The following is a 55,465-nucleotide window of genomic DNA, read 5'->3' on the forward strand; positions in this document are numbered from 1 at the left end:
GCGGAGTCCGCCCGCCGCCGTCCCGAACTCATCCCTCCATCTGGACACTTGAGCCTCTTCCGTTGCCCATCTCCTTCCGCAGCCCTTACGTTGAGCGCGCTCAATCCGTCTCAACCCGCCTTCCCTAGGGCGGGCTTCGGAAGGAAACCCCCCATGATCAGACGCATATCCGTCGGCATCTCCGTGCGCACCGCGGTCTCCGCCGGGCTGGCCGTCGCGGCGCTGGCCGCCACGACAGCCGTCGCGGCCACCGCCCAGGGAGCCACCTCGGCCCCGCACCCGCAACGCACCCAGAAGGTGGAGTACTTCACCGGTTCGGGCTCCCACCCCCGTCAGGCCACCGTCCCGGCCTCCAAGCCGCTCTCCGCCTCCGCCAAGGCCGCGATCGCCGCGGGCGACGGCGATGTCACGACGATCGTGCAGAACGGCCCGGTCGACAAGAAGCTCGATGTGGCCTTCGTCGGTGACGGCTACACCGCCGACCAGCAGGAGGACTTCCACGCCGACGTCCGCGCCAAGTGGGCCAAGATGACGGCGGTGGAGCCCTATGCCTCGTACACCGGCCTGTTCAACGTCTGGGCGGTCGACGCGGTCTCCAACGAGTCCGGCGTCTCCGGCGACCCCACGAAGGACGTGGTCCGCGACACCGCGCTCGACTCCGCCTTCTTCTGCGACGGCACCGAGCGCCTGCTCTGCGTCGACACCGGCAAGGTCGAGTCGTACGCCTCCAAGGCTCCGGCCGCCGACCTCGTCGTCGTGCTCTCCAACTCCACCAAGTACGGCGGCGCGGGCTACAACGACATCTCCTCGCAGGTCGGTTACGACGGCATCGCCACCGCCTCCTCCGACAACGACCAGTCCGACCAGATCGCCGTGCACGAGACCGGCCACTCGCTCGGCAAGCTCGCCGACGAGTACGACTACGGCCAGTCGGGCACCTACAGCGGCCCGGAGCCCGCCCAGGTCAACCTCACCAAGCTGTCCGCCGACGAGATGGGCTCCCAGCAGCAGAAGTGGTACCGCTGGCTCGGCCAGGAGTCGCCGGACGGCGGCCCGGTCGGCGCGTACGAGGGCGGCGGCTACTACCAGTACGGGCTCAACCGGCCCACGGAGAACTCGATCATGCGGACGCTCGGCCGCGAGTTCAACCTCCCCGGCCGCGAGGCGATGATCGCGGGCTTCTACCGCTATGCGAGCGCGGTCAGCAGCCCGGTGGCCACCGACCGCACGCTGCGCCGCGGGGACCGCATCCGGGTCACCGTGCCCTCCTCGGCACAGGTCAAGTGGTATGTCGACGGCCGCGAGCGCAAGGCCGCGCGTGGCAAGACCTCGGTCGTGCCGCGGACGCTCGGCGTCCCCGCGGACGGCCGGCGTCACACGGTCACCGCCCGCGCGAGCGACCGTACGAAGGCGGTCCTCGACCCGGCGCTGCGCAAGCTGCTGGCCGGATCGCTGAGCTGGCGAGTAGCCCCGTAGGCACCTGACCGGCGCTGCCGGGCCCTCCCGATGCACCGGTATCGGGAGGGCCCTCCTCATGCGCGCAGGCTCGGCCGCTCGACTGCCGAAAAAGGCACGGCACTCTGCCACTTCGGCTGCGATGATCTGCGCCGGCGGATCAAGGCCGGCCGAGGAAGTGGCCGAAGAGGCCGAGGAAGGCAGTGATGAGCACGCGCAGGATGCACACCGACGAGGTGGACATCGACGACTCCCTCGTACGGCGGCTGCTCGGCACGCAGTTCCCGCAGTGGGCGGACCTCCCCGTCACGCGGGTCGACTCCGCCGGTACGTCCAACGCGATGTACCGGCTCGGCGAGGACCTGGTCGTACGGCTGCCGCGCATCGCGGGAGCCGCCGACGACGTGGCGAAGGAGCACCGGTGGCTGCCGCGGCTCGCCCCGCCGCTTCCGGTCGCCGTCCCCGAACCGCTGGGCCTGGGAACGCCGTCCGAGGGCTACCCCTTCCCCTGGTCCGTCTACCGCTGGCTCAAGGGCGAGACCCCGGCCATCGACCGGATCGCCGATCCGGGCCGGCTGGCAAGGGATCTGGCGGAGTTCGTCACCGCGCTGCACCGCATCGACCCGGCGGACGGGCCTCCTTCGTACCGCAGCGAACCCTTGGCGGTGCGGGACGCCGCGACCCGCACCGCGATCGGCGCACTGCGCGGAACCATCGATGCCGATGCCGCGGCCGCGGTCTGGGACACGGCCCTGGAAGCGCCCGGACGGCACGGCCCGCCCGTCTGGATCCACGCCGATCTCCAGCCCGGAAACCTGCTGGTGTCCCGTGAACGGCTCAGCGCCGTCATCGACTTCGGGTGCCTGGGCCTGGGCGATCCCGCGGTCGACCTGATCGCGGCGTGGTACGTGCTGCCCGCCGGTGCGCGCGGCACCTTCCGGGCCGCGCTGGACGTCGATGAGGCGGCCTGGGCACGAGGGCGCGGCTGGGCGCTGTCCGTCGCACTCATGGAATGGGGCTACTACCGGGAGACGAACCCGGTGATGGCGGCGATCGCCCGCCATGTCATCGATGAGGTCCTCACCGAACGCCACCCGGGACCACGCATGTGACCCACATCACATGAAGTGCTGTCATACGTCGAAGTCCCCGTATCCGTGTACGGAGCGACGGGCCCGCAACACGTCACGACACTACGGGGAAAGGACATCACGTGCGCAACAAGCGAACTCTGACCACCGCACTCGCCGCCGCCGCACTCACGGTCGTCAGCCTGGGCGGCGCCGCCCAGGCCCACGCCACCAGCGGCGCCGGGGCCGCCGCGCCGACCACCGCCCAGGCACAGCACCAGGTCAAGCCGATGGACGGGCCTCCCGGAACGGTGTGGACCGGCAAGAAGTTCTGGACCCTCAGCGGATGCCAGGCAGCCGGTACCGACCTGGTCAGCAGCGGCAAGTGGGCCGACCCCTTCTGCGACGGCTCGGGCCTCCAGTGGGACCTGTGGGCACGGCCGCTGTAGAACCTCGCGGCTTCGGGAGCTTCACCAGCAGTCGCAGATAGCCGCACCCGGTAAGTCGGCCCGTCCCCGCGCATGTCCGCGGCAGCGCGGGGACGGGCCGCCACCGGCGGCGGCCGCACCCCTGTGGGACGACTCCGCGCGGCCGTACCCGCCGGTTCCCGGACCGGAGTTCGGGGTACGGGCCGAGCCATTAGCCTCGTGACATGATCACTGCCACCCTTGCGTTCGCCGGCGTCGCCGCGCTCATCAATGTCACGCCGGGACTGGACACTCTGCTCGTGGTCCGGACATCCGTCGCACACGGCCGGACGGGTGGGTACGCCGCCGCCCTGGGCATCATCACCGGCTGCCTCGCATGGGGCCTGGCGACCGCCGTCGGGCTCACCGCACTGCTCACCGCCTCCCACCTGGCCTATGACACCCTGCGCATCGGCGGCGCCGGGTACTTGGCGTGGCTGGGCATCACGGCACTGTGGCGCTCCAGGCAACAGGGGCGACCCGACGGCGAGATGGAGGCGGCGGACGAGACCGCCGACACCTCCCCCGCCGCCTCCCTCGGACGGCTCGCCGCCTTCCGCGCCGGGCTCGCCACCAACCTGCTCAACCCCAAGGCGGGTGTGTTCTACATGAGCCTGATCCCGCAGTTCATCCCCCACGGGGCACCGGTCTTCAGCACCACTCTCCTGCTGACGGCGATCGACGTCATGGAGCTGGCCATCTGGTTCGCGGTGCTCTCCCGCGCCGCTTCCGCCCTCGGCGAGCGGGCCAGGCGCCGGTCCTTCCGCCGCCGCATGGAGCAGATCAGCGGCATCACCTTCCTGGGCTTCGCGGCGAACCTCGTGCTGGCTGACCGCGCCTGACGATGCGTCGGCGCACCCCACCCGCGCGCGTCGATCGGACGCCGTTCCGGTACGTCCTTGCGGGACGGCAGCAGCCGCGCCCCGAGGAAGACCGCCGCCGTGGCCAGCAGACAGGCCAGTTCCAGGACCGCTGCGTGGGCCGGAGCGACGCTCGCCGACCAGCCCGCGGCACGCCGGTCCCCCTCGAACACCACCCGGTTCACACTGAGTACCGCGAGGTGGGCGCCGATCGCCGTCCACAGCGGCGCCCGCCCCGGTGCCGTCCGCGCGGCCACCAGCATGAGGCCGAAGACCGTGAGCAGCACCAGGTACGCGAGCGGGTCCTGTCCGGCGGGCGTGAGCCCCACGGGCGGAGCGCTCGCTCCCAGCGGGCGCGCCACCCCGGCCTGCACCACGGTGGACCCGGCCGGTACCAGCAGGAAGACCGTCGTCGTCCCCAGAGCCGAGACCGCCCCGCCGAACCGCTCGCGCAACGAGGCCCAGGTGTGACCGCGCAGCGTCAGCTCTTCCGGCAACGCCTCCAGCAGCACGGCCACCAGGGCATTGCCCACCAGGAACGAGACCAGCGCGGCCGGCTCCAGCCCGGACCACCGGACCCAGCCGGCCGCGGTGCCGACCCCGAGCACCAGGGCCGCGCACCAGCCCGTGACGACGAGGCCGCGGACGAGGCCCGCCGCCACCGCGGACGGCGGACCCAGCCCCAGCGGCCGACGCCGCGCCGGCCGCCCGGCCCGTAACGCCAGGACGGCGGGCACGGCCAGCGCACTCACCACAACGGCGGGCAGCAGCCGCCCCGCATACCCCCCGATGCCGAGCGCCCGGGCGCCCGCCTCCCCCACCGCGTTCCCGGTCCCCAGCGCACCCGCCATCACCGCTCCCCCGAGCAGCGCCCTTCTCCACGGCCGCCACACCGGGCCCCGCTCCCCCGCCCGCCGATACCTCGCCTTCGTCTCCGCCGTCATGGTCACCGACCTCCGCACATGCCGTCCGCCAGGTCTCCGAGCCCTACGTGTGCCCGTGACATCGGGCCTGATGCCGCACTTGCGCGCACCAGCACACGAACGGCCCGGCAAACCCTCCTGCGGTACGAACCGCCCGGGGCCGGCACTACATCCGTCGATTTAGCAGCCGTACGCGGATGGTCCGAGGCCGCAGGTCACGGCGCGGTGGCGGCGGGCGGGCCCGGCCTGCGGCGCGCCGGTCTCACCCCAGCGCCCGGTCCAGGTTGAACGCCGCGCTGATGAGTCCCAGGTGGGTGAATGCCTGCGGGAAATTGCCGATCTGCTCGCCGGTGCGGCCGATTTCCTCGGCGTAGAGGCCGACGTGGTTGGCGTATGTCAGCATCTTTTCGAAGGCGAGACGGGCCTCGTCCACACGGCCGGCGCGGGAGAGCGCCTCGACGTACCAGAAGGAGCAGATCGAGAAGGTGCCCTCTTCGCCGCGCAGTCCGTCGGGGCTGCTGCGGGGGTCGTAGCGGTAGACCAGGGAGTCCGAGACCAGGTCCTCGCCCAATACGTCCAGGGTGGACAGCCATTTCGGGTCGGTGGGCGAGATGAATTTGGCCAGCGGCATCATCAGCACGGCCGCGTCGAGAACATCGTCCCCCTCGTGCTGGACGAATGCCTTGCGCTCCGTGGACCAGCCGCGGTCCATGATCCGCCGGTAGATCGCATCACGGGTCCGGGACCAGCGGAGCATATCCGCCGGCAGACCGCGGTGGTTGGCGATCCGCATCGCCCGTTCGATCGCGACCCAGCACATCAGCTGCGAGTAGAGGAAGTTCTGGATCTTGCCGCGGGTCTCCCAGATGCCTTCGTCCGGCTGGTCCCAGTGGTCGCAGACCCAGTCGACCAGCTTTCCGATGGCGTCCCAGTGGTCGCTGGACAGCGGCTCGCCCCATTTGTCGTAGAGATACAGCGAATCGATCAAAGCCCCGTAGATGTCCAGCTGGAGTTGGTTGACGGCGTCATTTCCGATCCGGACCGGCGCCGAGCCCAAGTGGCCTTCCAGGTGGAGGAGTTCCTCCTCGGGGAGTTCACTGCGGCCGTCGATGCCGTACATGATCTGCAGCGGGCCGTCGGAGCCGGTGTTGACGCAGATGTTCTGGGACAGGAAGCGCACAAATGCCTTGGCCTCGTCCGTGAAGCCCAGTCTGAGCAGTGCGTAGATGCAGAATGCGGCGTCCCGCACCCAGGCATAGCGGTAGTCCCAGTTGCGCTCCCCGCCGATCTGCTCGGGCAGGCTGGCCGTGGGAGCGGCCACGATCGCACCGGTCGGCGCGTACGTCAGGAGCTTGAGGGTGAGCGCGGAGCGGTGCACCATCTCGCGCCAGCGGCCCCGGTAGCGGGACTGGGACAGCCAGCCGCGCCAGTACCGCACCGTGGCACCGAACAGCTCCTCCGCCTCCAGCACCGCACAGGCCCGTGGCTCCAGCCCAGCACCGATCCGGTCGAGGGCGAAGACCGCGGCCTGGCCTTCCTGGAGCGTGAAGGAGCACCAGGCGTCCGGACCGTCGATCTCCACCGGGACGGTCGCCGTCAGCGCCAGGGACAGGTCCGGGGAGGCGAAGACGGTCTGGCCCTGCTGTGTGCTCACGGTGTGCGCCTGCCGGCCATAGTCGAACCGGGGAGCCACCCGTACGGTGAACGGGAGCGCCCCGCGCACGCACAGCACCCGGCGGATCAGCCGGTGGCGGCCCGCCTCGCGTGAATCGTCGACGATCGGCATGAAGTCCTGGACCTCGCCGACGCCGTTGTCCGCGAAGAACCGGGTGATCAGGATGTTGGTGTCGGGGAAGTAGAACTGCTTCGTCCGGGCGGGCACATCCGGGGCGAGCTCGAAGGCCCCGCCGCGGTCGGCGTCCAGGATCGCCGCGAAGACACTGGGGGCGTCGAAGCGGGCGCAGCAGTACCAGTCGATGGTGCCGTTCGTGCCGACCAGCGCGGCCGTACGCATATCGCCGATCAGGCCGTGCTCGGCGATCGGTGTGTAGCGGGGTGCGTCCGCCTTGCTGGGGCGCAGACTCTCGCACGTGGTCATGTGACCTCCCCTGCGCGGGGGAGCAGGAGCAATGGATTCAGGTTACCTCCGGGTGGTTGCGGACCGCGACCACCCGCATCGACGGCGGCTGACCTGCACCGGAGCGGGCGCGTGGGCCTTCGGCGGGCGGGCCGCCGGTGGGTGGGCCGCCGACGGGTGGGTGTCGTCGGCGAGCCGGCCGGAGCACCTGCCGGCCAGGGCACCTGCCGGCCGGTCCACGCGGCGCGTCCCTCAGCGCGGGCCCCGTCCAGGCACCGCCCGCGGGAACGCCCGCCGGTACTCCCCCGGCGACACCCCCACCTGCTTGACGAAGTGGTGCCGGAGATTGTTCGCCGTCCCCAGTCCGCTCAGCTCACCGATCTTGTCGATCGGCAGGTCGGTGGCTTCCAGCAGGCTCTGGGCACGGCCGAGGCGCTGGTTGAGGAGCCACTGCAGGGGCGTCGTCCCGGTGGCCGCCTGGAGCCGGCGGTAGAACGTGCGCGGGCTCATCGCCGCCCGCCGAGCCAGGTCCTCGACCGACAGCGGTTGATCCAGGTGCGCGCGAGCCCACTCCAGTACGGGGCCCAGGCCCCGATCGTCGGCGACGGGTACGGACAGGTCGATGAACTGCGCCTGGCCGCCGGGCCGGTGTGCGGGCACGACCATCCGGCGGGCCAGCTGGTTGGCGACATGGGCGCCGAGGTCACGGCGTACGAGATGGAGGCAGAGGTCGAGGCCGGCGGTCAACCCGGCGCTGGTGAGGACGTCGCCGTCGTCCACGTACAGCACCGAGTCGTCGACCTGCACCTTCGGGTAGCGCTCGGCCAGTTGGGCGGTGTGCATCCAGTGCGCGGTGGCCCGGCGCCCGTCGAGCAGCCCCGCTTCGGCGAGCGCGAAGGCTCCGGTGCACAGGGAGACCATGCGGGCGCCCGCGTCGTGGGCGCGGCGCAGCGCGTCGATCAGGTCGGCCGGCAGCGGTCTGCCGTCCTCGACGCAGGGGTCGGGCACCGACGGCACGATGACGGTGTCGGCGCCGACGAGGTCGTCCAGCCCGTAGCCGGTCCGCAGCTCCAGGCCGGTACTGCCGCCCGCGTCGGACGGCTGGGGTCCCGTTCCGCACAGCCGCAGGTCGTACCAGGGGTCGGCCAGGTCGGGCTGCCGCTTGCCGAAGACGGTGCACGGGATGCTCAACTCGTAGAGGTCCCAGGAGGGAACCCCGATATCGGTGGGGACCACCACGGCGACGGAACCAGCGCTCATGCCCGAAGGGTATGGCAGGAATTTGGTGCCGGCCGTCACGGCTGTCACTTCTTCCGGTCGCCGCCGGCTGCGAACGTGGTCCGTACGTGATCGACCACCGCCGCGGGAGTCAGCCGCAGGCGGCGAACAAGGAGTTGTGCCATGAACGCCCTGAATCCGCCTCACCCGCCCGTCACCGTCATCGGTTTGGGCCAGATGGGCTCGGCGCTGGCCACCGCGCTGCTGGTGCGCGGCCACCCGACCACGGTGTGGAACCGCTCGGCGCACAAGGCCGAACCGCTGGTCGCCCGGGGCGCGCGGCCGGCCTCGACGCCCGAGGAGGCGCTGGCGGCGGGCTCGCTCATCATCGCCTGCGTACTGGACTACGAGGCCCTGCACACCGTCCTCGATCCCCTCGCGGACTCCCTGGCCGGCAAGGTCCTGGTGAACCTCACCTCCGGCTCCCCGGAGCAGGCCCACGAGGCGACGGCATGGGCCCGGTCGCACGGCGCCGACTACCTCGACGGCGCGATCATGACGACCCCGCCGGGCGTCGGAAGGCCGGAGATGATGTTCCTCTACAGCGGTTGCGACGCCGTCTTCGAGGCCCACCGGCCGACCCTCGCCGCCCTGGGAGACCCGCTGTACCTGGGCACCGACCCCGGACTGGCCTCCCTCTACGACTCCGCCCTGCTCGGCCTGATGTGGTCCACCATGACCGGCTGGCTGCACGGCACCGCCCTGGTCGGCGCGGAGCAGACACCGGCCACGACCTTCACGCCCCTGGCGATCCGCTGGCTGACGGCCGTGGCCGGCTTCCTGACCACGTACGCGCCTCAGGTGGACGCCGGCCGCTACCCGGGCGACGACGCCACCGTCGACGTGCAGATCGCGGCCATCGACCACCTCATCCACGCGGCCGCGGCACGCGGTATCGACAACGCCCTGCCGGATCTGCTGAAGGCGACCATGGAACGCGCCAAGGCCGCCGGCCACGGCCAGGCCAGCTACGCGAGCGTGATCGAGGTGCTGAGGGGGCCTGAGGTAGGGGCCCGGTAGGGGCCCGAGCGACGGTGGAGGGGGCGGGCCGGGAGGTGCCGGGCCCGCCCCGCCCGCCGTGCCACGACCCTAGGTAACCGGCTGCTTGCGGCAAGGCAGGTGCCCCGGGGGGCAGGCCACCGGAAGACCGGAAGACCCCCATCAGCCCCCTGCCACAGCGGGTATTGCAATGCAGGGGTCCGAGGAGAATACTGAATATTCCTGGCTGGGAAGGCCCCGGAAACACGCTGCGTGTGGACAAGGATGCCGCACGCAGCGTTTTCATTGCGCGGACAACTTGGTAAGAACTGAGCCGTCCTCACGCTCGATGGCCTTCACCAGACACCCGCGAGAACCCCCGGTTCACGGAGTGAACGAGGGTTCTCATAGCGTCACTACCGATAGCGACTTTCGCGGCCTTACCGGATTCCGACCCCGATGACACTGATGGTGCTTACCTTCGCCATCGATGGCCGGAAGTCAAGATGCCGCATCAGATCGCACATCGATAAGGGATTTGAGGAACAGGCTCGGTGTCACCTGAAGCCTGCGCCTTGCGGCAACTTGCGAGGCCAGCCCTTACAAACGGGGACCAGCCTCGAAAGTCATCTCGTTGGCTCGCTAGTAGCGTCCTCCGCGACCGCCGAATCCGCGTCCTCCGCGGCCATAGCCGCGTCCTCCGCGACCGAAGCCGCGTCCACGACCGCGACCGAAGCGACGTCCGCGACCGTAGCCACGTCCGTACCCGTCGCCCCAACCGCCGCAGTCATCCCTGTGCCTGAGAGGGAGTACGTTGCGGAAGCTCATGCTGTGCCTCCTTCATATCGCTGGTGATGATCCAGCCCTCTCCAGTTGGACCACCTCCCACGGTACGCCGGGACGCAAACCGAAATCAAACGGAAAACTGCTGAAATTTCACGTAAATTTAGACCTCTTCGGGCACGCAAAGTGGCCACTGGTCGCTCTCTGAATTCCCGCACCCCCCTCCCAGAACAAGCGAACTTCAGGTCAGCCCACCGCCCCTTTCACCTTCACCCCAGTTCCGGTTCGGGTGGCGCCCGCCAGAGCCGGCACCCTTCGCAATATCCACTGCGGCGTCAGATCCGATACACCGTCAAAGTGGTTCGTGGAAGCCGATGTCGAGGTGCGCAAGAAGCCCTTCGCGCTGCTCGGCCGTGGCCAGCACCATGACCTCTTCGGCAGTCCAGGGACCGGGCTTGTGCTTGACGCATCGAAAGGACCTGGGGTCGTCGTCGGGGCTCAGCGCTTCGATGGCCTCCTGAGAGGCCCCCACGTCGAAGTAGTCGTTCGACTCCTGCTCTATGACGAAGGAGAGCCGCTCGCCGTTGCGGTCGAAATGCAGCACCCCGCGGCCGTCGTCCGGGTCGTCCGGAACGTCCTTGTCGAAGCGGAAGTTGTCGACGGTGACCTTCCCTCCGGTGAGGGCTGCCGCTTCCGTCAGAAGCGATGCATATTCCTCGTCGGCGAAGTCCACGTCGTCGGCGTGGATACTGACGGCCACGGCGAAGTCCTCCAGCGCATAGACGATGTGGTGATGCGGTTTCAGTTCCTCGTGCGCAAGGTCGCCGAAATCGTCCAGGACGCTTTGGGCTTTCTCCTGGGTGATCATGCCGAGGTCCATGAGGACTTCCGCCACCCGTACATAGTTGACCGATTGATACTTCGCCATGGCGCCATCCTGCCAGCCGTGGATCTTCCCCAGGGCTGGCTTCGATCGAAACAGCAGCGAGAGGTACCGACCCGACGCTCTGGAAGCGATGAGGGATATCCACCCCGGAGCCCGCAGCACCTGCTCCACTGCGGGCGGGCTGCCGCTTCAGACGCCGTCCTTGTGGCCGTTCGCGACGAGCAGCTGCTCCATGCTCTTGTGGGCGGGGGCGGCTTGGGCGTTGCTCTCGTCGTGGAAGAGCCTGAGGTACTGGATGAGAATGCTCACGCACGTGTCGCGTCCGTCGTACTCTGCGTTGTCGACGAGTCGGCAGTCTCTGGAAATCTCCCTCATCCACCCGTCTGGACCGGTGCACACGGGGTGCCAGATCAGTTTCACGTTCGGGTTCAGCCGCTGGACCAGTCGGAGCTATGGGACTTCCAGCCCGGTCCACCAGGGCTGCGACGCTCCTGGCCGGGCAGTCGAGAAGGATGGCGCTCAGCGGAAGGCGGCGCCATTCTCCGACGCCCACTGCTGGAACGATCTGGCCGGGGAGCCAGTGACCCGGGCAACGGTGTCGCGCACCTTCAGCAGTTCGTCGTTGACGTCCCCACCCATCAGGTCCAGGACCGCATCCGCGGTCCCGTCGCCCATGAAGGACGCCATCTGCCGGTGAGCCTCCTCCCGCGAGATCTCGACGAAGGCGACCTCCCGCCCCAGAGCCGCGGCGATGGCCGCCACCTGCCGTCGGGCCGTGATGCGTTCCGGCCCCGTCAGCGCATATGTCCGTCCCCGGTGGCCGGCCTCGGGCAGGGAGGGGTGGGTCTGCACCGTGATCGACGACACCAGCACCACATGCTCCACGCCTGCCTGCCGGGCTGCCGCGAGCACCTCCCCTTCCCCGCCCATGCCCGGCAGCAGGAACAGCGAGCGCACTCCGTTCAGCGCGGCCTTCAGCGAATCCGGCTGTGCGAGATCGCCCTCGGCGGCTTCGATCCCCTCCGGGAACGCGGCCCGTTCCGCATCACGGGCCAGACCTCGCACGGCTGCGGCACCACGCAGGTGCAGGTCACGTTCGTCGGTCACGTTCGTCGACCGCGTACGCCGACCGCGTTCACGGCACGCTAGAACCTCAACTCCTCTTGAGGTCAAGGACGTAGTCGAGCGGCTGCCGTCGATTGTCAGTGGCGTGTGCGAGGGTTCGGTACATGGTTACGACACCGGATGGACGCCCCGTACCGCCGCCGCAGGCGGATGAACGCACCACACTGGAAGCCTGGTTGGACTTCCACCGCGCCACTCTCGCCCTCAAGTGCACGGGGCTCGACGATCGGCAGTCGCGCCTGGCCTCGGTGGCGCCGTCCTCGATGACGCTGCTGGGGCTCGTCCAGCACATGGCCGAGGTGGAGCGCAACTGGTTCCAGCGGGTGTTCGCCGGCCACGATGTGCCCATGCTCTTCGAGGAAGGCAAAGAAGACGGCTTCGCGCTCGCCCCCGACCGGGGTCTCGACAAGGTGCTGGCCATCTGGCAGGAGGAAGTCGCGCGCAGCCGCGAGCTGACCGCCGGCTCTTCGCTGGACGACTCCGGTCGGCTCCCCGAGTACGAGGCCGGCCATGTCGGCGGCGATGGCGTTTCACTGCGCTGGATCCTGGTCCATATGATCGAGGAGTATGCGCGCCATAACGGCCATGCGGATCTGCTCCGGGAGAGCATCGACGGGGTTACGGGGGCATAAGTACGGGGGCATAAGGCAGCCATGAGCCTGCCGATCGCCGTACGCGGCCGCCGCGCCGTCCTGCTCGTCGCCATGCTTCTCGGCCTGTCGCTCGCCGTCCCGTCCGGGCCACTCGCGCACGCCGTGGACCCGCCGGACCGGTCGGCGGCGGCGTCGGCCGATGCCTACTGGACTCCGGAGCGGATGGCGGCCGCCATACCGGCCGTCGCCCCGCGGAGTTCGCGGGCGCCGCGCCGGTCCGCGGACCCCGCGCCACCGAGCCACCCGTTCGACGGCCTCCCCCAGGTGGGGACGTTCTTCTGGACGGACGCGCACAACACCGGCCGGTTCTGCGGCGGGACGGTGGTGCGCAGCCCGCACCGCGACCTCGTGGTCACCGCCGGGCACTGTCTGCGCTCCCCCGACCCCAAGCGCCGACTGTCGTTCGTGCCGCAGTACCACGACGGACTGAAACCGCACGGCCTCTACCCCGTCGACCGGATCTACCTGGACCAGCGGTACTACGACCTCGGCACCGACGCGGGTGCCCGCTGGGACTACGCCGTCGTACGACTCCTGGCGCGCGAGGACGGCGCCGAGGTGGAGGACGTGACCGGTGGCTTCGACCTCGTGCCGTACCCGGGATACGACCTTCGGCGCGTACGGCTCATCGGCTATCCCGGCAACAGCGACACCACCCACCCCAAGCCGCTGGACTGCACCTCGTCCACGCATCGGTACACCAGCGCCGACCCGGCCGCCCCCGGCGACTTCCTGGAGATCGCCTGCGCCGGCTATATCGGCGGCACATCGGGCGGACCGTTCCTGGTGAGGGACTTCACCGGTTACGCCCTGATCGGTGTCATCGGCGGCTATCACACGGGCGGCGACTTCCCCGACGTCTCCTACAGCTCGTATTTCACTCTCGACACCCTGGCGCTCTACCTGCACGCGGTGCGCGGCGATTCGCCCGCGGGGCCACGCCGCTGAGCACCAGGGCCACGACCAGGGCCCAAGGAATACAACGGCACGGTGTTTGACACGTCATCATTCGCCGGTATTTCCGGGCACAACGTTTTCCCCTGTTAATGTCGGCGTCGAGGAAAGGCCGGTTGTCCACCAGGTCCGCAAGGGAAGGGGACGTCCGTTGGTGCCGTCGTTTCTCGCCGCCGTACTGAACCGCCTCTTCAGAAATGAGGCATGGCGCCGGCTGCACGCCCGAGCGGCGTTCTGGGTCACCCTGCTGATGACCGCGGCGCTGCTCGGTGGTGCCGCTCTGGTCGTCGTCGCCGAATCCGGTGCGCCGCACGCCAATATCACGTCATATCCGCGGGCATTGTGGTGGTCGGTGGAGACGGCGACCACCGTGGGCTATGGGGATTTCTACCCGGTGACGCTGTGGGGCCGCGTCCTCGCGACCCTGCTGATGCTGAGCGCCATTACCGCATTCGGCGTGGTCACGGCCGCTCTGGCGACCTGGTTCGTCGGCCGCGCGGAGCAGGACGTGGTCCGCTTCGGCAAGGCGGTCGGGAATCACGCCCGCGAGGAAGCGGAGGCGTTCCGTGCGGAGCTGCGCTCGCTGCACGCGCGTTTCGACCACGTCGAGAACCTGATCCGGAACGGCGGTCCGCGCTCCCCCTCCTGAAACGGCGGCAGTCGCACCTACGCCTTCTCGCGGTTCTTTGTACGCCTAAAGTAGAGCCATGCCTGATTCTGACGACGTCCGTCGCATCGCCCTCTCCCTGCCGGAAACGGTGGAGAAGGAGGCCTGGGAGATACCCACGTTCCGGGTCGCCGGGAAGATGTTCATCACCATCCCCGACGATGAGACGTCATTCGCCGTACGCTGCCCGATCCATGAGCGTCAGGAACTGATCGCAGCGGAACCGAAGAAATTCTGGGTACCGCCGCACGAGGCCGGCTCCTCATGGGTGCGGGTCCGACTGGCCGAGCTGGAGGACATGACCGAACTGCGGGACATCCTCGTGGACTCCTGGCGGCAGGCAGCTCCTACGCGACTGCTGGACGCTTTCCCGGGGTCTCCCCCGTCGGACTGACCCGTGCTCACCCGTGATGGCGGCGCAGGTCGCTCCAGTCCAGGGCCTGGGATGCCTTCAGCTGGGAACGCTCCGCCGCCTCACGGGTCTCGGCGAGCACATCGCCGTGCTCCTTGACGAGCTTCTCGTAGATCGGCGTGGCGTTGGGCGTGTGCGTCGCGGTGTTCATGTCGATGGTCCCGTTCCCGTTGTGTTGATGGATGCGGCTCAGCAGGTGTCGCCGCCCCGGGATGAAGGGAGCACCTCAGTTGTCAGCTGAACTCTTGGTGCGCAAAGGGAGGTTGTCCCTACTCATGCGCCGCTCCCCCGTGCGGCGCGGGACATCCTGTCATGCGCGTGGCGAGCACGCAAAAGATCATCCCAATGCCTGAGACCGTTGATGAGTGTTGATGGATGTTGATAGGCGTTGATGAGTATTGATGGCCGTTGTCGACTGAACGCACGATTTGGATGCCACCCCATGCGGCATTTCCCCCCTTGGGTCACCAATGCAGCGGCATGCCGCACGCCACACCATTCGTACACCGTGCGCCCTCACTTCGACGCACGACCGGTGAGGGCCGGCGGTCGGCCCACGCTCGGCTCGGCGTAGCGGCCGTCCGACTCCTTCCAGTCGGGATTCGTCGCGCAGGGGGCCGAGCTGCCGCCGCTGAGGCGCCGGCGGTCGGTTTCCCAGGTGAGGGCGATGGTGTAGCCGCCGTCTCGTTCCGCTTTCAGGGTCCGCTCATGGCGCTGCGCACTGTCCCCGAATTCCGTGATGCGCCAGCCTGTACTGCTGAGGTGGTCACGGAGGCTGCGCAGGGCGGTGGATCCCTCGCGTGCGGCCACTTTCCCCACCGACCAACGGTGGTAGAGCCGGTATGCGCCCTCTTCGGGCTGGTCGGCGATGCTTTCCAGGCCGTCCGGATAGCAGAAGTCCGAGTCGAGGGTGTTCTCGTCGCCCCTGCGCATGTCGTAGACGTTCGATTCGAGAGTGCGGTCGAGACCGAGGGCCGCAAACGCGTCCGTCGAGTAGCCCGTGACCCGGCGCGCCATGGTTTCGGGCTTGACCTTGGGATAGTCCGCGGGGGTGGCGCGCTCGACAGAGAACGTGAGGATCACCCCGCCGACCACCAGAATCGGCAGCAGTACGGCCACCGCACAGCCGATTCCCCCGGCCTTGAGTGCCGCTCCGGACCTCGTCCTGCTCTCGATCATGTACCGGACACTACGAGCCCCCGATGGCCGTCCGAATCCGCTCGGCTGCTTATGCGGAATGAGTAGCCGAACGGAGTGCGGACTCCGCGTTCGGGATCGGGGCGGCCGCCGGCCTCTCGTGAGCCGACTCCGGACATGTCGCCGAAAAGCCTTCCGAGTTCGGCGAGTTCAGCGTGCCGACTGCTGGTTTCCGCCGCATTCCTCGACGGCCGGCCGGTCACGGAGGAACTCCAGGACGGAATCGCTCTGGCCGAGGATCGCGTGCCCGACCTCGGGCAGGACGTTCACGGTCGCGTGCGGGACGGACCGTCGCACAAGCCGGGCGGTGCCCTTGGAGTCGAACATGGCATCGCGGGCACCGACCACCACCAGTACGGGCATGGTCAGGCGGCGCAACGCATCGTCGGAGAACCGCGGCAGCTGCTCCGTACGCGGCTTGAAGTGCTGGAAGGTCAGCGCCACGGAATCGAGGATGTGCCGGACATCCGGCGACTCCAGGCCGGCGACGGAGGCGACCGACCGGCGCACCCCCGAGCGTCCCCATGGGTGCAGCAGCAGGGCCTTGACCAGCCAGCCCATCTTCTGCCGCCCCAGGCCGCCGGGGCACAGCAGGGCCAGCCGCGTCACCCGCTCCGGTCGGCGGGTGGCGTAGTCCAGCGCCACCCAGCCGCCGAGGGACGCCGCGACGACGGAGGCGCTCGTGATCCCCAGCCCCGCGAGCACATCGTCCAGCCACAGCGCGCAGGCGTCGGAGGACAGCGGCGGACGGGACGGCGCGCTCAGCCCCGGCTCGCCTATGAGGTCGACGGCGTAGGTGCGGAAGTGCCGTGCCCAGGAGGCGATGTCGTCCCGCCACATCATCGCGTTCGCCCCCGAGCCATGGAGCAGCAGCACGGGTGGTGCGTCCTCCGGGCCGGAGACGACGACGAAGGTCTCGCCCTCGCGGGTCGGCACCCGCACCTGCTCGGCGGGCACCGGCCAGGTGCCGAGCCCCTCCTGGTAGTGCCGCTGGAGCTCGCGCTCGCCGGCCTCGGACTTGTAGATCGTGCTCATGATGCGAGAACCCCTTCCATATAGGTGAACAGCCAGGCGGTGTCGGCCAGGCCGCCCAGGACGATGACCTTCATCCGCGCTCTCTCCTTGTCGTAGGCCGTCTCGATCCGCAGGGGCCCGTCACCCGGGCGGCGGTTGGCGGCCGAGGCCGTCAGCAGGGTGGTCAGCCGGTGGGCCATCGCGGCGTCGATCGCATCGATCTCCACGATGCTCGACACCTCGGTATGCCGCGGCCGTCCGGCCGATGCGTCCAGGGGCTCGGGCACCGGGCGGCCGGTGAACGCCTCCAGATCCTCGTGCGCGATCCGGTACTGCTTGCCGATGCGGACCGCGGCGAGCCGCCCGTCCCGCACGTAGTTGCGGACGGTGCGTACGTGCAGGCCCAGCCGTTCGGCGACGTGCTCCACGGAGTACAGACGATCACTCATGAAAATACCTTAACCTTCCCTACCCAAGGCAACAATAGGGAAGTTTGGGGAATCTGATGGGGCGCCAGGGGGCGAGGCTCGGCGGGTGGCGGGGAGCCGTGCCGCTGCGCCGCTCGGGCGACCGCGCGGCTCGGCGTCGCCGGGTGCGGGCACCGACTGTCGATACTGACGGGATGCCGGGAATCGCTGGGGCAGGTGTGCTGGTGGTGGGGGCCTGATGAGCCCACGGGATGTGGCCGTAACGGGGTTGGGGCTGGTCACGCCTGCGGGCGTGGGGGTCGCTGCGACCTGGCAGGGGGTGCTCGGCGGAGCGTCGACCGCGGCGCGCTATCCGGCGCTCGACGGCCTGCCGGTGGACTTCTGCTGCCGGGTGCCCGACTTCGATGCGGACCGGCGCTTGGGCCGGCGGCTGTCCTGGCGGCTGGACCGGTGTGCCGCGATGGCGCTGGTGGCGGCCCGTGAGGCGGTGGCGGATGCCGGTCTCGGCGAGGGGAGCTGGGATCCGGTGCGGGTGGGTGTCGTCCTGGGGGTCGGCACGGCGAGCATGGAGCGCTACGAGGAGGAGTTCGCCAAGATCTCCGGCGGGCGGGCCACCGAGATCTCGCCGCTGGCCATTCCCCGCAGCGTGCCGAACATGGTCGCCGGCGAGGTCGGGATGGATCTACAGGTGCGCGGACCGAACCTGACGGTCAGTACGGCATGCGCCTCGGGGGCGACGGCTCTGGGCACCGCCCGCCAACTACTGCTCGCCGATGTCTGCGATGTCGTGGTGGCGGGCGGCAGCGAATCGCTGTGCAGTCGCATTCCGGCGGCGTGCTTCCACCAGATGGGTGCGCTCTCGCGCCGCGGCGACGATCCCGCGGCCGCCTCCCGCCCCTTCGACGCCGACCGCGACGGGTTCGTCCTGGGCGAGGGTGCCGGGGTGCTGGTCCTGGAGCGGCTGGAGCACGCACGGGCGCGGGGAGCGCGCGTCCGGTCCTATCTGGCGGGGTACGGGGCGTCCTGCGACGCGTACCACTTCACCTCTCCGCACCCGGAAGGGCGGGGGGCGGCCGAGGCGCTGGCGGTCGCTCTGGACGACGCCGGGATGGAGCCGGGGGACATCGCGCACGTCAACGCCCATGGCACGGCCACGGTGTTGAACGACCGCGCCGAGGCGTCGGCGTTGCGCCAGGTGTTCCGCCGTCCGCCGCCGGTGACCGCGGTGAAGGGGGCGCTGGGGCATGCGGCCGGCGGCGCGGGAGCGATCGAGGCGGCCTGCACCGTGCTGTCCCTGGAGGAGCAGGTGGTCCCCCCGACGGCGAATCTGCACCGGCTGGATCCGGAGATCGAGCTGGATGTGGTCGGCAAGGCACCGCGACCGGTGCGGATGACGGCCGCGGTGAGCAATGCGTTCGGCTTCGGCGGGCAGAACGCGGTACTGGTACTCCGCTCGGCCCCCTGAGACGGGTCGGGGCAAGCCGGAACGACGACCGACAGCAGCGGCAACGTTCAACGGCAACGACGTCCGACGACGGTGAGTTCACGCGAATGCGCGCCTTTTCGCCCGTGCGCCCATGTGCCCGCCTCCTGACACTCCGACATACTGCGATGTACGGCGCATAAATCGGAAAATCATCCGTTGCGTGAGTGTGGTGGTGTGTGGCCCGGCCGAGCGGCCGGGCGGCGGCCGGCACACGATCGAAGGAGTGATTCGTTGATCACGGTCACCGGTGCCACCGGCTTCCTCGGAGCGCATCTGCTCGCCGGGCTGCTCCGCAGGGACGACCGCCCCGTCAGCGCCCTCGTACGGGATGATCCCAGCGCGGCCCGGGAGCGGCTGCTGCGGGCGGTACGCAGTACGGGTGCCCGGTGGGATGCCGCCGACTTCCATCGGCGGGTCACCCCCGTACGGATCGAGCTGGCCGCGCCCCGGCTCGGCCTCTCCCCCGAGGACCACCGTGCGCTGGCCCGACGCACGCAGGAACTGTGGCACTGCGCCGCGGACACCAGCCCGATGGGCCCGGCCACCGCACTGCACCGCACCAACGTGGCGGGCACCGAGCACGTCCTGGAGCTGCTGGACGCCGGTGAGCGCAGCGCGCGGCTGTTCCACGTCAGTACCGCGTTCGTCGCCGGCGAGCGGCGCGAGGGGACCGTGTTCGAGGACACCCTGGAGGAGGGGCGGTTCGGGTTCGCCACCTCGTACGAGGAGTCCAAGTTCCGCGCCGAGGCGCTGGTGCGCGGCTGGGCGCAGGACCGGGGCCGGCAGGTGGTCGTGATACGGCCGGGTGTGCTGGTGACGGACCGACCCGTGGAGCCGGGTGAACCCCGCCACTGGTTGGCGGTCCAGGCCGCGCGGGCCGCTGTGCTCGGGCGGCAGGACCCCTCGCACGTACTGCGGGCGGCCGGCCTGTCCCCCGAGGACATCCGCCTCCCCTATACGGCGCGGATGCCGGGCCGGCCCGATGCCGTGGTCAATCTGCTTCAGGTGGACTGGGCGGCGGCCGCGATGCTGCGGTGCGCCGACGCCCGTCTCCCGGAGCGGCCACGGCCGGCGAGCGGACCACTTTCCCCTGGCCATCTGGTGGCGACGTACCACCTGACGCACCCTCACGACTATCCGGTCCAGGAGCTGCTGCGGATCGCCCTGGAGCCGTGCGACTGGCTCGACTTCGCGCTGGATCCGGATCTCGCGCCGGAGGACGTCCGGCCGCTGGAGCGGTTCCTGACGCGACTCGCCGCCGGGCTGACGCCCTACTGGTGGGCCCGGCGCCGCTACGACCGCACTCGTCTGGACGCGGCCACGCCCGGTCTGGAGCCGCCGGCGGAACTGTCGGCGCAGTACGTGCGGTCGGGCATGGCGGTGTCCGCGCCGCTGTCCTGTTCATCTGCCGGCGCTGCATCCGCCGGCGCGGCAAGGAAGGGAGCCGTGACGGCTCATGTCTGAACTCGTGTCTGATCCCGTATCCGCTGTCGCAGCCGATCGCGTATCCGACCCCACGTCTGCCCCGGACTCCGGTTCCGGTGCCTATGCCGAGATCTGTGCGGTCCTGACGGAGATGTTCGGTGTCGAACCGGATGCGCTTCGGCCGAGCGCGACGTTGCAGGAACTCGACCTCGACTCGCTCGCGCTCATGGAGTTCGCCCTGGTGATGGGCGAGCGGCTCGGCGTGAGCGGCGGGGAAGCCGACCTGCGTCCGGCCATGACGCTCCGGGAGGCGAGCGCCCTCGTCGAGTCGCTCCGGCCGCCTTCCGACCGCGGGTGAGCTGGCCGTCCCGGGCGGCCCGCGTCATCCGGGGCGACCGGCTGCGCTCCGGTCCACAGCCGTGGGCTCTGTAGTTGACGGCATCTCGCCGGCCGCGCCCTCCGGGGCGGCGGCCCGTCCCCGGCGTGCGCGGATACGGGCGGGTGCCCACCAGTTGGCGCGCCCGGCGAGCCGCATCACGGACGGTACGAGCACCCCGCGTACCACCGTGGCATCGACGACCACGGCCAGCGCGAGGCCGAATCCCAGCTCCTTGAGCAACAGCACCCCTGAGGAGGCGAGCGCGCCCATCGCCACCGCCACGGTGAGCGCGGCCGCCGTGAACAGCCGGCCGGTCCGGGCGATGCCGTGCACGATCGAGGCGGTGGTGTCCCCGGTGGCCCGCCAGTGCTCCTGGATGCGGGAGAGCAGAAACAGCTCGTAGTCCACGGAGAGGCCGAACGCCACGCTGAACAGCAGCAGCGGAATGGTCATGTCCAGCGTGCCGGTGGTGGCGAAGTCGCCCAGCAGCCAGCGCAGATGACCGTCCTGGAAGACGAAGACGATGCCGCCGAGGGCCGCGGTCAGGCTCAGGCCCGCCACCGCGACCACCTTCAGCGGGATCACGACGCTGCGGGTGAACAGGAACAGCACCGCCGTGGTTCCCGCGGCGATCAGTGCCGCGGCCAGCGGCAGCCGGCTCAGCAAGGCGCTGCGGGCATCGACGACCTGCGCGGCCCAGCCGGCCAGGTGCGCGGGGCCGGGTGATGGCAGCGCCCGGACCGCGCGCACCACGTCGGCCGCGCGCTCGGACTGCGGATCCGGTGTCATCGTCAGCCTCACCACGGTCCCACGCTCCCCTCGACCGGGCGAGGAGTCCGCAGGCGGTCTGGGACGGGCCCGCGGCGCCGCGGCCCCCGCCGCCCCGACCGGACGTGCCCAGGTAGCCCTCGCGCCGCCCACATAGCGCCCCGTCTCCGTCTCCGCGCCGCGCACTCCGGGCAGTGCGGACAGCCTCCTGCCGTAGGCGTCCAGCTCCGCCCTGCCGGCAACCGGATCGGCCCGCGGAAGCACCACTGCCAGGGTGCGCTCCCCGGAGGTCCGCCACTCCCGGTGGATGAGTTCCCCCGTCGTCCGGGCCTCGGCGCCGCCGGGCAGGATCCGCTCGTCGGCAAGTCCCAGACGGCCGTGCCCGAACGGCAGCACCAGCACCGCCAGCAGCACCAGGCAGCCCGCTCCCCACCACAGCGGGCGCCGGGTGACCGCCGTGGCCACCGCACGCCACAACGGGCTGGCCGCGCCGATCGTCGGCGCCGGTACCCACCGCAGACGCCCGAGCGGATCCAGCGAGGCGACCCGCGGCCCCCAGCATGCGAGTACGGCCGGCAGCACGACCACCGCGGTCAGCGCCGCCAGCAAGGCCACCGCCATCCCCGCGTACGCCATGGAGCGCAGGAAGGAGAAGGGGAACACCAGCAGCGCGGCCAGGGCGGCGGTCACCGTACCGGCCGACACCGCGACCGTACGACCGGCCGTTGCCACGGTGACCCGCGCGGCCTCCGGCGGCGCCAGCCCCCGCGCCCGCTCCTCGCGGAACCGGGCGACGATGAACAGCGCGTAGTCCACCGCGAGGCCGAAGCCCAGCGCTCCGATGAGGTTGACGGCGAACACCGAGACGTCCGTGACGGCGGTGAGTACCCGCAGCACCGCCAGCGCGCCGACCGCCGACAGTCCGCCCACCACGACCGGCAGCAGCGCCGCCGCCAGTGACCGGAACGCCACGGACAGGATCGCGAAGGTCAGCGGGGCCGCGATCAGCTCCGCCCGGACCAGGTCCGTACGCGCCTGCTCGGTGGACTGCGCCAGGCTCCAGGCGGTCCCACCCACCCGGACCTCGAAGGGGCCGCTCCGTGGGGTGTAGTGCGGAACCAACCGCTGAGCCGTGCGGGCCGTGTCGGTCTCGCTGCCGTCCAGATCGACCTGGACGAGAGCGGAGCGGCCATCGGTCGAAGGGGGCGCCGCATCCGCGGCGGTCCAATAGGAGCGCGCCCGGGACACTCCTCGTTCGGCGGCCAGCCGCTCCGTGATACGGCGCCCCGCCGTCCGCACCGCCGGGCTGTCGAGCGAGAGCCGGGCGGATTTCGGGCGGAGTACCAGGAGCAGTTCCGGCCGGTCGGCCCCGTAGCGCGCGGCCCAGGTCTCGGCCCGTGCGGAGGGCGTCCCCGACGCGGCGAACCCCCCGACGGAGAGCCGCTCACCGAGCCCCAGCGCCACCCAGCCGAACAGCACGCACAGTATTCCGGCCGTGATCAGCACCCGCCTCGGATACCGCACACCCCAGTCGCCGAACGAGCGCTCCGACCGCCGACCGCTGTCGCCTCCGCTGCATTCCCTCCGCATCCGGCCATGTTCCGGCCACACTCCGGACGGCGTGACATGACGCGCCGCCAGATGAGCACCGGCCCCGTCCGGAACAGCACGACATGGGTCAGACGGGCGATCGCCACGGACGACCACGACGACGCGTCGCGGTCGGCGTCGCCCTGGCAGACTCCCCTCCCAGGATCGAAAAGTCGACCGATTCACCGGTCCAAGAGGAGGAACCTTCGTGGGAGAGGCGCTGTACGTGCGGTTTCAGGGGACCACACGCAGTCCGCACGGACACTTCCCCGGCATCTTCGCCCTCGCCAACGGCCTCGCCCGCGACGGCAGGCTCACCGACGAGCAGTACCGGTTCTGGCGCGCGGGCAACGACTGGTACGACACCCACTTCACCAACCCCTCCGACGTCGATCCCACCGTCTACGACCGCGATCTCCACCCGGGCGCGGTGGCCTGGTTCAAGGCCACCGCCGGGCACCTCCTCGAACGGGCGGAGGGCTATCTCGACCTGCTCGCCCAGCATGAAGTGCCGTGCGAGCGGGTCGAGTCCACCGACCCGGGACGGATCATCTACGAGGACGACGAGCAGGTCGTGGTGGTACCCGTCAGCCCGCTTCCGGATCACCCCGCAGCGGCGCCTCGCCCAGCGACCTGAGGGTGTGGTGCACGCTGCCGCCCGTACGGTGCGAGTCGATCAGCCCGGCCTCGCGGAGCATCGCGGTGTGGTGAGTCGCCGTGGCCGGTGAGACGTTCAGCCCGCGCCCGTCCAGCCGTACCTCACGGTCCGCGCTCGCGGTCCGCAGTTCCCGTACGGGCGACTGCCGGCGCAGCTGCGGGTGCAGGGTGCTCAGCAGCCGCTGCACCCCGCCGCACCGCAGGTCCCGGCTGCGCCTCGACCGGTCCGCCTCGTCTTCCCGGTCGACGAAACGGTCGCGTATGCAGTCAGGGAGCAGTTCGGAAACAGTCAGAAGGCAATTAAGGGACCGATGTCACGCGTCGGTGGCGGGGCGTGGACGGGGTGCGGTCGGGGGTGCGGTCGTACGCGCAGCCGGGAGCGGCCGGGGGCGGGGTGCCCCGGGCCCGGATTCCCGGGCCCGGCGGGCGGTTGGCTTCAGTGCGCGATGCCGTCGATCAGCTCGCGCGCGCCCTGCCGCAGCAGGGCGACCGCCACGGACGTGCCGAGCGTCTCCGGGGTGAGCGGTCCGGCCCATTCGTGCGCGTTCAGGACCGTCTTGCCGTCCGGGGTGAAGACGCAGGCCCGCAGGGAGAGTTCACCGCGCCGGTCGGTGGTGGCGTAGCCGGCGATCGGGCTGTTGCAGTGGCCCTGCAGAACGTGCAGCAGCATGCGCTCGGCGGTGGTCTCCTGATGCGTCTGGGGGTGACCCAGACCGCTCACGGCGTCGATGGTCTCGGTGTCGCCCTCGCGGCACTGGAGCGCCAGTACGCCCGCGCCGACGGGCGGGCACATCTCGTCCACGGACAGGGTCTGGGTGATCACATCCGTACGGCCGATGCGCTCCAGTCCCGAGACCGCCAGCAGCAGCGCATCCGCGTCGCCGGCCGCGAGCTTCTCCATGCGGCGGTTGGCGTTGCCGCGCATCGGTACGCACTGAAGATGCGGGTGGGAACCGGCCAGCTGGGCGATCCGGCGGACCGACGAGGTACCGATCCGGGTGCCCTCGGGAAGTTCGTCGAGGGTGAGCCCGCCCGGGTGGATCAGCGCGTCACGGACGTCGTCGCGCTTCAGGAAGGCGGCGAAGGTCGTGCCGGCCGGCAGCGGGCGGTCGCCGGGGATGTCCTTGACGCAGTGCACCGCGAGGTCCGCCTCACCGGCCAGGAGGGCGGCGTCGACCTCTTTGGTGAACGCCCCCTTGCCCTCGACCTGGGAGAGCGCGCCCATCCAGCGGTCGCCGGTCGTCTTGACCGGGATGACCTCGGTGGCGATGCCGGGATGGAGCGCGCCGAGTTCGGCGCGGACGCGCTCCACCTGGGCCAGAGCCATCGGCGAGTCGCGGGAGACGATGCGAATCAGTTCAGGGGCGGACATGCGCCCACGATAGACCGTCAGGTCCACGCCACGGTCACCAGCGGGCCACCCGCGCCGGACCAGTTGGCGAGGGAACCCGGACTCCGCCGATCAGGGACCGTCCGCCCCCCGATCCCCCGGACCGGTTCTCCTTCCCGCCCCTTGCGCCGACCGGGTGAGCGGGCGTCAGGCCGGGGCCACCGGGCGCGGCGGGCGCGCGGTCGTCTTCAGTGCCGCGCCCACGGGTGCCGCAGCCGGATCCAGACGTCCCTGGCCCGCCGCCCCGCCTCGGCGCGGCTCCTGGCGACCAGTTGGTGAGCCTGCTCCTCGGTCTCCACCATCGGGCCGGAGCCACGCAGCGGCTTGCCCGCCGTCTCGTGGAGGAAGAAGGTCGCGATCAGCCCGATGACCCCGGCGGCCATCAGGTAGTAGGCGGGGATCATGTCGCTGCCGGTCGCCTGCACCAGGGCGGACACGAACAGGGGCGTCGTACCGCCGAAGAGCGAAACCGAGATGTTGAAGGAGATCGACAACGCTCCGTAGCGCAGTCGGGTCGGGAACAGCGCGGGCAGCGTGGAGGCGGATGTGCCGGCGAAGCACACCAGCAGGAGCCCCAGGATCAGGCATCCGAAGGCCGGCGCCAGGATGCCGCCGACGCGGATGAGGAGCACCGCGGGCACCGCGAGGGCGATCAGGGCGGCACTGCCCGCCATGAAGACGGGTCGGCGGCCCCATCGGTCGGAGGTACGGCCCACCGTGGTGATGGTGAGCGCCACGACGATCATGGTGCCGAGTACGAGCAGCTGGGCGGTGAGGGCGTCCTCGCCGAGGGTCTCGGTCATGAACGTCGGCAGATACGACGTCACCATGTAGTTGGTGACGTTGTAGAGCAGTACCAGGCCCATGCAGATCAGCACCGCCTGCCAGTGCCGGGTGAAGATCTCCTTCAGCCGGCCCCGGCCGGACTGCCGGGCCTCCTCCACCGGGTCCTCGCCGCCCGCGGCGCGGACCTCCTCCGCATCGTGGTGGGCCTGCTCGGCCTCACGCTGGAAGGCCGGGGTCTCCTCCAGCCGCAGTCGCATGTACAGGCCGATCAGCCCCAGCGGGCCGGCGACCAGGAACGGCAGCCGCCAGCCCCAGTTCACCAGGCCGTCGTCGCCCAGCACGGCCGTGAGGACGGTCACCAGTCCGGAGCCGAGCGAGTAACCGACGAAGGTGCCGAAATCGAGCCAGCTGCCGAGGAAACCGCGCCGGGTGTCCGGTGCGTATTCGGCGATGTACGTGGTCGCTCCGGCGTATTCGCCACCGGTGGAGAAGCCCTGTACCAGACGGCAGATCAGCAGCAGAATCGGTGCGGCGAAGCCGATGGTGTTGTAAGAGGGCAGAAATCCGACGGCGAAGGTACTGATCGCCATCATGATCATGGTGGCCGCGAGTACCCGCTGACGCCCGATACGGTCGCCGAGCGGTCCGAATACCAGGCCGCCGAGCGGCCGGACGAGAAACGCCGCCGCAAATGTGGCGAACGTCGAGACCACCTGGGCCCCGGGTGAACTCGACGGAAAGAACACTTTGCCCAAGGTGCCCGCCAGATAGGCGTAGACACCGAAGTCGAACCACTCCATGGTGTTGCCCAGCGCGGCCGCCGACACCGCCCTGCGCACCGCGGGCCGATCGGTGACCGTCACGTCCTCGGCGCTCAGCGGCTGCTTGCGGCGCCGCAGCAGAATGCGGAGCATCCGATCGGTGGCGGCGGTACCTCCACGGGCCGGCTTCCGGTCCGGTCGGGGATTCGATGGTCTCTGGCCTCCGGCGCTCATTTCATCCCGTCAGCAGAGCGGATGCGGTACCTCATAAAAGGCGGTGTCAGCGATGACTCATCGCATTATTCCCTTGTTCACCGTGTATTCCGTAGAGGAAGGAGGACCGGTGCGCCGCGTGTCGCCTCCCTTCATGCCGTCTCCCTTCAAATCATCGCCCTTCTCCTCACCGCCCTTCTACTCACCGCCGTCTAAGGGCTGTCCCGTAATCCCTGGTGGATCAGCGGACGGCGTCAGATGCGGTGCATCGCAAGGCGGAGGGGCGTCCGGATACTGGGCGTATCCGGACGTTCCGACAACGGTGGGGGTCCCCCCGCGCCGTTCAGGCGTGGGGGAGAGGTGCCGTAGCTGTCGTCGTGCGCCCGCCAGGGATTGCGGGACAGCCCTTAGTCACCGCCCTTCTGCTCATCTCCTTTCAGGCCGCCGCCTTTCCGCCCGCCTCCTGTCAGGACATCTCCCTTCGAACCGTCTCCCTTCTTCAGGTCGTCTGCCGTCACGCGGTATGGCGATGCCCAGACCGGCGGGGTGCCGGCCTGGGCAGGTCCGCTTGCACCTGTGCGGAATCGAGGTGTGGCCTCCGGGTGCGAAAGGACTGGTGTCAGGCGTGTCTGTACGAGGAAAGGTGGGCGAAGACCACCACGTTGTCGACGTAGTCCCTGACCTTCCTGTCGTATGCGCCACCGCAGGTGATCACCCTGAGCAGAGCGCTCGGAGAGTCGGCATAGACCCGGTCGTTGGGGAACCGTGACTTGTTGAAGGTCTCGACGGAGTCGACCTTGAAGGTCGCGACCATACCGTCCTCGCGGGTGATGTTGATCGTGCTGCCGGGCTTGAGCGATTCGAGTTGCATGAACACCGCCGGTCCCGTCTTGGTGTCCACATGTCCGGCGATGATCGACGAGCCGCGCTCACCCGGTGTCGCGCCGTCCTTGAACCACCCCACGAGGTTCCTGTTGCCCGCGGGCGGTGCGTCGAGCTGGCCGGTCGCACCGATGCCCAGTTGGGTGAAGGGCGCGTCGACGGCGATCGCCGGAATCGTCACCCGCTTCGGCAAGGAGCGGGGCAGAGCCAGGCCGGCGGACTGATCGGCGGGGGCGGTCGCCCTGGGCGAGGCGGACGCGGCGACGGCGGTGGAGGACTGCGGCTTGGGATCTGCCGAGGTGTCCACGGAGTTGTAGACGAGGAGGGAGCCCAGCAGAAACGCTGCCGCGGACCACAGCAGACCGCGGCCGACAGGACGGGTCGCGGAGACGGCGGTGCGGGGTGGGTTCGTGTTCGGCTGGGGCGGCGACTGCTGGGCGGTCATGTGAGGGTGCCTTTCGTGAACGGGGCGGCGGCGAGGCGTGGAGGGGAAGCGGAACGCAATCGCCGCGGCCACCGTCCACGAGGAACGGTGGCCGCGACGGCGCAGCGGCCTCCGTACGGGGCAGCCTTGTCAGGCCGCCGCGGAGCCCGAGGCGTTACGACGGCGCAGCATGTAGGCACCGGCACCAAGACCACCGAGCATCAGCACCGAACCGGCTGCCAGGCCACTGTTGGTCGCCATGCCACCGCCACCGGTGTGGATGCCACCGCGCGGCTTGCGGTGGTCGCCGTAGCCGCCTCGACCGTGGTCGCCGTAGCCACCGCGGTCGTGGTCGCCGTAGCCACCGCGGTCGTGGTCGCGGCCGTAGCCGCCCCGGCCGTGGTCGCCGTAGCCACCGCGGTCGTGGTCGCGGCCGTAGCCGCCACCGTCACGGCCACCATCGCGGCCGTGGTCCCGGCCGCCGCCACGGCCGTGGTCGTCGTCATCCCAGTCGTTCACCACGGTCTTGGCCAGGAAGCCACCACCGGTGTGCACCCCACCGCTCGGACGGTGCCAGTGGCAGTAGCGGCCGTAGCCGCGGCCACCATCGCGCCCGTAGTCGCGGCCGTTGTCACGGTCGCGGTCACGGTCACGGCCACCATCGCGGCCGTTGTCACGACCGTTGTCGCGGCCGTTGTCACGACCGTTGTCGCGGCCGTTGTCGCGGCCGTTGTCGCGACCGCCATCACGGCCATGGTCACGACCGTTGTCGCGGCCACCATCGCGGCCATTGCCCCGGCCGTTGTCACGACCGTTGTCACGGCCGTTGTCGCGACCGCCTTCACGGCCATGGTCACGACCGTTGTCGCGGCCACCATCGCGGCCATTGCCCCGGCCGTTGTCGCGGCCGCCATCGCGGCCGTTGCCCCGGCCGTTGTCACGATCGCCATCACGGCCATTGTCACGCCCGTCGCGGCAGTGCCTGTCGCGGTCGTGGTCGCTGGAGGAGGAACCACCCGCGGCGTTGTCCTCCGTGATCATGGCATGTGCGGCTGGTGCAGAGATTGCAAGGACCGCCGTGATGGCGGCCGAAGCGAACAGTGTGCGAGCAGTGCGCATGAGGACATGTTCCTTTCGGCACGACTGCGAAGGCTGACTGTTTGTCGGCACATCGGAATCGCAGTAGCGACGTGATCACCGTCAGCCGAATCGGGGCCTCGCACCACCGGAGAACGTCGCATTCGAGGGAGCCCCTGGGCTCTTCGGGTGGCGGAAGGCAGCGGATTCACCCGTTGGATGGCGCGCGTCGTCGGCGTGTCGCGCAACGAGTGGGCTAAAGGGGCTCCGGGCCCCTTCCGAAGCGGCGCGAAGCCCGCCGCGCGTCCGCTTCCGGACGGCGCGCTCGGCGACACGCCCGGGACCTTGCCGGCGGGCGCCGGCCATGTTCGACGCGGCCGGTCGGTCATCGGCAGGAGGACGCCGGCATTACGCAGCTGGGGGCAGCGGGCAGCTCCCAGCCGGCGCGGGGGGCCGGAATGAGGGGACGGCCGCGGTCGGCGTGGGGGCCGGTAAGAGGCTCGGTAGGAGGGGAGGCGGGGCAGGGCTCGGTATGGGGGCAGGGCGGGGATCGGCATAGGGATCGATATGTGGATCGACCTAAGGGCTGTCCCGTAATCCCTGGTGGATCAGCGGACGGCGTCAGATGCGGTGCATCGCAAGGCGGAGGGGCGTCCGGATACTGGGCGTATCCGGGCGTTCCGACAACGGTGGGGGTCCCCCCGCGCCGTTCAGGCGTGGGGGAGAGGTGCCGTAGCTGTCGTCGTGCGCACGCCAGGGATTGCGGGACAGCCCTTAGGCACCGGCATCCGGGATCGGTGACCTCGCCAGCCGAGAGAGGCGCTCCACTGCCCGTCGAGCATCACCCGGATCCCGAACTCACCTCAGACAATGCCCGTTTACGAGCGTCCGTCACCGAGAACTCCTCACCTGATAAGCAATCAGCTTCCTTCAACAAAAGGATCCATCGGTCGAAGAATCGCCAAAACACCTTTACTGACGCGCAATTGGGCTGACATGGCCCACGCGGCCCGGCGCGCGAGACGGTGGCGATGCCGGTGGCGGCCGCGGCCGTTACCCCCCTCACTCCGGAATCGACACACGGACGTGCATTCCGACACATGGCCGTCGGCACGCAGCGTCGGCGGCACCTCCCCTCCTCCCCGTCCCCCGCCCGTCCTCCAGGGACCGACCTTCGTCACTCGGATCGGGGAATTCCTACGACTGACCGGACGCGCCGATATGCGGCGGCCCTCGATGCTTCAAAGGAAACACCGAGGGCCGCCGTTTCGCCCCGCCCCCGCCGATCAGGTGGCGCTGTCCCTGAGCGCCTTTTCGACGATCGCCTCCAGCCGGGAGTGGTGAGCGCCGCGCCAGTAGACACGGCCGCACGAGGTGCACTGCGCGAAGACGTCGTACGTACGCTGGGTGCCGTGCTCAAGGTGCTCGCGGACCGAGTCCTTGTCGGCGTCGGCCAGCGGGCCGTTGCAGGCGGTGCAGCGCGTCCATGGGGCGAGCGTGGGGGCGAAACGCTCCAGTACGTCCCGGAGTTGGTCATCGGGCCGGTCGCTGTAGATGAACGCGCCCGCCCAGATCTCCCGACGGCGCAGCAGGCCCCGGTCCCGGGAGAGCAGCACCCGCTGTTCCTTCGCCGAGAGCGCGGCCAGCGCCGCATCGCCGGGGTCCTCGTTCGTGTACATCGCGTCGACTCCGAGCAGCCGCAGCCTGCGCGCGAGCGTGCCGAGGTGGACATCGAGCAGGAACCGCAGCGGCGCGCCGGGGACCTGCTGCGGGCGCTCGACGCCGTACACCTCGATGCTCTCGCCCGCACCGGGGATATGGGAGGCGGAAACCTCGGTGCCGTCCACGACGAACCGCCCGACCTCGGTGAGTGGGACGCCCAGCGACTCCACGACATGGCCGAGCGTCGATGCCCCGTCGGTCACTACGGGCGTACGGGCGGCGCTGCGCTCTGCCGAAAGGAAAAGGTGCAGCTCAGGGGCGAAGCTGAAGGGGATTACGGGTCCGTTCACGCCGGACAGCATGTCATCGCCCGGACCGGCCCAGCCAGCGGATTCCCGCCCGTCGCAGGGAGTCGGGGCGGCCGGTCCTCGGGCGTCCCACGGACGGCCAGGTCGCCGGTCGGGGGGCCGCCGACTTCATGGACGGGGACCGCTCCGCTCGACAGGCAGACAGACAGGCGTAGGCGGGCAGGCGGACAGGCGGGCACCCCCGTCGGCGGCACACCATCGCCCTCCGAAGATCCTCCGCACCGGATCTGGCTACATACGGACCGTAGCGGTCCGTGCCCCGGATTGTGCACGGTGGAGCAGGCCCCACTCCCCCGCCGCCCCTAGCCTCACTGCCACCACATCACCACCATCACCATCACCATCACCACGAGGGGCGGTACCGGTGAACTGGCTCATCCATGACTACCGCGAGAAGGATCTCGCCGAAGTGGTCCACCTGATCGACTCCACCGCCGAGCTCGGCCAGGAGTCCGTCTTCTCGCTCGCCGAGTGCATCAGCGCGCTGACCTCGCGGCAGCCCGCCGTAGTGGCCGTCCACCAGGGTGCGCCCATCGGGGCCGCGCTCGCGTGTGTGGCGGGTGAGCGGGGCTGGGTCATGCGGATCGCGATCTCGTCGGCGTGGCGCGGCCGGGGGCTGGCGAGTGCGCTGCTGGTCGAGCTGGAGCGGCGGCTGATCGCCGCCCGGGTCAGCCGCATCGCCTACGTACTGCCGGAGGAGGACCTGCTCGGCGAGGGCCTGCTCAACGCGGGCTATACGCGCCAGCCGGCCGTGGCCTACTTCGAGAAGGTCGAACCGCACCACGGGCCAGCGGCGAGCCTCCTGGAGGACCTCGGCGGACGGTTCCTGCCCGCCGATCTGTGGGCCAAGGTCGCCGGCATGGAAGCGGAGAAGGACCTGATCGAACGGCGTGTCGTGCTGCCGCTGGCGGAACCGGAACGGGCCGCCCGGCACGGGGTCCGGCCGCCGCGGGCGATCGCCCTGTTCGGCCCACCGGGGACCGGGAAGACCACCTTCGCGCGGGGCATCGCCGCCAGGCTCGGCTGGCCGTTCGTCGAGCTGCTCCCGTCCCGGCTGGCCGATGAGGGCAACCTCGCGAACGCGCTGCGCAGCGCGTTCGCCCGGATCGCGGAGCTGGAGCGGGTGCTCGTCTTCATCGACGAGGTCGAGGAGATCGCGCCGGTCCGCAACGAGCCCGCGCGGCCGGGCGGACTGCACGGTGTGACCAACGAGCTGCTCAAGCTGATACCCGGCTTCCGGGAGCGGGACGAACGGCTGCTGGTGTGCGCGACCAACTCGATCCGCTCACTGGACCCGGCGTTCCTGCGCCCCGGCCGGTTCGACTACCTCATCCCGATCGGTACGCCGGACACGGCGGCCCGTTCGGCCATCTGGTCCCGGTACACGGACGGCCGGGCCGATGTGGATGTGGCGGCGCTGGTGGCGGCCAGTGAGCTGTTCACCCCGGCCGACATCGAACACGCCGCCCGTGTGGCGGCGCAGGCCTCGTTCGAGCGGGACCTGGAGGCGGGGTGCGTCGGCTCGGCCCTGCACGGGCGGCTCGGGGCGAGCACCGACGACTATCTCGCCGCCATCGCCCAGTGCCGGCCGACCGTCACCCCCGCGATGATCGACGAGTTCAGCGCGGACATCACCGCCCACGCCCGCTGCTGACGAAGACGCCCCCGCCCTGCCACTCCGGGGGCAACCACATCCGGAACGGGCACCGCGTCCGCAACGGGGACCGTGCCGCGGCGGGCACCGCGTCCGCAACGGCGCCCGCATCCGGTACGTCCGCCGCATTCGCCACGACGACAGAACGACGCCCGCGCACTGCATGCGGAGGACATGACGCGATGTGGCTCCTCCGCCGGGCGGATGCCGACAGCACCTGGTGTACGTACGGTGCTGAAGAGGGCCGGGCAACGGACTTCGCCGGAGTGCGTCGGAACGCGAGAGAGCGGGCAGGCATGCGGGACATCGTCGATCTGGGCGCCTTCGGCGCGGACTTCACCGCGGATCCATACAAGTACTACGCCAAACTGCACGCCCAGGGGCCGGTGCACCGTGTACGTATCCCTGATGGGCCGGAGGCGTGGCTGGTCGTCGGACACGAGGCGGTCAGGACCGCGCTGACCGACCCCCGCATCAGCAAGAACTGGCACGGGTCCGGCCTGCTGGGCGAGACCGGCGACGAAGCGGCACTGTTCACGAACATGCTGGACGCGGACCCGCCGCACCACACCCGCCTGCGGAAACTGGTGGCCAAGGAGTTCACGACCCGCCGTGTGGAGGCGCTCCGGCCGCGGGTGCAGCAGATCACCGATGAGCTGCTCGATGCGATGCTCGCCGCGCCGGACGGCCGTGCCGATCTCGTGGCGGCGCTCGCCTTCCCGCTGCCGATGACCGTCATCTGCGAGCTCCTCGGCGTTCCCAGCATCGACCGGGAGGCGTTTCGCCGCTGGTCGGACGAGCTGGTCGCGCCGACGAGTAACGAGGCGGTGCAGGCGGCGACTCTCGCGGTGTCCGAGTACCTCGTCGATCTCATCGAAGCCACCCGCAACAGCCCCGGCGACGGCCTGCTCAGTGCTCTGATCCGCACCAGCGACGAGGACGGCGACCAGCTCTCCCGCGAGGAGGTGGTCGGCACGGCGTTCCTGCTGCTGGTCGCCGGCCATGAGACGACCGTGAGCCTGCTGTCCAACGGCGTGCGCGCCCTGCTGCAGCACCCCGACCAACTGGCCGCCCTCCGTGCCGACTACTCGCTCCTCGACAACGCGGTGGAGGAGATGCTCCGCTACGACGGCCCGGTGGCCACGGCCACTTGGCGCTTCACCACGGAGCCGACCGACATCGCCGGAACGCAGATCCCCGCCGGCGAGAACGTGCTGGTCGCCCTGGCCTCCGCCTCCCGGGACAGCGAACGTTTCACGGCCGCCGACGACTTCGACATCACCCGCGACGCCCGCGGTCACGCCGCCTTCGGCCATGGCATCCACTTCTGCCTCGGAGCCCCACTGGCCCGTCTGGAGGCACGCGTCGCCATCCGGTCCCTTCTGGAGCGCTGCCCCGACCTCGCGATGGACGCCGACCCCGACGCCCTGACCTGGCGCACCGGGATGCTCATCCGGGGAACGGAGCGGTTGCCGGTGCGCTGGAAGGCGTAGGCAGGCGGCCGCCGCCCCCGGCCGGCGGCGGCCACGCTCCTCGCTTCTTCCGCTTCCACCCTCCCCGCCGCGATCCGCCTCACCACCGAGGAACGGCACTCGGTCCGCGACGACCTCATGCGCCTTGCGGAACTGCGCGCCAAGGACTTGTCCGACGCCCCCGGGCTTGGCCCTGTCCGACGAGCCCGGGGCCTTGGCTGCGCTTCAGCAGCTGAGGTTGTCGCCGGGCGTGGTCCCCAGGATCTCGACAAAGCTCTTGTAGCTGTTGATACGGCTCTGCACCTGCCCGGGATTGCCGCCGTTGCATTCCAGGGAGCCGTTGATGCTGCGAATGGTCTCACCGAATCCTGCGCCGGTGACCATCGCCTGGTGCGGGGTCATGGTGCCCGGCCCGGTCTGGGTGTTCCAGTACCAGAGCGCGGTCTTCCAGGCGACGGCGGGATCCTGCTCCACCAGATAGGGATTGTTCAGCAGATCGATGCCCAGTGCGTCACCCGCCGCCTTGTAGTTGAAGTTCCAGCTGAGCTGGATCGGTCCGCGCCCGTAGTAGGCGGCCTGACCGGCCGGGCACCCGTACGGCTGGGTGGCATCGCAGTAGTGGGGGTAGTTGCCGGTGTTCTGCTCCACCACGTAGACGAGGCCGCCGGTTTCATGGCTCACGTTCGCGAGGAAGGCCGCGGCCTCCTGGCGCTTCACGGTGTCGCTGCCGGTGTTCGCGAACTCCGGGTACGCGCTGAGCGCGGCGGTCAGACCGCTGTATGTGTAGAACGGATTCCGGTTCGGGAACATCTGGTTGAACTGCGCCTCGCTGACGACGAATCCCTCGGCTCGCGCCTCGGCGCCGGCCGGGGCCGCGGCGCACGAGGAGGAGCAGTTCGCCGTGGCAGCCGCGGTCGAGGTCGGCGCAACGAGGGCGACACCGGCGGCCAGGGCGGCGGCGCTCAGCAACGCGGCGGTACGAGATCTCATGGCAGGACTCCTTCGAGCGCGACCGGGCGCCGGACGGGCCGGCTGCAACGGCCGCTGTGGGGGGGGAAGCGGAGGAATCGCCTTACGCAGCACGCTTATTGACGTGCCACCGGGCACGGCCGACCGCGCTCTGCGACCACCAGCGAGATGCGGTCTAGACCAACCTCAGGCTATGGGCGGACAGTTGAGCATGTCCAGACCAATGCGCCGATCCATCGATCCACCGGCCCGCCAGCCCACCGATCCTCCATCCCCCCCTTCCCCCTTCCCCCTTCCCCCTTCCCCCGCGGGGAAGGCGCCGCCAGCTCCGTCGGCCTCGCGCCGGCACCGCAAATCACCAGGGAAAATCAGCGCACATGTGCGAGAGTGTCGCGATGATGCGAACTATCGGACTGCTCGGCGGCATGAGCTGGGAGTCCACGGCGGAGTACTACCGGCTGCTCAACGAGCTGACCCGCGAGCGCCTCGGCGGCCTGCACTCATCTCGCTGCGTGCTCTACTCCGTGGACTTCGCAGAGATCGAGAAGCTGCAGGTAGCAGGCGACTGGGAACAGGCCGCCAAGATCCTCGCCGAGGCGGCCAAGGCGCTGGAGGCAGCCGGCGCGGACCTGCTGCTGATCTGCACCAACACCATGCACAAGGTCGCCGACCAGGTGGCCGACGCCGTCACCATCCCCCTGCTGCACCTCGCCGACACCACGGCGGATGCGGTACGCGAAAACGGTCTGCGCCGCATCGGACTGCTCGGCACCGCCTTCACCATGGAGCAGGATTTCTACCGCGGCCGCCTGGAGAGCCACGGACTGGAGGTGCTGGTCCCGGACGCCGCCGGACGAAGCACGGTCCATCAGGTGATCTACCAAGAACTGTGCCTCGGCATTGTCCGCGAGGAATCCCGTGCGGCTTACAAGGCCGTCATCGACGACCTCGTAGCCGCGGGAGCCGAGGGCATCATCCTGGGCTGCACCGAGATCGAGCTGCTCATCGGCCCCGAGCACTCCCCGGTCCCGGTCTTCCCGACCACCCGACTGCACGCCGAAGCAGCCGTCACCCGGGCCCTCACCGACGTCCGGTAGTCGACATGACGACCACCAACTCCCCGAATTCCACACATTTTTGGGGTGGGGCCGAGGTTTGAACACACGACAGGTACGCTGACGTGGTGTCGCGCAGCGAGTTAGAACGTCTGGCCAGGATCCGGATACAGATCACCGGAGAGACGCTGGAACGCGCCATGGCCGTGCTCGGAGGGGAACTCACCCCTCCGAAGCCGGCGAACGAGCCCTCCCCCACCCCCGGACACGACTCCGAACCCGAGGCCGATCGCGACCGGCACGACGAGCCTGACACGACCGGTGCGACCGGCACGACCGGTGAGATCGACTCAGGCGCAGAGACCGACGGCGATGTCGCCCCCGACGGTCGACGGAAGCCCCGACGCCGCAATCACCTCCGCGGCCTCTGATCGCGATTCGCTGCTGGCCTCCACCGCGGAGCCCAGCAGCGGCGATCAAGTCACCCCGAAGCCAGACCACGAAAACATCTGACCGCAACCAACGGACAACGCTGCGTCACCACGACAGGCCCGCTCTCGCCACAGCACGAACGGCGGCCCGGCTCCGACAGCTGCGGCTGACCGCCAGGCTCACGTGACGAGGGGCCGCGCCAGCAGCGGTGTGCTGAGCACCTGGTGCCCCCCGCTGGCCAGCATGCGGACCTCGCCGCGGTCGCTGATCTCCGCGCGCACGATCCCCGACTCGTCCTCGTAGACCGGGTACCCGCCCGCTCCGGCCCGCTCGGTACGCCGGACGATCACCACGTCGTCCTCCACGGCGGAAGCTTGAAATACCAGCTCATAGCGTTCCGGGTAATCCATCGGGGCCTCCCGATACTGCTCGGCGGGTGCTCCGGGCATCGCTCCCCGCCGGCGCTGCACACGCGCCGCCGCACCTCGCTCTTCCATCGTCGCGCACGCACGCCCGAGGCGCCTCAGGAGGGGGCGGGAGGCGGTCGCTACCCGGCCAGGTCAGTGTGTCCCGAGTGACCGAAAGGCCATCCCTTTCCCCTGCCGTGCGGCTCAGCGGGCTGCCCCGAAGCTCCCTCGCACTGAGAAACCTGACATTTGTCATCTGGACTTGGGATCAAGGTCGTCCGGAAGGTTGACGGCCGGCCGCCGTACCGCCGCCAGAATCGAGAAAGCGAAGATCGAACAGCGGCCACAAGCCGTGAACTGACGGAGAAATCATGCCTGTTGCCCACCCCCCTCGCAGCCGTGTGCGGCTCGCCGGAACCGCCACCGCCGCCCTCCTCACGCTGACGATTCCGACCATCGCCCCGGCCGCCGCAGCCACTCCCGCTCCCGTCGCGCCGACCGCGGCCGACACACACACCGGCTCCGCGGTGCGCGCAGAGCAGGCCGGCCTCGACCGCACCGCCCTGGACTCGACGCTCAAGGCGTTCCACGACGCGGGGATGTACGGCGCCTACTCGGCGGTGCGCGACGGTTCCGAGGAGTGGCAGGGCGCGACGGGGGTCGCCGATGTCGGCACGGGTCGCCCCATCACCCCTCGGATGGAGCACCGCATCGGCAGCGTCACCAAGACGTTCACGGCCGTGGCCGTCCTTCAGGAGGTCGGCAGGGGACGCATCGCGCTGGACGCTCCCATAGGCCGCTATCTGCCCGACCTCATCCCCGGTGATCGCGGCCGAGCCATCACCGTCCGGATGCTGCTCAACCACACCAGCGGCATCGGCGAATACAGCCAAGCGATCTTCGCGACACCCAACAGCATGGAAGAGAACCGCTTCCGCCACTTCGCCCCCGATGAGCTGGCCCGACTCGGCCTCAAGGCAAAGCCGTTCGGCAAGCCGGGCGAGGCCCACCACTACTCCAACACCAATTACGTGATCGCGGGTCTCCTGCTGCGGAAGGTCACCGGCCAGGCACCGGAGTCGTACATCGCCCAGCACGTCATACGGAAGGCCGGGCTGCAGCACACCTACTTCCCGCAGACTCCGTACATCACCGGACCGCACGCCAAGATGTACGAGGCCGCGTACGGCGGATACAACCCGCCGCGCGACTTCAGCGTCTACAGCCCGTCCTGGGTCAGCACGGCCGGTGCGCTCATCTCGACGATGCCCGATCTGAATCGCTTCTATCGCGCACTGCTGGGCGGCGAACTGCTCCCCTCGGCCCAGCTGCGCCAGATGAAGACCACGGTGCCGATCGAGGGCAGTAGGGCGCGCTACGGCCTGGGCCTGCTCTGGACCAAGACACCCTGCGGCGAGTTCTGGGGGCACAACGGCCTGGTGCTCGGGGCCATGACCTGGACTCTGTCCAGCACGGACGGTCGCCGGCAGGTCTCCCTCGGCTTCAATTTGACGCGCTATCAGAAACTGGACGGAAACAACGTCCCCCAGGATGGTCCGATAGACGACGCCATGAACAAGCATCTCGCCCAGGGGGTGTGCGGGACCGCGCACCGACACTGAACGCGCCGACCGCACGCGACGCACCGAACGTCACACCCACGCCTGGGTGCGTGCCCGCTGGTGCCCCGCTCCCGTGCGCTGTCACGGGAGCGGGGCGGGTCCGAGAAGCGCCAGCAGCTCGGATAGTTACGGAACCACGGTACGGGTCACCACTGACAACGCCGCCTCCACACTGACGGCGATCCGTCCATGCGCCGCATGGGAACGCCACAATGGAGGGAGGTCAGGAGCACGGACCTCACCCGATCGGAGTACTCCGCAGCCTCGTGATCAACTCCCCGCCGTCTCACTGGAGAGAGCGTGTAGCCATGACACCTCGATTTTCGCTGGCGACGGTGGTCCTGGACTGCCTGGACGCTCATGCGCTCGCCGACTTCTACCGGCAGCTGCTCGGCTGGAAGGTGCAGGACAGCGAACCGGACTGGGTGCTGCTCAGCTGCCCGGACGGTGGAACGGGGCTCTCCTTCCAGTCCGAGCCGGGCTACCAGCCGCCGATGTGGCCCGAACGGGCCGCGGAGCAACAGAAGATGCTGCATCTCGACATACGGGTCGACGACCTCGCCGAGGCCGAGGCGTACGCGGTGACCATGGGCGCAGTCCGAGCCGAGTGCCAGCCGCAGGACGATGTGCGTGTGCTCTTCGATCCGGCGGGGCACCCCTTCTGCCTGTTCCTCCATTGAGGTAGTTCGCCGGCCACCGACCGCGGAGCGTGTGGGAATGGACACATGCAGGAAGCGAGGGGACGTAGAGGACCGACGGTCCTTGCTGGTCAGGCAGTTGCCGTGGTCTCGGGATCACCGCCCGGGTCAAGGACCGTGGACTCCGGGCCGTGCACGCCGGGAGGCGTTGTCAGTGTCTGCCCCTAACATTGCTCATATGTCCCCAACTCCTCCTGCCCATACGGGCATGCCTGTTCCTGCTGCCGAGGCGAACGAATCGATTCGCCGTTTTGTGCGTGCCCGGCGCGGTCTGGCGTGGACGGCCCAGGACATGGCGGAGTATGCGGTGCTGCTGGAGATCTGGACGCTGGCCGTACGCAACGAGGTCGTAGAGGCGGCATAGCCCTAGAGGCGACATGGCCGTAGAGGCGGCATGGTCGTAGAGGCGGCATGGTCGTAGCGACATGGCCGCGAAAGGATCCGTGCGGATGGATCGTGTCTACGACGAGCGCCTGGCCGGCGCCTATGAGCGCGGCAACGAGATGCCCGAAGCCTCTCTTCGGGCCTGGGTTGAGCTGATCGCTTCCGCTGTGCACTGCCGGTCACCGGCCATTGTCGAGATCGGCGCCGGGACCGGTAGGTTCTCCGCCGCGATGGCGCACTGGATCGACGGTTCCAGTGTGCTGGCCGTGGACACCTCCGAACCGATGCCGGCCGAAGCCCGCCGCCATCACGCACATCCCGCGGTGCGCTACGTGTCGGGGTCTGCCGAGAACGTGCCCGCCGATGACGACGCGTTCGACATGGCCTTCCTCTCCCGCGTGATTCATCACCTTCCCGATCGCACAAGGTCTCCGAAGGGCTACAGCGCCTCGCCCTCGCGGCCCAGGCCGAACCCGTCGAGCGGCCGGTACCCGTCGTCGAACGCTACGACGTAGCCGTGTTCTCCCGCAGGTGAGGCATGAGCAGTCCTCGCCGGTCAGCCATCGGGCTTCGTCTCCGTCCCCCGTGCTGACCGCCCCGCCGGTCCTTCCTGGGTGATCGTGCCGCGGCGGGTGGGTCTGCGCGGCCGGCCCAGTCCGGTGGCGGCTGGTTCGGGCCGGGTGTCCACCAGGTCACGGACGAGAGCGTGGTCCGGGGACAGCCGGCAGGCGGGATCGGTGGCCGCGGCGTCGCCGGTGAGCGCGAAGGCCTGGCAGCGGCAGCCGCCGAAGTCCTTCTCCCGCAGGTCACAGCTGCGGCAGGGGTCGCGCATCCACTCCGTGCCCCGATAGCGCTGGAAAGCCGGGGACCGGTCCCAGATCCACTCCAGGCGGTGATCGCGGGCATTGGGGGCACCGAGGCCGGGGATCGAGGCGGCGGCCGTGCAGGGCAGCACCGTGCCGTCGGGAGCGACGGTGAGCGAGAGGGCACCCCAACCACCCATACAGGGCTTGGCCTTTCCGTCGAAGTAGTCGGGGACGACCCAGATCACTTCGAGGGATCCGGCGAGCTCCGTCCGTCGGAGCCGTACGGTCCGCTGGGCCCGATCGAGTTGCTCGCGGGTGGGCAGCAGCTCGGCGCGGTTGTGCAATGCCCAGCCGTAGAACTGGGTGTTGGCGAGTTCGACGCGATCCGCACCCCATGCGAGGCCGAGGTTGATCAGGGCGTCCAGCGCATCGAGGTTGTGGCGGTGCAGAACGACGTTGAGGCCGAGCGGCAGTCCGGAGTCCCGGACCAGGGCGGCGGCCCGCTCCTTGGCGGCGAAGGAACGACGTCCGGCGATCAGGTCGGAGGGGCTCGGTTCGGCGTGCTGGACGGAGAGCTGCACACTGCGCAGTCCGGCTGCGACGAGCCGGCCGAGCCGGGCCCGGGTGAGGCCGACGCCGCTGGTGATGAGCTGGGTGTGGATCCCGGCTCCGTCGGCCGCCGCGACGATCGCATCGAGGTCGGGGCGCAGCAGCGGTTCGCCGCCGGAGAGGTGTGCGCTGACCACTCCGATGTCGGCGGCTTGGCGGAGTACGTCCTCCCATTCCCCGGTCGTCAACTCCGCCTTCTTCTGGATGAGTTCGAGTGGGTTGGAGCAGTAGGTGCAGTGCAGGGGGCAGCCGTGGGTGAGTTCGGCGAGCAGGGCCCAGGGGCGCGGCGGCCCAGGCGTAGACGAAGGCGGGGCCGTGCGGGACGGGTGCGCGGGCTCCGCGGCGTGCGCCGGATCCTGTGCGGAGGAACTGGACGATCTGGTCACCGCAGCCACCCTTCCTCTCGTATCCGCCCGAGGAACTCCGGAACTTCCGTCGACACCGGCGCGTCCGGATACCGGCGGCTCAGTTCTGCGACGATCGCCGGTACGTCACGTCGGCCGTCGCACAGCCGCAGCACCTCGCCCGCGTTCCCCTCCAGCACCACGACGCGTTCGGGGAGGAGCAGCAGATCGGTGTCGCGTACCCGGTCATGGCGCAGGTGGACGCCGGGGGCCGGTTCCGGGCACCAGGGCGTCACGGCCCCTCACCTCGCTCGACCGCGTCCAGCAGCGCCCACAGCACCTGGCATTTGAACGTCAGCGCGGCGACCGCCAGGTCCTGCTCGGTCTCCGTTCGCGCCCAGTCCAGCACCAGTGCCAGCGCCTCCTTGCTGTCCCGTCGCCCCTGGCTCTGTCGGCCACGGAAGTAGGCCAGACCGTCGGCCTCGATCCAGCGGTAGTGCTTCTCGAAGGCGTCGATCCGGGTGCGCATGATGTCCGGCGCGGACAGTTCGGTGAGTGAGGCCGCCACCGCCTCCAGCGGCGAGCGCAGCCGGCAGAAGTTGACGTAGCCGTCGACGGCGAGTCGGACTCCTGGCAGGACACCGGCCTCGTCCAGCAGCAGCGACCGGTCGATTCCGGCCGCCTCGCCGAGCCGCAGCCAGCGCTCGATTCCGCCCTCGCCCTCCTGCTGCCCGTCATGGTCCTGGATCCGTCGCAGCCACATCCGGCGCAGTTCCGGGGTGTGCAGCTTCGCCAGGATCAGGGCGTCCTTGATGGGGATATGGCGCTGGTAGTGGAAGCGGTTGCGGATCCACCTTCGCAGCTCCTCGGGCGTCAACTCGCCTTGGTGCATACGCACGTTGAAGGGGTGGCGGTCGTGGTAGCTGTCGCGGGCCACGGCTCGCAGTCGCTCCTCGAACGGCGTGCTCATAGATCGATCTCCATGCCTTCCGAAGCCACCGCGAGCCCCAACTCCGCCAGCTGCTTGTGCTGTGGCGCGGCGGGGTCGACGAGCGGGTTGGTGTTGTTGAGGTGGGTGTAGAGGCAGCGGGCGGCGAGCGGCGCCAGGCGGACGGCGGTCCCGTCCGGTCCGTCGATGGGCAGATGCCCCATGCCGTGCGCGGTACGCGTGGAGAACCCGCTGCGGCGGGGTTCGTCGTCGTCCCAGAAGGTGCCGTCGAGCAGGACGGCATCGGCACCGGCCAGCGCCTCGTGGAACGCCTCGGGCCAGGCGGCGAGGGCCGGGGCGTAGAGCAGGGTGCCCCCGGTCCGGCGGTCGTGCAACCGGATGGCGACGACCCAGGGGTCGTTGTCCCGTCGCTTGTCGCTGTGCTGACCACTGTCCTGGTCACCGCCCGTGTCACGAGCGGCGTACCGGGGCCGTTTCGCGGAGAGCGGGATGGCGCTGATCTCGACGTCGGACCCCTCGCTCAGCGGTACCGGCGCGGAGCCCAACTCCCGCCATTCGAGCTGGATATAGGGCGTGAGAACGTCATCGAGGTGCGCACGGTCGCATAGCGCGGCACGGACCGGTCCGGTGGCGAGCACTTCGATCCGGTCGGCCTCGCGGAGCCGTGCGATGCCGAGCGTGTGGTCGAGTTCGGCGTCGGTGAGCGCGATTCCCGCCACGGGGGTCCGACGTGCCGCGGGGCCCGGGTGGAGGGCGGGTGTGCTCTCTATCTGGTCGGCGATGTCGGGTGTGGCGTTGATCAGGTACCAGTGGTCGTCATCGGCTCGTACGGCGAGCGAGGCGTGGCGGCGGCGCCGATCGGGGTGCGCGCGTGCCCCGGAGCACCCGGGGCACGCACAGTTCCACTGCGGCACTCCGCCGCCCGCCGCGGTGCCGAGCACCTGCAGCAGCACGGCGGGGCGGTCAGCGGGTGGTGAGGGAATAGGCGGTGACTTCCAGCGCGGTCTCGATGACCGTATAGCCCGGCTTCCGCCAGACGTCGGCCGGCCGGCGGCGCGGAACGGCGGGCCGGCGGGCGGCCGCGTCGCGACCGCTCACGTTATGCGAGACATCCTTATTGCTGCGGAATTTCATGCCGATTCCAGCCTTTCGTAGGGAGGCGGGGCGTGGAAGTGTGCGGAGTACCGGGCGCCGGGGCCACCGCCGAGGGACAGTAGCCATTGCTCGCCACGCTAGAGGGAACGGAACGGGGAACGCGGTCGTTTCACCAACGGTTCCAGGGCGCCGGCCGTTGACGGATCGTTGACCACGTGGCGTCGTATCGTCGCCTCGTTACGCTCCTTGTGTTGCTTTGCAGAATCCTCAGCCGTCGGGCCACGGTCAAGAGCGGGACGCAAAAATGGTCCGACCTATGGGGCGATTGCGTCGTCCCCCAAGAGTCTCAGCAGCCACAACTTCCCTGCTCATTAAGGGAATCTGCGGAATGCTCCCCTCGACCAAGGAACTTCGCACCTCAACTCCGCGCTCGACAACGGGAATACCTCCCATGTCCCCATGCCTTGACCCGACCCCTGAAGCGCAGTACTTTCCGAAGCTCCCCGAACCAACAGGAAACTTTCCTATCAGCCCGGCGCCGCTGATGCTCGTCCGCTCGTCCCGAGGGAACGCCCATCGCATCTCCCTGACCGGAGGACCCCCCATGCGCATCCGCACCAGAGCCGCGCGCCACACCACACTGACCGTCATCGCCGCTACCGCCCTGGCCGCCGGACTCCTCCTCTCGACCGCCGGTACGGGCGGCGCCGCCGGCACCTCCGCTCCCGCCTCCGAGCCCGGCACCCCTCGGACGGTGTCGGCGGGCTGGTCCATCCCCTGGGGCCTGAGCTGGTTGCCCGACGGCTCCGCCCTGATCACCGAGCGCGATTCGTTCAAGGTCTTCACGCTCACCCAGGACGGCACGAAGACGGAGATCGGCGAGGTCCCCGACGTCGTCACGACGGGTGGCGAGGGCGGACTGCTGAGCATCGCCGTATCGCCGTCCTGGAAGACCGACCACTACGTGTACGTGATGCACACCGCCGCCGAAGGCAACCGCATCGCTCGCCTGACCTTCGACGGCAGCACGCTCGGCGACTACAAGGTGCTGGTGGACGGCATCAAGAAGAACACGTACCACAATGGCGGCCGCATCAAGTTCGGCCCCGACGGCTATCTCTATGCCACCACGGGCGATGCCCGGGAATCCGACCTGGCCCAGGACAGGAATTCGCTCAACGGCAAGATCCTCCGGATGACCCCCGACGGAAAACCGGCCCCCGGCAACCCCTTCGACTCGCTGATCTACTCCTACGGCCACCGCAACCCGCAGGGCATCACCTGGGACGCCCAGGGGCGCCTGTGGGAAGGCGAGCTGGGCAACAGCAAGTACGACGAGCTGAACCTCATCGAGCCGGGTGAGAACTATGGCTGGCCGGAGTGCGAGGGCGAGTGCTCGGTCTCCGGGATGACCAATCCGAAGCGTCAGTGGCCGGTCGCGGAGGCGTCGCCCAGCGCGGTCGCATACGCCGACGGGGCGATCTACATGGCAGCGCTACGGGGCGAGCGCCTGTGGCGCATACCCGTCGACGGGACGACCGCCGGCACCCCCAAGGCGTACTACACCAACGACTACGGGCGGCTGCGTACGGTCGAGTCCGTCCCCGGCACGAAGTCCCTGTGGCTGACCACCACCAATGCCGACAACAACGGGGACGGCGGGCCGGGCTCGGACAAGGTGTTCCAGGTCGACCTGAAGTAGACCTCGGGATGGCTGCGGCGGCCGGCCACCTGTGTGGGGAGGCGGCCGGCCACCGTGACGTCTGATTTCCGCCAGCCGCGGCGCCGTCGAAGCCGCAGACTCAGAGAGCGGCGGCAGCACCGGCCACGGCTGCGGGCGGCCGTGCAGTACCAACTGGCAGAACCAACGGACAGAACCAGACGCACGACCAAGGACGCACCGTGACCTCTCCCCTCCTCCCCCGCACGGAGGCGTCCGCGTACGGCGACCTCCCCTCCCCCGCCCCCCACCGCGCTGCCGAACTCGGCGCCCTACTGGGCCTGTTGACCGCCCCGCGTACCCGTATCAGCACAGTGGTCGTCGGCCACAGCCGGGACGCGGCGTCCCGTTGCGCAGCCGCGGCGTTCATCGAGGCGTGGCGTGCGACGGGCGATAGGACCGTTCTCGCCAGGGTTGACTGGCCGGAGACCGCCGCATCCTGGTTGCGGGCGGCCGTGCGCTTCACTACCGAGGAGCCGGACGCCTGGGTGGTGGCCGCCGCCCCACTCGGCTGGGCCCAAATGAGTCGTCGGCTCCGCCACAGCACTGACTGGGACCCGGCCCGCACCTACGGCTTCGCCTCGCTCGGGGACTCCCGCCTCCCCGCGCTGGCCGGGCCGGCCACGCTGCAGGGCATGCGCGGGGCCACGGCCGAGGGAGCGATCTGGACGATCGACCGCGGCTGGGTCACCCACCAGGTCACGGCGCCGCCAGCCGGCGACGTCGGCCGTGGCACGCTGTAGGGAGGCAGCGCGAACCGGCCGTCGGGGGAATCAGCGATCACGCGCATCAGCGGTCGCGCGCATCAAAAGTCGGCAAGGGTCACGCGAGCGGTGTCGGCGCGACGAGGCAGGAGCAGATGAGCACGCCCCTCCCAGGTTTCGAGGGCTTCACCACGGCGGCGGAGCACGCCCGCGCTGCCCGTACGGACAGCGACCAGTGCACCCCAGATGCGGGCCGGGGCCGCCGGGAACTCGCCCCCGGCGCCGTGCATGTCCCCGGCTGGCTCTCCCTGGCCCAGCAGCGCGAGCTGGTCGCCGCCTGCCGCGACTGGGCGCGCGGCCCGGCCCCTATCAGGCACACCAAGCTCCCACGCGGGGGCGTGATGTCCGTCCAGACGGTGTGCATCGGCTGGCACTGGCAGCCGTACGCGTACACCCGCACCGCCGACGATGTGAACGGCGCCCGGGTCGCCGCATTCCCGGACTGGATGGTCGCGCTGGGCCGCCGTGCACTGGTCGAGGCGTACCAGAACGCCACCGCGGGTGACACCTACACTCCGGACACCGCGCTGATCAACTTCTACGACGGCCAGGCGAAACTCGGTATGCACCAGGACAAGGAGGAGCGCTCCGACGCGCCGGTGGTCTCCCTCAGCATCGGCGACACCTGCGTCTTCCGGTTCGGCAACACCGAGACCCGCACCAAGCCGTACACCGACATCGAGCTGGCCTCCGGCGATCTCTTCGTCTTCGGCGGCCCGTCCCGCTTCGCGTACCACGGCGTGCCCAAGGTCCGCCCGGGCACCGGCGACCCGGCAACCGGGCTGAGCAGCGGCCGCCTCAACATCACCATGCGGGTGACCGGGCTCGACGGCTGACGCCGGTCGCTCTCAGCGGCGATGTCAGTGCCGGGGGGCACACTGGAGTCATGTGCCGCAGCATCAAGACACTCCGTCCGCCCACCACCCCCATGGTCACCGACGAGGACATCCGGGCCGCGGCCCTGCAGTACGTCCGCAAGGTCTCCGGCTTCCGTGCGCCCGCCGCGCACAACCGCGCGGTGTTCGATGACGCCGTGGACGCCGTGGCGGCCGCGACCCGGGAACTCCTCGACGGCCTGCAGATCCGCGGCTCCGCCGCCGCCCGCCAGCACTCCCCCTGAGAGGCGGCGCCACCAGCACGGACAGCGAGACCTCGCCGCCACTCCGGGACAGCGCCGCAACAAGAAGGGGGCGCCGCGACTCCCCCGCCTCCCCTCACCTCACCACTCGACCAGCGCCTGCACCGGTAGGTGATCGCTCGGAAACTGACCGTGCGCGGAGTAGGTGTTGATCGTCGCCCGCCGCGTACGCACTCCCGGCGAGGTGAGGATCCAGTCGATGCGGTCCCCGTCCCGCACCAGCGGCCGGTATCCGTGAAAGGTGGCGTACTGGGCACTGCGCTCGTCCGCCGTGTCCCAGCTGTCGACGAGCGCCCCGCCATTGAGCATCGCCTCGTACACGGGGTTCTTGTGCGCCGCGACATTGAAGTCGCCGGTGACGATCCGGGGCAGGCCGGCATCCAGTCCGCCCAACCGCTGTGTGATCAGAGCGGCGGACCGCTCCCGCGAATACTGGTTCAGATGATCGAGGTGCGTATTGAGCGCAGAGAACTCGCCGCCCGTCCGCAGATCCCGGAAGCGCACCCAGGTCGCCATCCGGATGACGGTGTTTCCCCAGGTCGCCGACGCGATCAGATAGGGCGTGTCGGACAGCCAGAAGTGGTCGTACTCGACCGGAGCCAGCCGCCGCACATCGTAGAAGACCGCCGCGAACTCGTCCTTGCTCCCGCCGCCCCGCCCCGTCCCCACCCAGTCGTACGTCGGCCCGAGATCCGCTGCGATGTCGCGCAGCTGTCCGTACAGCCCTTCCTGGGTACCGAGCAGGTGCGGGGCCTCGTGACGGAGCAGGGACCGCATCACGGGCCGGCGCTCGGCCCAGGAGTTCGGCCGGCTGTCCGAGGCGTACCGCAGGTTGAAGGTCATCACCCGCAGCGCCCGCCCGCCGTCGGCGGCGTACGCGGTCCCCGGCCCGTACGCCGCCACCATCGGCGCGGCAGCCGCCGTGGCGGCCACCGCCCGCAAGGCAACCCGCCGACTGAACGGCGCGGACTCAGCGCACTCATGCGAAGCGGAAGCGAGACCAGTCACGGCAACTCCAGTCAGTCGGCCAGGCAGGCAGGCATCCATCCGGCTATCCGGCCATCAAAGCCGGACACTCCAGCCGCCAGGGCCTCAATCCCGCCCAAGGCCCCAACCCCGACAGAGTCTCGGACACCCCGGCAATCCGGAAGTAGCCCACAAAGGAACCCACTTGGAACTACGGGGAACCTGCTGGAGTTCGCGCGACCCGGTTCCGCTCCCCCTCCGTCCCCCTACCGGTCGCCGGCCGGCCCCTGCCAGTCCGCGTATTGGATACGGGCGAGGTCCCGTACATCGCCGACCGTGGCCCACTCGTTCTTGCCCATCCGCGACAACGGCTTCAGCCGGGAAACCTCGGGGTGCCCGTCGACCATCACGTCCTGCGACACCACCGCATGCACCACCCGCCCGAAGACGACGGTGGAATCCCCGATCCCGACCGTGCTGTGCACCTCGCACTCCAACGCCACGGGCGAAGCAGCCACCCGCAAGGGCTTGACCCGCAGACTCGGCTCGGAATCGATGCCGGCTGCCTCGAATTCGCTCATACCATGCGGGAAATCGGCCCCGGTGTCATTGATCTGCGCCATGAGCCCCTCCGGCGAAAAATTCACCACGAACTGCCCGGTCGCCTCGACATTGCGCAGGGTGTCCTTGCGCCCGACGGAACTGAACTGCACAACGGGCGGTGCGACACTCGCGATCGAGAAGAACGAGTGCGGTGCGAGGTTGTGCGTCCCGTCCGCCGAGACCGTGGACACCCAGGCGATCGGCCGCGGCACCACCGTCGAGGTCAGCAGCCGGTAGAAGTCGTCGCGGGACATGGCAGCAGGATCAAAGTCAGTACGCATGGTGATCAGTATCCACACAGGCGGCCGCGGATCCTACAGCGGATCCACGGCACCACCAAACCCCTGAATTCGACGGAAAGTGCCCGGTATCGGGAGTCACCGAGCACCAGGAGCCGACACCGTGCCCACAGCAGCAACCACCGTCTGGGAGGACTTCGAGGTCCCCGCCCTGCCCGCGGCGGCCAGGTCACCCTCAACCTCCACGACCACCTGGCCGCCTACGCCCCCAAACGCCCCGGCGCCTACCTGCGCATCTCCTCCGACCGCTTCGGCCTCGAAGCCGGTGTCGACCGCCGGCTCGAAGACGCCGAAGACACCCGCGCCCGACTGCGCTGGGGCTCCTTCGCCAAGGTCTACCGGGAAAACGACACCTCGGCCTTCAAAAAGCGCAAGGTCATCAAGCCCGACGGCTCCATCGACTGGATCGTCCTGCGCCCCGAGTTCCGCCACCTCCTGGCCGATCTCGCCAACGGTGTCATCGACGGAGTGATCTCCTACGACCTCGACCGGCTCGTCCGTCAGCCCCGGGACCTCGAAGACCTCATCGACATCGTCGAATACGTCAAGCGCCCGGTCACCGGCGCCACCGGCGGCCGCATGAACCTCATCAACGACAGCGACCGCCACATGGCCCGCATGATGTGCGTGATGGCACTCAAGTCCTCCGAGGACACCGCCCGCCGCGTCGCCCGCCAACACCTCTCCGCCGCCCAGAACGGACTCGCCCAAGGCCGCATCGCCTACGGCTGGGTCCGTGAAGGCGAGCGCAAGGGCCAGCTTGTCCCGGATGAGGCCGACGTGGTCGTGCGGATCTTCCAGGACTTCATGTCGGGTGAATCGGCCTACAGCATCGCCAGGACCTTCAACGCCGAAGGGATCGAGCCTCCTGCCGCCCGCACCTGGTCGTCCACGATGGTCGCCAAGATGCTCCGCAATCCGCGCTACGCGGGCATGGTCTCCTACGCGGGGAAACATCGCGTCCAAGCCGCTACTGCCGGGGACGGCTGGTCACTGGTCCTCTTCGATGACGAGGGACGCCCCTTGCTCGGCTCGTGGGAACCCATCGTTACCCCCAAGCTCTGGTCCCAGGTCCAGTTCGAGTGGCAACGCCGCCGCCAAAAGGCAGGCATCAAGCCTGGCGAGTCCGGCACCGCACCGGTCAGCAGGTACCTGCTCTCCGGAATTCTGCGGTGCAGCAAATGCCATCGAGGTCTGGTGGGGCACCGCTACCGGCGCAGGTCAGGAAAGGTAGTACACAACTACGTCTGTCCCTCCTCCGAGCGAGGCGGCTGTGGGCGATTCCCCATCTCGGCGCCCGCCGCTGACACAGCGGTCGAGGAAGCCATGAATGCGTTCCTGCGTAGGCAGCTTCAGACATCGCAGACCGGCTTGGATCAATCCGCCGGCACTATCACGGCTTTGCAGGCGCGGTTGGATCAGGAACTTGCCCGGAAGAGCGAACTCATCCACCGGTGGTCCGAGGGGTCCTTGCATGAGGCCGATTTGACCGAGGAGGACTACTTCACCATGCTGGCGGCCCTCAATCGCAAGATTTCCAGCCTCAGGGAATCGATCGCCACCCTGGAGGGCACTCCTCCGCCGAGGGTCGCCCCTGAGGAGCTCCTCACCAATTGGACAACGGGGTCGCTGCTCCAGAGGCGCGCAGTCCTCAAGCGCTACCTGCGCTCCATCACGGTGCAACCGCCCCTTCCATCATCGGAGTTCGACCGCTCCGAGCTCGTGAAGGCGCGTCTCGCTCCACACTGGAAGACCACCGCAGAAATATCCACGTAGAAAATAGGCGTCCCCAGCCGATCGTTCGGCTGGGGACGCCTTGCATCTCACCGCCCCATATATTCCAAGAGCTTCCATATTCGCACGGCTTCAGCCTCCGCCAGGACCGGACTCTCTTCGAGAAACCTCTCCACCCAATCACTCTCGCACTCACTATCCCCTCGACTCTTCAACACAGCTCCCACATCCACGCCCGTCACACGATGCAATGCCCGATCACGCGCCATAGTATTTTCCTACCCGACGATTTGGATGACCGCACAACGCACGCTCACCAGGAGCCCTCCATAACACCTGGAAGTCGTCCGTCGGCGTGCATAGGAGCAAGGTAGAAAATAATTCCGGCCGCACCAAATGACGCACACGCCCTCCTCACCGTCAATCCGTAAAGCCAAGTTTGAGCTGGGTTACGGGGCGCGTCAGGGAGATCTGGTGACACTCCAAGTCGACCAACAGCTCACTTCCGTAGAAGTGTGGGGCGTTCGGCCACGCGTCCTGGGTTCTTCCCTGCCCTTCGCATCACCGTTGCACGGGACGGCGGGGTGGCGACCCTCATCGGCTTCGGCACGTGCCGGAATAAATACCTCCCGGCCTTGATTGTTCGTTCACGTGATCAAGGCGGAGTCGGGGGAGGCCGATGTCCAAGCTAAAAGCGTTCAGGGTGAGCGGCGGGCAAGTCGCGGAGATTCCGGGCTCGTCCGTGGCGCTGGAGCGCCAGTTGCAGACGCTGATCGAGGGCAATATGGAGGCGATGCTCGGCATCCGTTTCCTGGCGAGCGAGTACGCGACGGGCCGGCACCGGGGCCCGATCGACTCACTGGGCCTGGATGAGAACGGAACGCCGGTCATTGTGGAATACAAGCGCTTTCGCGACCAAAACGTCATGAATCAGGCACTGTCATACCTGTCGTGGCTCCACGACCACCACCACGAGTTCGAGAACCTGGTCAAAGAGAAGCTGGGTACCGAGGTGGCCGAGGCCATCGACTGGAGCAATCCCCGACTCGTCTGCATCGCCGGGGGCTTCACGCACCACGACATGGTGGCCATCGAGATGATCGGCCGCCGCATCGACCTGGTGAGCTATCGGATCTTCGACGATGCGCTGACGCTGCAGCTGGTCGCCTCCGTTGCCGGCGCCGCCTCTCCTGCTCGGGGAAAGTCACCCACCACGTCCCGAGTCGCCAATGCGGCTTCGCCGAAGTCGGTGCAGCAGTACCTGGACGAGTCGCCGCAAGACCTTCAGGATCTGTACGCGGAACTCGACGACGTGCTCCTGTCGCACGAGGACGTGCAGAAGGAGACCCAGCTGCACTACATCGCGTACCGGCGGATCAAGAATGTCGCCACGGTGCGCGTCCAGCCGCGGAACCGCATGCTCGTGGTCAACCTGAAGCTGGATCCGGATGCCGTGGAGCTGGAGGAGAGTTTCTCCCGGGACGTCCGCGGCCTGGGGTGCTTGGGAATCAAGGATGGGGTCGAGGTGCGGATCAGATCGCGCGAGGATCTCGCTCGGGCCGGTGACCTCATCCGGCAGAGCGTCGAAGCGGTCTGACTGGACAGTCAAGGGCGGTTGCGTCATCGGGTTTTCGATGACGCAACCGCCCTTGTTCTGTGTTCCGGCCCGGTCTGCCGAGGTGTGTCGCTCTCATTCTTCGGGCCCGGCGAGTGCGAAGTCGTCCTGGGTGAGGACACTGCGGAGGCGCTGTTCGGCGATGTCGGCGTAATGGTTGGACAGTTCGACGCCGACGAAGTTGCGGCCTTCCTTCACTGCGGCGAGGCGGCATCGGCATCACGCCCATCCTGCCCATGATCCGCGCAGCGGCGGCCGCCGACCGGGAGTGGCGTCTGCTCTACGGCGGCCGGTCCCGGGCCGCCATGGCCTTCGCGGACGAACTCCTCTCCGTCGGCGGCCACCGGGTCCGCCTGGTGCCCGAGGACACCGAGGGACTGCCCGACCTCGCCGGGGCACTGGCCGCGGCCCGACCCGGCACCGCGGTCTACTGCTGCGGACCCGACGCACTGATCACCACCGTAGAACAGACCATGGCGGAAGCCGTCCCCGACCGGCATCTGCGCCTGCACACCGAACGCTTCGCCGCCGCCCGCACTGCGCCAAAGAGGCCCCAGACGCCGAAGACGACGCAGTCGTCGTTCACGCCGGAAGCCCGGGAATTCCAGGTCGAATTGCGAGGCAGCGGATACGTACTGCCGGTCGCCGCCGACCGCACCCTGTTGGAGGTGATCCGGGAAGCCGCCCCCGGCACGCCCGCCTCCTGCGAGGAGGGGTTCTGCGGCACCTGCGAGCTACGTGTCCTGGACGGCATCCCCGATCACCGCGACACCGTCCTGCCCAGCGGCGAGCGGGACCGTCGCGATGTCATCTATCCCTGTGTCTCCAGGGCGCACAGCCCGAATCTCGTGGTCGATCTCTGAACATGACCGATGGCCCGGCCGGAAGCGCTTCCCGGCCGGGCCATCGCCACGAGCACGCCCTCGTCAGTCAGTCAGAGCCAGGTGTCAGTTGGCGACGCGTGCCGTGTAGTCCCCGGCCCCTTCCACCGCCGCAACGAGCGCGGTGGGGTCCCTGTCGGCACCATCCTCCAGCCGTACGACGCTGCGTCCGGAGCGTACGTCGGTGCTGGACGAACGGACGCCAGGCAGGTCCTCCAGTTCGTCGTCGATCAGCAGAGCACAGCTGTTGCAGTGCATGCCCTCGATCTCCAGAACCACCCGCGTCCCGGTTTCCATCTCGTCGTTCTCGTCCTTCTTACGGCTGAACAGCTTCATGGCGCTTCTCTCTACTGGAAGGTGATGGAGCCGGTCTTCATGCCCATGGCGCAGGAGAAGCGGAGCGTGCCCGGCTTTCGCTTGCCCAGGTCGATCTTGGTATCGCCGTCCTGCTCGACGATCTCCCGGACCCCGAGCTCGGGAATGGTGAAGGCCCTGGCGCACCCGTTCGCGCCCTGGCCGTGCAGCACCAGCGTGGTGGGCAGGCCGGCCTTCGCCGTGAACTGGCTGGGGACGTAGACGTCGGTCACGGTCAGGGTGACGATCTGCCGCCCGGAGCCGTCGGTCCGTACCGGCGCGCCGGGTCCCGGATTCCCCCCGTCACCGGGTCCGCTCTGAGACCCGCCCTCGACGGTGAAGGGCTGGCTCGCCGCGGCCGGCTTGTCGTCCTGGAACGAGACCCAGCCGCCGGCCTGCAGCGCCGAGGCCATCGTCCAGACGGCGACGGCGAGCACCACCACACCCGTGAGCGCGGCAAGGCTGCCCGAGCGCGCCCGGCTGGTACGGCGGAACACGTAGCCGAGGGCTGCGAACAGCGGCGAGGTTCCCAGCACGAACCCGGCCATCACCGCAGCTCCCGCCACCGGCGATCCGGAGGAGACCGCGAGCAGTTCCATCGACAAGGTCACCCCGCACGGCACCAGGACGGTGGCAAGGCCGATCAGGGCCGGGGTGACGACCGAGTCGCTCCTGGCACTGCGGCGCAACAGCCGGCCGAAGGAGGCCGGTGGACGCGGCACCAGCCGCCCCACCGCCTTGACCCCGAACAGGTCCAGCGCGAACAGCACCATGAGCGCCCCGGCAACGAGCAGCAGTACAGCCTGGGTACGAGGGCTGGGCTGCAACGCATCACCGAAGACACCCAGCAGTGCACCGAGCACGGTGTGCGAGAGCAGCTTCCCGGCCAGGAACGCGCCGACGGGAGCCAGCGGCCTCGGCTCCGGTGAAGACTCCGCAACTGCGGGCCGGGTCTTGGTAAGGGTCGCGGTTGTCCCCCGAGCTGCGGACGGAGACGACGGCTTGGAGGCTGATGCAGAGGCTTTGGAGGTTGATGAGGCAGCGGGGGCGCGGCGGCGGCTCACCGCACCGGCCAGCAGACCCCCCTGAACGGCGGCGCACGAGGCACCGCCGGCGAGCAGACCGGTGCTCACACCGGTCACGAGCAAAGCGATGGACGACGGCATGCGTCGACAACTCCTGATCAGTCAGGACGGCACGCTCACAGGGGCGCGCCGAGGCGGACATGAAGAAGAACACGACGTTCCGTAAGACAAGACTTACGGACGGTGCACTCTCACGTCCGTGACACGCACAACCGCTGCGGATCAGGAGGAGGCGGCGCCGGAGGCAGCGCATTGGGCCGCGACATCAAGGCCGCCGGAGAACAGGACATCGCCCGCGGCAGCTCAGCTGTCACCTGACCACCCGACGGGCCGTCCTGGCCGAGGGCAACCTTCGAGCCTGCACAGTGCTGCCCAACCATCGGGCATTGGCTATCAGGGGCGGACGACTCGGCGACTTTCGCCCTCGGTCCGGCCGCGTCCTGAGCACCCGCCTCAGGCGTCTGGACGGCCGCCGTGGACATCGGCTCGTGCGCATGCCGGTTGCCCGCATCGTGGGAGGCCATCCCCAGCATCGGTCCCGGCATCGCCATCGCAGGACGCGCCAGCCCCGACAGGCAGACCACAACCGCGCACACCACCAGAACCCCGGACCACGCCCGGAGCGGCAGCAGCACGCGTCGCACCATGCGCGCCATGCTAAGGCACGCACACTGCCGAGACCGGGGCGGTAGAAAGCCGACCGCCAAACCGCTCA

54 protein-coding genes and 2 pseudogenes are annotated in these 55,465 nt (G+C 69.4%); 28 read left to right on the forward strand and 28 right to left on the reverse strand.

Translation table 11 applies throughout. The features are described from left to right. The first annotated feature begins 153 nt into the window (after window positions 1–153). The 4 genes from ACZ4NB_RS19245 to ACZ4NB_RS19260 all read left to right on the forward strand — a co-directional run bounded on the left by ACZ4NB_RS19245 (window position 154) and on the right by ACZ4NB_RS19260 (window position 3,834). A complete protein-coding gene (locus ACZ4NB_RS19245; protein WP_467662993.1) occupies window positions 154–1,476 on the forward strand; it encodes a M64 family metallopeptidase in 1,323 nt (440 codons plus the stop codon). 185 nt (window positions 1,477–1,661) lie between these two features. Beyond that, window positions 1,662–2,567 carry an aminoglycoside phosphotransferase family protein gene (locus tag ACZ4NB_RS19250; RefSeq protein WP_467662995.1) on the forward strand — a complete coding sequence of 302 codons (906 nt, stop codon included), beginning with the start codon at window positions 1,662–1,664 and terminating at the stop codon, window positions 2,565–2,567. A gap of 101 nt (window positions 2,568–2,668) precedes the next feature. Continuing rightward, on the forward strand, window positions 2,669–2,974 hold the full coding sequence (locus ACZ4NB_RS19255) for a hypothetical protein (RefSeq protein ID WP_467662997.1): 306 nt from the start codon (window positions 2,669–2,671) through the stop codon (window positions 2,972–2,974). 203 nt (window positions 2,975–3,177) lie between these two features. Further along, entirely contained in the window at window positions 3,178–3,834 is a 657-nt protein-coding gene (locus tag ACZ4NB_RS19260) for a LysE family translocator (protein ID WP_467662999.1), read from the forward strand. A 224-nt stretch (window positions 3,835–4,058) separates the two neighbouring features. Here the strand turns inward: ACZ4NB_RS19260 and ACZ4NB_RS19265 are convergent. The 3 genes and pseudogenes from ACZ4NB_RS19265 to ACZ4NB_RS19275 form a co-directional block, all read right to left on the reverse strand. Further along, window positions 4,059–4,796, reverse strand: a pseudogene (locus tag ACZ4NB_RS19265) (CPBP family glutamic-type intramembrane protease); the annotation flags it as partial. 241 nt (window positions 4,797–5,037) lie between these two features. Further along, entirely contained in the window at window positions 5,038–6,873 is a 1,836-nt protein-coding gene (locus ACZ4NB_RS19270; RefSeq protein WP_467663001.1) for a glycoside hydrolase family 15 protein, read from the reverse strand. 231 nt (window positions 6,874–7,104) lie between these two features. Further along, window positions 7,105–8,112 carry a GlxA family transcriptional regulator gene (locus ACZ4NB_RS19275; protein ID WP_467663003.1) on the reverse strand — a complete coding sequence of 336 codons (1,008 nt, stop codon included), beginning with the start codon at window positions 8,110–8,112 and terminating at the stop codon, window positions 7,105–7,107. Window positions 8,113–8,253: 141 nt separating this feature from the next. On the opposite strand from ACZ4NB_RS19275, the gene ACZ4NB_RS19280 reads away from it, so the two are divergent. Beyond that, complete coding sequence (locus tag ACZ4NB_RS19280; RefSeq protein WP_467663005.1) at window positions 8,254–9,150, forward strand: NAD(P)-dependent oxidoreductase; 897 nt, start codon at window positions 8,254–8,256, stop codon at window positions 9,148–9,150. Window positions 9,151–10,243: 1,093 nt separating this feature from the next. Here ACZ4NB_RS19280 and ACZ4NB_RS19285 read toward each other — a convergent pair. Together ACZ4NB_RS19285 and ACZ4NB_RS19290 are read right to left on the reverse strand one after the other, a co-directional pair. Continuing rightward, window positions 10,244–10,819: a hypothetical protein gene (locus ACZ4NB_RS19285; protein ID WP_467663007.1), complete on the reverse strand. Its 576-nt coding sequence runs from the start codon at window positions 10,817–10,819 to the stop codon at window positions 10,244–10,246. A gap of 477 nt (window positions 10,820–11,296) precedes the next feature. Then, window positions 11,297–11,884 carry an NAD(P)H-binding protein gene (locus ACZ4NB_RS19290; protein ID WP_467663008.1) on the reverse strand — a complete coding sequence of 196 codons (588 nt, stop codon included), beginning with the start codon at window positions 11,882–11,884 and terminating at the stop codon, window positions 11,297–11,299. 122 nt (window positions 11,885–12,006) lie between these two features. On the opposite strand from ACZ4NB_RS19290, the gene ACZ4NB_RS19295 reads away from it, so the two are divergent. The 4 genes from ACZ4NB_RS19295 to ACZ4NB_RS19310 all read left to right on the forward strand — a co-directional run bounded on the left by ACZ4NB_RS19295 (window position 12,007) and on the right by ACZ4NB_RS19310 (window position 14,570). Next, window positions 12,007–12,534 carry a DinB family protein gene (locus ACZ4NB_RS19295; RefSeq protein ID WP_467663010.1) on the forward strand — a complete coding sequence of 176 codons (528 nt, stop codon included), beginning with the start codon at window positions 12,007–12,009 and terminating at the stop codon, window positions 12,532–12,534. Between the two features lie 21 nt (window positions 12,535–12,555). Continuing rightward, a complete protein-coding gene (locus tag ACZ4NB_RS19300) occupies window positions 12,556–13,503 on the forward strand; it encodes a trypsin-like serine peptidase (RefSeq protein ID WP_467663012.1) in 948 nt (315 codons plus the stop codon). A gap of 157 nt (window positions 13,504–13,660) precedes the next feature. Beyond that, a complete protein-coding gene (locus ACZ4NB_RS19305) occupies window positions 13,661–14,158 on the forward strand; it encodes a potassium channel family protein (protein WP_467663014.1) in 498 nt (165 codons plus the stop codon). A 58-nt stretch (window positions 14,159–14,216) separates the two neighbouring features. Then, on the forward strand, window positions 14,217–14,570 hold the full coding sequence (locus ACZ4NB_RS19310) for an MmcQ/YjbR family DNA-binding protein (RefSeq protein WP_467663015.1): 354 nt from the start codon (window positions 14,217–14,219) through the stop codon (window positions 14,568–14,570). Between the two features lie 7 nt (window positions 14,571–14,577). Here ACZ4NB_RS19310 and ACZ4NB_RS19315 read toward each other — a convergent pair whose 3' ends face one another. The 4 genes from ACZ4NB_RS19315 to ACZ4NB_RS19330 form a co-directional block, all read right to left on the reverse strand. After that, entirely contained in the window at window positions 14,578–14,739 is a 162-nt protein-coding gene (locus ACZ4NB_RS19315) for a hypothetical protein (protein ID WP_399149216.1), read from the reverse strand. 365 nt (window positions 14,740–15,104) lie between these two features. Beyond that, window positions 15,105–15,707: a hypothetical protein gene (locus tag ACZ4NB_RS19320; RefSeq protein WP_467663017.1), complete on the reverse strand. Its 603-nt coding sequence runs from the start codon at window positions 15,705–15,707 to the stop codon at window positions 15,105–15,107. A gap of 228 nt (window positions 15,708–15,935) precedes the next feature. Beyond that, window positions 15,936–16,820 (reverse strand): alpha/beta fold hydrolase, encoded by an 885-nt coding sequence (locus ACZ4NB_RS19325; protein ID WP_467663019.1) that lies wholly within the window; start codon window positions 16,818–16,820, stop codon window positions 15,936–15,938. Then, a complete protein-coding gene (locus ACZ4NB_RS19330) occupies window positions 16,817–17,248 on the reverse strand; it encodes a helix-turn-helix domain-containing protein (RefSeq protein WP_467663021.1) in 432 nt (143 codons plus the stop codon). Before ACZ4NB_RS19330 ends, ACZ4NB_RS19325 begins: the two co-directional genes overlap by 4 nt. A 217-nt stretch (window positions 17,249–17,465) precedes the next feature. On the opposite strand from ACZ4NB_RS19330, the gene ACZ4NB_RS19335 reads away from it, so the two are divergent. The 3 genes from ACZ4NB_RS19335 to ACZ4NB_RS19345 all read left to right on the forward strand — a co-directional run bounded on the left by ACZ4NB_RS19335 (window position 17,466) and on the right by ACZ4NB_RS19345 (window position 20,496). Further along, complete coding sequence (locus ACZ4NB_RS19335; protein ID WP_467663023.1) at window positions 17,466–18,692, forward strand: beta-ketoacyl-[acyl-carrier-protein] synthase family protein; 1,227 nt, start codon at window positions 17,466–17,468, stop codon at window positions 18,690–18,692. Window positions 18,693–18,944: 252 nt separating this feature from the next. Then, window positions 18,945–20,177 carry an SDR family oxidoreductase gene (locus ACZ4NB_RS19340; protein WP_467663025.1) on the forward strand — a complete coding sequence of 411 codons (1,233 nt, stop codon included), beginning with the start codon at window positions 18,945–18,947 and terminating at the stop codon, window positions 20,175–20,177. Further along, window positions 20,170–20,496: an acyl carrier protein gene (locus ACZ4NB_RS19345; RefSeq protein ID WP_467663027.1), complete on the forward strand. Its 327-nt coding sequence runs from the start codon at window positions 20,170–20,172 to the stop codon at window positions 20,494–20,496. The genes ACZ4NB_RS19340 and ACZ4NB_RS19345 overlap by 8 nt, the downstream gene beginning before the upstream one ends. 24 nt (window positions 20,497–20,520) lie before the next feature. Here ACZ4NB_RS19345 and ACZ4NB_RS19350 read toward each other — a convergent pair whose 3' ends face one another. Then, window positions 20,521–22,875, reverse strand: a complete 2,355-nt coding sequence (locus tag ACZ4NB_RS19350) for an MMPL family transporter (RefSeq protein ID WP_467663029.1) — start codon at window positions 22,873–22,875, stop codon at window positions 20,521–20,523. A 208-nt stretch (window positions 22,876–23,083) separates the two neighbouring features. On the opposite strand from ACZ4NB_RS19350, the gene ACZ4NB_RS19355 reads away from it, so the two are divergent. Then, entirely contained in the window at window positions 23,084–23,512 is a 429-nt protein-coding gene (locus tag ACZ4NB_RS19355) for a hypothetical protein (protein WP_467663031.1), read from the forward strand. On the opposite strand, the gene ACZ4NB_RS19360 is transcribed toward ACZ4NB_RS19355, so the two are convergent. From ACZ4NB_RS19360 to ACZ4NB_RS19385, 6 genes are all read right to left on the reverse strand, one after another. Next, window positions 23,463–23,720, reverse strand: a complete 258-nt coding sequence (locus ACZ4NB_RS19360; protein WP_467663033.1) for a helix-turn-helix domain-containing protein — start codon at window positions 23,718–23,720, stop codon at window positions 23,463–23,465. The genes ACZ4NB_RS19355 and ACZ4NB_RS19360 overlap by 50 nt on opposite strands. A 248-nt stretch (window positions 23,721–23,968) precedes the next feature. Continuing rightward, window positions 23,969–24,904 carry a hydroxymethylbilane synthase gene (hemC, locus tag ACZ4NB_RS19365; RefSeq protein WP_467663035.1) on the reverse strand — a complete coding sequence of 312 codons (936 nt, stop codon included), beginning with the start codon at window positions 24,902–24,904 and terminating at the stop codon, window positions 23,969–23,971. A gap of 206 nt (window positions 24,905–25,110) precedes the next feature. Next, window positions 25,111–26,622 carry a glycine betaine/L-proline transporter ProP gene (proP, locus tag ACZ4NB_RS19370; RefSeq protein ID WP_467663037.1) on the reverse strand — a complete coding sequence of 504 codons (1,512 nt, stop codon included), beginning with the start codon at window positions 26,620–26,622 and terminating at the stop codon, window positions 25,111–25,113. A 679-nt stretch (window positions 26,623–27,301) separates the two neighbouring features. Further along, complete coding sequence (locus tag ACZ4NB_RS19375; RefSeq protein ID WP_467663039.1) at window positions 27,302–28,009, reverse strand: class F sortase; 708 nt, start codon at window positions 28,007–28,009, stop codon at window positions 27,302–27,304. Window positions 28,010–28,138: 129 nt separating this feature from the next. Beyond that, window positions 28,139–29,107, reverse strand: a complete 969-nt coding sequence (locus tag ACZ4NB_RS19380; protein WP_467663041.1) for a hypothetical protein — start codon at window positions 29,105–29,107, stop codon at window positions 28,139–28,141. 1,244 nt (window positions 29,108–30,351) lie between these two features. Continuing rightward, window positions 30,352–31,077 carry a Mut7-C RNAse domain-containing protein gene (locus tag ACZ4NB_RS19385; protein WP_467663043.1) on the reverse strand — a complete coding sequence of 242 codons (726 nt, stop codon included), beginning with the start codon at window positions 31,075–31,077 and terminating at the stop codon, window positions 30,352–30,354. A gap of 382 nt (window positions 31,078–31,459) precedes the next feature. On the opposite strand from ACZ4NB_RS19385, the gene ACZ4NB_RS19390 reads away from it, so the two are divergent. After that, window positions 31,460–32,749 carry an ATP-binding protein gene (locus tag ACZ4NB_RS19390; RefSeq protein ID WP_467663045.1) on the forward strand — a complete coding sequence of 430 codons (1,290 nt, stop codon included), beginning with the start codon at window positions 31,460–31,462 and terminating at the stop codon, window positions 32,747–32,749. A gap of 296 nt (window positions 32,750–33,045) precedes the next feature. Next, window positions 33,046–34,242, forward strand: coding sequence for a cytochrome P450 family protein (locus ACZ4NB_RS19395; protein ID WP_467663047.1), 1,197 nt, complete (start codon window positions 33,046–33,048; stop codon window positions 34,240–34,242). Window positions 34,243–34,446: 204 nt separating this feature from the next. Here the strand turns inward: ACZ4NB_RS19395 and ACZ4NB_RS19400 are convergent, their stop codons facing one another. Beyond that, window positions 34,447–35,211: a chitinase gene (locus ACZ4NB_RS19400; RefSeq protein WP_467663049.1), complete on the reverse strand. Its 765-nt coding sequence runs from the start codon at window positions 35,209–35,211 to the stop codon at window positions 34,447–34,449. 377 nt (window positions 35,212–35,588) lie between these two features. Here ACZ4NB_RS19400 and ACZ4NB_RS19405 point away from each other — a divergent pair, with 377 nt between their 5' ends. Continuing rightward, window positions 35,589–36,287 (forward strand): aspartate/glutamate racemase family protein, encoded by a 699-nt coding sequence (locus tag ACZ4NB_RS19405; protein WP_467663311.1) that lies wholly within the window; start codon window positions 35,589–35,591, stop codon window positions 36,285–36,287. An 86-nt stretch (window positions 36,288–36,373) separates the two neighbouring features. Continuing rightward, a complete protein-coding gene (locus ACZ4NB_RS19410; protein WP_467663051.1) occupies window positions 36,374–36,676 on the forward strand; it encodes a hypothetical protein in 303 nt (100 codons plus the stop codon). Window positions 36,677–36,856: 180 nt separating this feature from the next. On the opposite strand, the gene ACZ4NB_RS19415 is transcribed toward ACZ4NB_RS19410, so the two are convergent. Next, a complete protein-coding gene (locus ACZ4NB_RS19415) occupies window positions 36,857–37,087 on the reverse strand; it encodes a DUF6296 family protein (RefSeq protein ID WP_384430388.1) in 231 nt (76 codons plus the stop codon). Window positions 37,088–37,455: 368 nt separating this feature from the next. Here ACZ4NB_RS19415 and ACZ4NB_RS19420 point away from each other — a divergent pair, with 368 nt between their 5' ends. The 4 genes from ACZ4NB_RS19420 to ACZ4NB_RS19435 all read left to right on the forward strand — a co-directional run bounded on the left by ACZ4NB_RS19420 (window position 37,456) and on the right by ACZ4NB_RS19435 (window position 40,303). Next, a complete protein-coding gene (locus ACZ4NB_RS19420; protein WP_467663053.1) occupies window positions 37,456–38,706 on the forward strand; it encodes a serine hydrolase domain-containing protein in 1,251 nt (416 codons plus the stop codon). A 308-nt stretch (window positions 38,707–39,014) separates the two neighbouring features. Continuing rightward, the gene (locus tag ACZ4NB_RS19425) at window positions 39,015–39,386 is read left to right on the forward strand and encodes a VOC family protein (RefSeq protein WP_467663055.1); all 372 of its coding nucleotides are present in this window, start codon (window positions 39,015–39,017) and stop codon (window positions 39,384–39,386) included. A gap of 226 nt (window positions 39,387–39,612) precedes the next feature. Beyond that, on the forward strand, window positions 39,613–39,768 hold the full coding sequence (locus ACZ4NB_RS19430) for a hypothetical protein (protein ID WP_467663057.1): 156 nt from the start codon (window positions 39,613–39,615) through the stop codon (window positions 39,766–39,768). Between the two features lie 85 nt (window positions 39,769–39,853). Next, window positions 39,854–40,303 (forward strand): class I SAM-dependent methyltransferase, encoded by a 450-nt coding sequence (locus tag ACZ4NB_RS19435; RefSeq protein ID WP_467663059.1) that lies wholly within the window; start codon window positions 39,854–39,856, stop codon window positions 40,301–40,303. Between the two features lie 41 nt (window positions 40,304–40,344). On the opposite strand, the gene pqqE is transcribed toward ACZ4NB_RS19435, so the two are convergent. The 5 genes from pqqE to pqqA form a co-directional block, all read right to left on the reverse strand. Beyond that, window positions 40,345–41,475, reverse strand: coding sequence for a pyrroloquinoline quinone biosynthesis protein PqqE (pqqE, locus tag ACZ4NB_RS19440; protein WP_467663313.1), 1,131 nt, complete (start codon window positions 41,473–41,475; stop codon window positions 40,345–40,347). A gap of 110 nt (window positions 41,476–41,585) precedes the next feature. Continuing rightward, window positions 41,586–41,843, reverse strand: a complete 258-nt coding sequence (gene pqqD, locus ACZ4NB_RS19445; protein ID WP_467663061.1) for a pyrroloquinoline quinone biosynthesis peptide chaperone PqqD — start codon at window positions 41,841–41,843, stop codon at window positions 41,586–41,588. Continuing rightward, complete coding sequence (gene pqqC / locus ACZ4NB_RS19450) at window positions 41,840–42,517, reverse strand: pyrroloquinoline-quinone synthase PqqC (RefSeq protein WP_467663063.1); 678 nt, start codon at window positions 42,515–42,517, stop codon at window positions 41,840–41,842. Before pqqC ends, pqqD begins: the two co-directional genes overlap by 4 nt. Next, entirely contained in the window at window positions 42,514–43,449 is a 936-nt protein-coding gene (gene pqqB, locus ACZ4NB_RS19455) for a pyrroloquinoline quinone biosynthesis protein PqqB (RefSeq protein WP_467663065.1), read from the reverse strand. Before pqqB ends, pqqC begins: the two co-directional genes overlap by 4 nt. Before the next feature lie 10 nt (window positions 43,450–43,459). Next, on the reverse strand, window positions 43,460–43,594 hold the full coding sequence (gene pqqA, locus ACZ4NB_RS19460; protein WP_467663067.1) for a pyrroloquinoline quinone precursor peptide PqqA: 135 nt from the start codon (window positions 43,592–43,594) through the stop codon (window positions 43,460–43,462). Between the two features lie 601 nt (window positions 43,595–44,195). Between pqqA and ACZ4NB_RS19465 the strand changes: the two genes are divergently transcribed. The 4 genes from ACZ4NB_RS19465 (at window position 44,196) to ACZ4NB_RS19480 (ending at window position 47,195) form a co-directional block, all read left to right on the forward strand. Continuing rightward, a complete protein-coding gene (locus tag ACZ4NB_RS19465; RefSeq protein ID WP_467663068.1) occupies window positions 44,196–45,293 on the forward strand; it encodes a PQQ-dependent sugar dehydrogenase in 1,098 nt (365 codons plus the stop codon). Between the two features lie 200 nt (window positions 45,294–45,493). Then, on the forward strand, window positions 45,494–46,054 hold the full coding sequence (locus tag ACZ4NB_RS19470) for a hypothetical protein (RefSeq protein WP_467663070.1): 561 nt from the start codon (window positions 45,494–45,496) through the stop codon (window positions 46,052–46,054). A gap of 245 nt (window positions 46,055–46,299) precedes the next feature. After that, window positions 46,300–46,911 (forward strand): alpha-ketoglutarate-dependent dioxygenase AlkB family protein, encoded by a 612-nt coding sequence (locus tag ACZ4NB_RS19475; RefSeq protein ID WP_467663315.1) that lies wholly within the window; start codon window positions 46,300–46,302, stop codon window positions 46,909–46,911. Between the two features lie 50 nt (window positions 46,912–46,961). Beyond that, window positions 46,962–47,195: a DUF2277 domain-containing protein gene (locus ACZ4NB_RS19480; protein ID WP_467663072.1), complete on the forward strand. Its 234-nt coding sequence runs from the start codon at window positions 46,962–46,964 to the stop codon at window positions 47,193–47,195. Window positions 47,196–47,294: 99 nt separating this feature from the next. Here the strand turns inward: ACZ4NB_RS19480 and ACZ4NB_RS19485 are convergent, their stop codons facing one another. Both ACZ4NB_RS19485 and ACZ4NB_RS19490 read right to left on the reverse strand, forming a co-directional pair. Then, window positions 47,295–48,119, reverse strand: coding sequence for an endonuclease/exonuclease/phosphatase family protein (locus tag ACZ4NB_RS19485; protein WP_467663317.1), 825 nt, complete (start codon window positions 48,117–48,119; stop codon window positions 47,295–47,297). A 326-nt stretch (window positions 48,120–48,445) separates the two neighbouring features. After that, window positions 48,446–49,063, reverse strand: a complete 618-nt coding sequence (locus ACZ4NB_RS19490; protein WP_467663074.1) for a flavin reductase family protein — start codon at window positions 49,061–49,063, stop codon at window positions 48,446–48,448. On the opposite strand from ACZ4NB_RS19490, the gene ACZ4NB_RS19495 reads away from it, so the two are divergent. After that, window positions 48,944–50,857, forward strand: a complete 1,914-nt coding sequence (locus ACZ4NB_RS19495; RefSeq protein WP_467663076.1) for a recombinase family protein — start codon at window positions 48,944–48,946, stop codon at window positions 50,855–50,857. The genes ACZ4NB_RS19490 and ACZ4NB_RS19495 overlap by 120 nt on opposite strands. 637 nt (window positions 50,858–51,494) lie before the next feature. Beyond that, window positions 51,495–52,412 carry a DUF5655 domain-containing protein gene (locus tag ACZ4NB_RS19500; protein ID WP_467663078.1) on the forward strand — a complete coding sequence of 306 codons (918 nt, stop codon included), beginning with the start codon at window positions 51,495–51,497 and terminating at the stop codon, window positions 52,410–52,412. A gap of 93 nt (window positions 52,413–52,505) precedes the next feature. Here the strand turns inward: ACZ4NB_RS19500 and ACZ4NB_RS19505 are convergent. Continuing rightward, a pseudogene (locus ACZ4NB_RS19505) lies at window positions 52,506–52,637 on the reverse strand (site-specific DNA-methyltransferase); the annotation flags it as partial. A gap of 29 nt (window positions 52,638–52,666) precedes the next feature. Between ACZ4NB_RS19505 and ACZ4NB_RS19510 the strand changes: the two are divergent. After that, window positions 52,667–53,293 (forward strand): flavin reductase family protein, encoded by a 627-nt coding sequence (locus ACZ4NB_RS19510; protein WP_467663080.1) that lies wholly within the window; start codon window positions 52,667–52,669, stop codon window positions 53,291–53,293. An 84-nt stretch (window positions 53,294–53,377) separates the two neighbouring features. Here ACZ4NB_RS19510 and ACZ4NB_RS19515 read toward each other — a convergent pair whose 3' ends face one another. Next, window positions 53,378–53,647: a cation transporter gene (locus tag ACZ4NB_RS19515; RefSeq protein WP_467663082.1), complete on the reverse strand. Its 270-nt coding sequence runs from the start codon at window positions 53,645–53,647 to the stop codon at window positions 53,378–53,380. Window positions 53,648–53,658: 11 nt separating this feature from the next. Then, a complete protein-coding gene (locus ACZ4NB_RS19520; protein WP_467663084.1) occupies window positions 53,659–54,831 on the reverse strand; it encodes an urease accessory protein UreH domain-containing protein in 1,173 nt (390 codons plus the stop codon). Window positions 54,832–55,465 lie beyond the last annotated feature (634 nt).

The organism is Streptomyces sp. NPDC026575, assembly GCF_055567415.1.

What these genes read in the sequence shown, in the direction of transcription:
- ACZ4NB_RS19245 (WP_467662993.1), top strand. Translation starts at nt 154, where the DNA reads ATGATCAGACGCATATCCGTCGGCATCTCCGTGCGCACCGCGGTCTCC.
- ACZ4NB_RS19250 (WP_467662995.1), top strand. Translation starts at nt 1,662, where the DNA reads ATGAGCACGCGCAGGATGCACACCGACGAGGTGGACATCGACGACTCC.
- ACZ4NB_RS19260 (WP_467662999.1), top strand. Translation starts at nt 3,178, where the DNA reads ATGATCACTGCCACCCTTGCGTTCGCCGGCGTCGCCGCGCTCATCAAT.
- ACZ4NB_RS19270 (WP_467663001.1), bottom strand. Translation starts at nt 6,873, where the DNA reads ATGACCACGTGCGAGAGTCTGCGCCCCAGCAAGGCGGACGCACCCCGC.
- ACZ4NB_RS19275 (WP_467663003.1), bottom strand. Translation starts at nt 8,112, where the DNA reads ATGAGCGCTGGTTCCGTCGCCGTGGTGGTCCCCACCGATATCGGGGTT.
- ACZ4NB_RS19280 (WP_467663005.1), top strand. Translation starts at nt 8,254, where the DNA reads ATGAACGCCCTGAATCCGCCTCACCCGCCCGTCACCGTCATCGGTTTG.
- ACZ4NB_RS19285 (WP_467663007.1), bottom strand. Translation starts at nt 10,819, where the DNA reads ATGGCGAAGTATCAATCGGTCAACTATGTACGGGTGGCGGAAGTCCTC.
- ACZ4NB_RS19295 (WP_467663010.1), top strand. Translation starts at nt 12,007, where the DNA reads ATGGTTACGACACCGGATGGACGCCCCGTACCGCCGCCGCAGGCGGAT.
- ACZ4NB_RS19300 (WP_467663012.1), top strand. Translation starts at nt 12,556, where the DNA reads ATGAGCCTGCCGATCGCCGTACGCGGCCGCCGCGCCGTCCTGCTCGTC.
- ACZ4NB_RS19310 (WP_467663015.1), top strand. Translation starts at nt 14,217, where the DNA reads ATGCCTGATTCTGACGACGTCCGTCGCATCGCCCTCTCCCTGCCGGAA.
- ACZ4NB_RS19315 (WP_399149216.1), bottom strand. Translation starts at nt 14,739, where the DNA reads ATGAACACCGCGACGCACACGCCCAACGCCACGCCGATCTACGAGAAG.
- ACZ4NB_RS19325 (WP_467663019.1), bottom strand. Translation starts at nt 16,820, where the DNA reads ATGAGCACGATCTACAAGTCCGAGGCCGGCGAGCGCGAGCTCCAGCGG.
- ACZ4NB_RS19330 (WP_467663021.1), bottom strand. Translation starts at nt 17,248, where the DNA reads ATGAGTGATCGTCTGTACTCCGTGGAGCACGTCGCCGAACGGCTGGGC.
- ACZ4NB_RS19335 (WP_467663023.1), top strand. Translation starts at nt 17,466, where the DNA reads ATGAGCCCACGGGATGTGGCCGTAACGGGGTTGGGGCTGGTCACGCCT.
- ACZ4NB_RS19345 (WP_467663027.1), top strand. Translation starts at nt 20,170, where the DNA reads ATGTCTGAACTCGTGTCTGATCCCGTATCCGCTGTCGCAGCCGATCGC.
- ACZ4NB_RS19350 (WP_467663029.1), bottom strand. Translation starts at nt 22,875, where the DNA reads ATGCGGAGGGAATGCAGCGGAGGCGACAGCGGTCGGCGGTCGGAGCGC.
- hemC (WP_467663035.1), bottom strand. Translation starts at nt 24,904, where the DNA reads ATGTCCGCCCCTGAACTGATTCGCATCGTCTCCCGCGACTCGCCGATG.
- proP (WP_467663037.1), bottom strand. Translation starts at nt 26,622, where the DNA reads ATGCTCCGCATTCTGCTGCGGCGCCGCAAGCAGCCGCTGAGCGCCGAG.
- ACZ4NB_RS19375 (WP_467663039.1), bottom strand. Translation starts at nt 28,009, where the DNA reads ATGACCGCCCAGCAGTCGCCGCCCCAGCCGAACACGAACCCACCCCGC.
- ACZ4NB_RS19380 (WP_467663041.1), bottom strand. Translation starts at nt 29,107, where the DNA reads ATGCGCACTGCTCGCACACTGTTCGCTTCGGCCGCCATCACGGCGGTC.
- ACZ4NB_RS19395 (WP_467663047.1), top strand. Translation starts at nt 33,046, where the DNA reads ATGCGGGACATCGTCGATCTGGGCGCCTTCGGCGCGGACTTCACCGCG.
- ACZ4NB_RS19400 (WP_467663049.1), bottom strand. Translation starts at nt 35,211, where the DNA reads ATGAGATCTCGTACCGCCGCGTTGCTGAGCGCCGCCGCCCTGGCCGCC.
- ACZ4NB_RS19405 (WP_467663311.1), top strand. Translation starts at nt 35,589, where the DNA reads ATGCGAACTATCGGACTGCTCGGCGGCATGAGCTGGGAGTCCACGGCG.
- ACZ4NB_RS19415 (WP_384430388.1), bottom strand. Translation starts at nt 37,087, where the DNA reads ATGGATTACCCGGAACGCTATGAGCTGGTATTTCAAGCTTCCGCCGTG.
- ACZ4NB_RS19420 (WP_467663053.1), top strand. Translation starts at nt 37,456, where the DNA reads ATGCCTGTTGCCCACCCCCCTCGCAGCCGTGTGCGGCTCGCCGGAACC.
- ACZ4NB_RS19425 (WP_467663055.1), top strand. Translation starts at nt 39,015, where the DNA reads ATGACACCTCGATTTTCGCTGGCGACGGTGGTCCTGGACTGCCTGGAC.
- ACZ4NB_RS19430 (WP_467663057.1), top strand. Translation starts at nt 39,613, where the DNA reads ATGCCTGTTCCTGCTGCCGAGGCGAACGAATCGATTCGCCGTTTTGTG.
- ACZ4NB_RS19435 (WP_467663059.1), top strand. Translation starts at nt 39,854, where the DNA reads ATGGATCGTGTCTACGACGAGCGCCTGGCCGGCGCCTATGAGCGCGGC.
- pqqC (WP_467663063.1), bottom strand. Translation starts at nt 42,517, where the DNA reads ATGAGCACGCCGTTCGAGGAGCGACTGCGAGCCGTGGCCCGCGACAGC.
- ACZ4NB_RS19465 (WP_467663068.1), top strand. Translation starts at nt 44,196, where the DNA reads ATGCGCATCCGCACCAGAGCCGCGCGCCACACCACACTGACCGTCATC.
- ACZ4NB_RS19480 (WP_467663072.1), top strand. Translation starts at nt 46,962, where the DNA reads ATGTGCCGCAGCATCAAGACACTCCGTCCGCCCACCACCCCCATGGTC.
- ACZ4NB_RS19485 (WP_467663317.1), bottom strand. Translation starts at nt 48,119, where the DNA reads ATGGTGGCGGCGTACGGGCCGGGGACCGCGTACGCCGCCGACGGCGGG.
- ACZ4NB_RS19490 (WP_467663074.1), bottom strand. Translation starts at nt 49,063, where the DNA reads ATGCGTACTGACTTTGATCCTGCTGCCATGTCCCGCGACGACTTCTAC.
- ACZ4NB_RS19500 (WP_467663078.1), top strand. Translation starts at nt 51,495, where the DNA reads ATGTCCAAGCTAAAAGCGTTCAGGGTGAGCGGCGGGCAAGTCGCGGAG.
- ACZ4NB_RS19510 (WP_467663080.1), top strand. Translation starts at nt 52,667, where the DNA reads ATGATCCGCGCAGCGGCGGCCGCCGACCGGGAGTGGCGTCTGCTCTAC.
- ACZ4NB_RS19515 (WP_467663082.1), bottom strand. Translation starts at nt 53,647, where the DNA reads ATGAAGCTGTTCAGCCGTAAGAAGGACGAGAACGACGAGATGGAAACC.
- ACZ4NB_RS19520 (WP_467663084.1), bottom strand. Translation starts at nt 54,831, where the DNA reads ATGCCGTCGTCCATCGCTTTGCTCGTGACCGGTGTGAGCACCGGTCTG.